General features: G+C 69.7%; 59 protein-coding genes, 1 tRNA gene and 2 pseudogenes (2 of these 62 only partly in view). 24 read left to right on the top strand and 38 right to left on the bottom strand.

Features of this window, described 5'->3' with window-relative positions:
- The 3 genes in view from NT132_RS07660 to NT132_RS07650 are tightly spaced (at most 4 nt apart) and all read right to left on the bottom strand, a layout consistent with a single transcriptional unit that may run on beyond the window.
- Positions 1–770 carry the 5' portion of a class II 3-deoxy-7-phosphoheptulonate synthase gene (locus tag NT132_RS07660; protein WP_297787078.1) on the bottom strand. The gene continues 568 nt to the left of window position 1, outside the view, so 770 of the gene's 1,338 nt are visible here — the first part of the coding sequence; it begins with the start codon at positions 768–770; the stop codon falls past the left edge of the window.
- 4 nt (positions 771–774) lie between these two features.
- Positions 775–1,482 carry a 1-acyl-sn-glycerol-3-phosphate acyltransferase gene (locus NT132_RS07655; RefSeq protein WP_297787076.1) on the bottom strand — a complete coding sequence of 236 codons (708 nt, stop codon included), beginning with the start codon at positions 1,480–1,482 and terminating at the stop codon, positions 775–777.
- Positions 1,483–1,486: 4 nt separating this feature from the next.
- Positions 1,487–2,437, bottom strand: coding sequence for an ROK family protein (locus NT132_RS07650; protein ID WP_297787074.1), 951 nt, complete (start codon positions 2,435–2,437; stop codon positions 1,487–1,489).
- Positions 2,438–2,585: 148 nt separating this feature from the next.
- Here NT132_RS07650 and NT132_RS07645 point away from each other — a divergent pair, with 148 nt between their 5' ends.
- Entirely contained in the window at positions 2,586–4,418 is a 1,833-nt protein-coding gene (locus NT132_RS07645) for a long-chain fatty acid--CoA ligase (RefSeq protein WP_297787072.1), read from the top strand.
- A 77-nt stretch (positions 4,419–4,495) separates the two neighbouring features.
- On the opposite strand, the gene def is transcribed toward NT132_RS07645, so the two are convergent.
- Genes def through NT132_RS07630 form a run of 3 tightly spaced genes read right to left on the bottom strand, consistent with a single transcriptional unit; the run spans position 4,496 to position 9,813 of the window.
- Complete coding sequence (gene def / locus NT132_RS07640; RefSeq protein WP_297787069.1) at positions 4,496–4,987, bottom strand: peptide deformylase; 492 nt, start codon at positions 4,985–4,987, stop codon at positions 4,496–4,498.
- A 7-nt stretch (positions 4,988–4,994) separates the two neighbouring features.
- Positions 4,995–6,365 (bottom strand): MinD/ParA family protein, encoded by a 1,371-nt coding sequence (locus tag NT132_RS07635; protein ID WP_297787067.1) that lies wholly within the window; start codon positions 6,363–6,365, stop codon positions 4,995–4,997.
- Positions 6,366–6,405: 40 nt separating this feature from the next.
- Positions 6,406–9,813: a pyruvate carboxylase gene (locus tag NT132_RS07630; RefSeq protein ID WP_297787065.1), complete on the bottom strand. Its 3,408-nt coding sequence runs from the start codon at positions 9,811–9,813 to the stop codon at positions 6,406–6,408.
- Positions 9,814–9,976: 163 nt separating this feature from the next.
- On the opposite strand from NT132_RS07630, the gene NT132_RS07625 reads away from it, so the two are divergent.
- Positions 9,977–10,792 (top strand): ParA family protein, encoded by an 816-nt coding sequence (locus tag NT132_RS07625; protein WP_297787063.1) that lies wholly within the window; start codon positions 9,977–9,979, stop codon positions 10,790–10,792.
- 155 nt (positions 10,793–10,947) lie between these two features.
- Here the strand turns inward: NT132_RS07625 and NT132_RS07620 are convergent, their stop codons facing one another.
- The 3 genes from NT132_RS07620 to NT132_RS07610 all read right to left on the bottom strand — a co-directional run bounded on the left by NT132_RS07620 (position 10,948) and on the right by NT132_RS07610 (position 12,705).
- The gene (locus NT132_RS07620; RefSeq protein WP_297787061.1) at positions 10,948–11,493 is read right to left on the bottom strand and encodes a MerR family transcriptional regulator; all 546 of its coding nucleotides are present in this window, start codon (positions 11,491–11,493) and stop codon (positions 10,948–10,950) included.
- A 97-nt stretch (positions 11,494–11,590) separates the two neighbouring features.
- Complete coding sequence (locus tag NT132_RS07615; RefSeq protein ID WP_297787059.1) at positions 11,591–12,277, bottom strand: MerR family transcriptional regulator; 687 nt, start codon at positions 12,275–12,277, stop codon at positions 11,591–11,593.
- Entirely contained in the window at positions 12,277–12,705 is a 429-nt protein-coding gene (locus NT132_RS07610; RefSeq protein ID WP_297787138.1) for an FHA domain-containing protein, read from the bottom strand. The genes NT132_RS07615 and NT132_RS07610 overlap by 1 nt, the downstream gene beginning before the upstream one ends.
- Positions 12,706–12,981: 276 nt before the next feature.
- On the opposite strand from NT132_RS07610, the gene NT132_RS07605 reads away from it, so the two are divergent.
- Complete coding sequence (locus NT132_RS07605; RefSeq protein ID WP_297787057.1) at positions 12,982–13,278, top strand: hypothetical protein; 297 nt, start codon at positions 12,982–12,984, stop codon at positions 13,276–13,278.
- A gap of 3 nt (positions 13,279–13,281) precedes the next feature.
- On the opposite strand, the gene NT132_RS07600 is transcribed toward NT132_RS07605, so the two are convergent.
- A complete protein-coding gene (locus tag NT132_RS07600; protein WP_297787055.1) occupies positions 13,282–13,674 on the bottom strand; it encodes a hypothetical protein in 393 nt (130 codons plus the stop codon).
- Positions 13,675–13,833: 159 nt separating this feature from the next.
- On the opposite strand from NT132_RS07600, the gene NT132_RS07595 reads away from it, so the two are divergent.
- Positions 13,834–14,499, top strand: coding sequence for a copper resistance CopC family protein (locus tag NT132_RS07595; RefSeq protein ID WP_297787053.1), 666 nt, complete (start codon positions 13,834–13,836; stop codon positions 14,497–14,499).
- A gap of 9 nt (positions 14,500–14,508) precedes the next feature.
- Positions 14,509–15,909 (top strand): dihydrolipoyl dehydrogenase, encoded by a 1,401-nt coding sequence (gene lpdA / locus NT132_RS07590; protein WP_297787051.1) that lies wholly within the window; start codon positions 14,509–14,511, stop codon positions 15,907–15,909.
- Positions 15,910–15,974: 65 nt separating this feature from the next.
- Here lpdA and NT132_RS07585 read toward each other — a convergent pair whose 3' ends face one another.
- Positions 15,975–16,604, bottom strand: coding sequence for a CYTH domain-containing protein (locus NT132_RS07585; RefSeq protein WP_297787049.1), 630 nt, complete (start codon positions 16,602–16,604; stop codon positions 15,975–15,977).
- A complete protein-coding gene (locus tag NT132_RS07580) occupies positions 16,601–16,840 on the bottom strand; it encodes a response regulator (protein WP_297787047.1) in 240 nt (79 codons plus the stop codon). Before NT132_RS07580 ends, NT132_RS07585 begins: the two co-directional genes overlap by 4 nt.
- A gap of 55 nt (positions 16,841–16,895) precedes the next feature.
- Here NT132_RS07580 and NT132_RS07575 point away from each other — a divergent pair, with 55 nt between their 5' ends.
- Entirely contained in the window at positions 16,896–17,627 is a 732-nt protein-coding gene (locus tag NT132_RS07575; RefSeq protein WP_297787045.1) for a glutamine amidotransferase, read from the top strand.
- On the opposite strand, the gene NT132_RS07570 is transcribed toward NT132_RS07575, so the two are convergent.
- From NT132_RS07570 to NT132_RS07540, 7 genes are all read right to left on the bottom strand, one after another.
- On the bottom strand, positions 17,586–18,314 hold the full coding sequence (locus NT132_RS07570) for an NAD(P)H-hydrate epimerase (RefSeq protein WP_297787043.1): 729 nt from the start codon (positions 18,312–18,314) through the stop codon (positions 17,586–17,588). The two genes, NT132_RS07575 and NT132_RS07570, sit on opposite strands and share 42 nt — an antisense overlap.
- Positions 18,311–19,348, bottom strand: coding sequence for a YihY/virulence factor BrkB family protein (locus NT132_RS07565; protein WP_297787041.1), 1,038 nt, complete (start codon positions 19,346–19,348; stop codon positions 18,311–18,313). The genes NT132_RS07570 and NT132_RS07565 overlap by 4 nt, the downstream gene beginning before the upstream one ends.
- Before the next feature lie 61 nt (positions 19,349–19,409).
- Complete coding sequence (locus NT132_RS07560) at positions 19,410–19,895, bottom strand: A24 family peptidase (RefSeq protein ID WP_297787039.1); 486 nt, start codon at positions 19,893–19,895, stop codon at positions 19,410–19,412.
- A gap of 6 nt (positions 19,896–19,901) precedes the next feature.
- Complete coding sequence (locus NT132_RS07555; RefSeq protein ID WP_297787037.1) at positions 19,902–20,681, bottom strand: glycosyltransferase family A protein; 780 nt, start codon at positions 20,679–20,681, stop codon at positions 19,902–19,904.
- A gap of 35 nt (positions 20,682–20,716) precedes the next feature.
- A complete protein-coding gene (locus NT132_RS07550) occupies positions 20,717–21,610 on the bottom strand; it encodes a L,D-transpeptidase (RefSeq protein WP_297787034.1) in 894 nt (297 codons plus the stop codon).
- A 44-nt stretch (positions 21,611–21,654) separates the two neighbouring features.
- Positions 21,655–22,653 (bottom strand): aldo/keto reductase, encoded by a 999-nt coding sequence (locus NT132_RS07545; RefSeq protein ID WP_297787032.1) that lies wholly within the window; start codon positions 22,651–22,653, stop codon positions 21,655–21,657.
- A gap of 162 nt (positions 22,654–22,815) precedes the next feature.
- Positions 22,816–23,841, bottom strand: a complete 1,026-nt coding sequence (locus tag NT132_RS07540) for an FUSC family protein (protein WP_297787030.1) — start codon at positions 23,839–23,841, stop codon at positions 22,816–22,818.
- A gap of 31 nt (positions 23,842–23,872) precedes the next feature.
- Between NT132_RS07540 and NT132_RS07535 the strand changes: the two genes are divergently transcribed.
- Positions 23,873–24,172 carry a hypothetical protein gene (locus NT132_RS07535; protein WP_297787028.1) on the top strand — a complete coding sequence of 100 codons (300 nt, stop codon included), beginning with the start codon at positions 23,873–23,875 and terminating at the stop codon, positions 24,170–24,172.
- Between the two features lie 20 nt (positions 24,173–24,192).
- Here the strand turns inward: NT132_RS07535 and NT132_RS07530 are convergent, their stop codons facing one another.
- The gene (locus tag NT132_RS07530; RefSeq protein ID WP_297787026.1) at positions 24,193–27,120 is read right to left on the bottom strand and encodes a DUF2207 domain-containing protein; all 2,928 of its coding nucleotides are present in this window, start codon (positions 27,118–27,120) and stop codon (positions 24,193–24,195) included.
- A 10-nt stretch (positions 27,121–27,130) separates the two neighbouring features.
- The gene (locus NT132_RS07525; RefSeq protein ID WP_297787024.1) at positions 27,131–28,873 is read right to left on the bottom strand and encodes a DEAD/DEAH box helicase; all 1,743 of its coding nucleotides are present in this window, start codon (positions 28,871–28,873) and stop codon (positions 27,131–27,133) included.
- A 455-nt stretch (positions 28,874–29,328) separates the two neighbouring features.
- Here NT132_RS07525 and NT132_RS07520 point away from each other — a divergent pair, with 455 nt between their 5' ends.
- Positions 29,329–29,784 carry an aromatic ring-opening dioxygenase LigA gene (locus tag NT132_RS07520; RefSeq protein WP_297787022.1) on the top strand — a complete coding sequence of 152 codons (456 nt, stop codon included), beginning with the start codon at positions 29,329–29,331 and terminating at the stop codon, positions 29,782–29,784.
- A gap of 107 nt (positions 29,785–29,891) precedes the next feature.
- Here NT132_RS07520 and NT132_RS07515 read toward each other — a convergent pair.
- Together NT132_RS07515 and NT132_RS07510 are read right to left on the bottom strand one after the other, a co-directional pair.
- A pseudogene (locus tag NT132_RS07515) lies at positions 29,892–30,234 on the bottom strand (thiamine pyrophosphate-dependent enzyme); the annotation flags it as partial.
- A 74-nt stretch (positions 30,235–30,308) separates the two neighbouring features.
- Entirely contained in the window at positions 30,309–30,884 is a 576-nt protein-coding gene (locus tag NT132_RS07510; RefSeq protein WP_297787135.1) for a TetR/AcrR family transcriptional regulator, read from the bottom strand.
- 304 nt (positions 30,885–31,188) lie between these two features.
- On the opposite strand from NT132_RS07510, the gene NT132_RS07505 reads away from it, so the two are divergent.
- The 7 genes from NT132_RS07505 to NT132_RS07475 all read left to right on the top strand — a co-directional run bounded on the left by NT132_RS07505 (position 31,189) and on the right by NT132_RS07475 (position 37,665).
- Entirely contained in the window at positions 31,189–32,046 is an 858-nt protein-coding gene (locus NT132_RS07505) for a 3-hydroxyacyl-CoA dehydrogenase (RefSeq protein WP_297787020.1), read from the top strand.
- A 178-nt stretch (positions 32,047–32,224) separates the two neighbouring features.
- Positions 32,225–33,163: a phosphodiester glycosidase family protein gene (locus NT132_RS07500; RefSeq protein ID WP_297787018.1), complete on the top strand. Its 939-nt coding sequence runs from the start codon at positions 32,225–32,227 to the stop codon at positions 33,161–33,163.
- A 4-nt stretch (positions 33,164–33,167) separates the two neighbouring features.
- Entirely contained in the window at positions 33,168–34,289 is a 1,122-nt protein-coding gene (locus NT132_RS07495; RefSeq protein ID WP_297787017.1) for a bifunctional glycosyltransferase family 2/GtrA family protein, read from the top strand.
- 2 nt (positions 34,290–34,291) lie between these two features.
- Positions 34,292–34,867, top strand: a complete 576-nt coding sequence (locus NT132_RS07490) for a DUF4956 domain-containing protein (RefSeq protein WP_366940378.1) — start codon at positions 34,292–34,294, stop codon at positions 34,865–34,867.
- Positions 34,864–35,661 (top strand): polyphosphate polymerase domain-containing protein, encoded by a 798-nt coding sequence (locus NT132_RS07485; RefSeq protein WP_297787013.1) that lies wholly within the window; start codon positions 34,864–34,866, stop codon positions 35,659–35,661. The genes NT132_RS07490 and NT132_RS07485 overlap by 4 nt, the downstream gene beginning before the upstream one ends.
- The gene (locus tag NT132_RS07480) at positions 35,643–37,337 is read left to right on the top strand and encodes a carbohydrate-binding domain-containing protein (RefSeq protein WP_297787011.1); all 1,695 of its coding nucleotides are present in this window, start codon (positions 35,643–35,645) and stop codon (positions 37,335–37,337) included. The genes NT132_RS07485 and NT132_RS07480 overlap by 19 nt, the downstream gene beginning before the upstream one ends.
- A gap of 121 nt (positions 37,338–37,458) precedes the next feature.
- Complete coding sequence (locus NT132_RS07475; protein WP_297787009.1) at positions 37,459–37,665, top strand: hypothetical protein; 207 nt, start codon at positions 37,459–37,461, stop codon at positions 37,663–37,665.
- Between the two features lie 35 nt (positions 37,666–37,700).
- Here NT132_RS07475 and NT132_RS07470 read toward each other — a convergent pair whose 3' ends face one another.
- Positions 37,701–38,231 (bottom strand): TetR family transcriptional regulator, encoded by a 531-nt coding sequence (locus NT132_RS07470; protein WP_297787007.1) that lies wholly within the window; start codon positions 38,229–38,231, stop codon positions 37,701–37,703.
- A gap of 127 nt (positions 38,232–38,358) precedes the next feature.
- On the opposite strand from NT132_RS07470, the gene NT132_RS07465 reads away from it, so the two are divergent.
- Entirely contained in the window at positions 38,359–39,252 is an 894-nt protein-coding gene (locus tag NT132_RS07465; protein WP_297787005.1) for an NAD-dependent epimerase/dehydratase family protein, read from the top strand.
- A gap of 20 nt (positions 39,253–39,272) precedes the next feature.
- Complete coding sequence (locus NT132_RS07460; protein ID WP_297787003.1) at positions 39,273–39,494, top strand: hypothetical protein; 222 nt, start codon at positions 39,273–39,275, stop codon at positions 39,492–39,494.
- A 56-nt stretch (positions 39,495–39,550) separates the two neighbouring features.
- Here the strand turns inward: NT132_RS07460 and trxA are convergent, their stop codons facing one another.
- The 4 genes from trxA to NT132_RS07440 all read right to left on the bottom strand — a co-directional run bounded on the left by trxA (position 39,551) and on the right by NT132_RS07440 (position 41,523).
- Positions 39,551–39,931: a thioredoxin gene (trxA, locus tag NT132_RS07455; protein WP_297787001.1), complete on the bottom strand. Its 381-nt coding sequence runs from the start codon at positions 39,929–39,931 to the stop codon at positions 39,551–39,553.
- Between the two features lie 38 nt (positions 39,932–39,969).
- Complete coding sequence (locus NT132_RS07450) at positions 39,970–40,275, bottom strand: glutaredoxin family protein (protein WP_297786999.1); 306 nt, start codon at positions 40,273–40,275, stop codon at positions 39,970–39,972.
- Positions 40,272–40,928: a redoxin domain-containing protein gene (locus tag NT132_RS07445; RefSeq protein ID WP_297786997.1), complete on the bottom strand. Its 657-nt coding sequence runs from the start codon at positions 40,926–40,928 to the stop codon at positions 40,272–40,274. Before NT132_RS07445 ends, NT132_RS07450 begins: the two co-directional genes overlap by 4 nt.
- A 97-nt stretch (positions 40,929–41,025) precedes the next feature.
- Positions 41,026–41,523 carry an Hsp20/alpha crystallin family protein gene (locus NT132_RS07440; protein ID WP_297786996.1) on the bottom strand — a complete coding sequence of 166 codons (498 nt, stop codon included), beginning with the start codon at positions 41,521–41,523 and terminating at the stop codon, positions 41,026–41,028.
- Between the two features lie 317 nt (positions 41,524–41,840).
- Between NT132_RS07440 and NT132_RS07435 the strand changes: the two genes are divergently transcribed.
- From NT132_RS07435 to NT132_RS07425, 3 genes are all read left to right on the top strand, one after another.
- Positions 41,841–42,425 carry a HEAT repeat domain-containing protein gene (locus NT132_RS07435; RefSeq protein WP_297786994.1) on the top strand — a complete coding sequence of 195 codons (585 nt, stop codon included), beginning with the start codon at positions 41,841–41,843 and terminating at the stop codon, positions 42,423–42,425.
- Between the two features lie 282 nt (positions 42,426–42,707).
- The gene (locus NT132_RS07430; RefSeq protein WP_297786992.1) at positions 42,708–43,271 is read left to right on the top strand and encodes an SDR family oxidoreductase; all 564 of its coding nucleotides are present in this window, start codon (positions 42,708–42,710) and stop codon (positions 43,269–43,271) included.
- Positions 43,272–43,342: 71 nt separating this feature from the next.
- Positions 43,343–43,948: a cysteine hydrolase gene (locus tag NT132_RS07425; RefSeq protein ID WP_297786990.1), complete on the top strand. Its 606-nt coding sequence runs from the start codon at positions 43,343–43,345 to the stop codon at positions 43,946–43,948.
- Between the two features lie 395 nt (positions 43,949–44,343).
- Here NT132_RS07425 and NT132_RS07420 read toward each other — a convergent pair whose 3' ends face one another.
- Entirely contained in the window at positions 44,344–44,862 is a 519-nt protein-coding gene (locus NT132_RS07420; RefSeq protein WP_297786988.1) for a MarR family transcriptional regulator, read from the bottom strand.
- A 111-nt stretch (positions 44,863–44,973) separates the two neighbouring features.
- Here NT132_RS07420 and NT132_RS07415 point away from each other — a divergent pair, with 111 nt between their 5' ends.
- Positions 44,974–45,912, top strand: a complete 939-nt coding sequence (locus tag NT132_RS07415) for an NADP-dependent oxidoreductase (protein ID WP_297786986.1) — start codon at positions 44,974–44,976, stop codon at positions 45,910–45,912.
- Between the two features lie 381 nt (positions 45,913–46,293).
- Here the strand turns inward: NT132_RS07415 and NT132_RS07410 are convergent, their stop codons facing one another.
- Positions 46,294–47,010, bottom strand: a complete 717-nt coding sequence (locus tag NT132_RS07410) for a siderophore-interacting protein (RefSeq protein WP_297786984.1) — start codon at positions 47,008–47,010, stop codon at positions 46,294–46,296.
- Positions 47,011–47,494: 484 nt separating this feature from the next.
- Positions 47,495–47,568 (bottom strand) — tRNA-Pro (locus tag NT132_RS07405).
- Between the two features lie 106 nt (positions 47,569–47,674).
- On the opposite strand from NT132_RS07405, the gene NT132_RS07400 reads away from it, so the two are divergent.
- The 3 genes from NT132_RS07400 to NT132_RS07390 are packed head-to-tail and all read left to right on the top strand — an operon-like array spanning position 47,675 to position 49,370.
- Entirely contained in the window at positions 47,675–48,280 is a 606-nt protein-coding gene (locus tag NT132_RS07400) for a GNAT family N-acetyltransferase (protein ID WP_297786981.1), read from the top strand.
- Entirely contained in the window at positions 48,277–48,993 is a 717-nt protein-coding gene (locus NT132_RS07395; protein ID WP_297786979.1) for a lysoplasmalogenase family protein, read from the top strand. Before NT132_RS07400 ends, NT132_RS07395 begins: the two co-directional genes overlap by 4 nt.
- The gene (locus NT132_RS07390; RefSeq protein WP_297786977.1) at positions 48,990–49,370 is read left to right on the top strand and encodes an RNA-binding S4 domain-containing protein; all 381 of its coding nucleotides are present in this window, start codon (positions 48,990–48,992) and stop codon (positions 49,368–49,370) included. Before NT132_RS07395 ends, NT132_RS07390 begins: the two co-directional genes overlap by 4 nt.
- Positions 49,371–49,530: 160 nt before the next feature.
- Here NT132_RS07390 and NT132_RS07385 read toward each other — a convergent pair whose 3' ends face one another.
- The 7 genes and pseudogenes from NT132_RS07385 to NT132_RS07355 form a co-directional block, all read right to left on the bottom strand.
- Complete coding sequence (locus NT132_RS07385; protein WP_297786975.1) at positions 49,531–50,424, bottom strand: NUDIX domain-containing protein; 894 nt, start codon at positions 50,422–50,424, stop codon at positions 49,531–49,533.
- Positions 50,425–50,481: 57 nt separating this feature from the next.
- The gene (gene der / locus NT132_RS07380) at positions 50,482–52,023 is read right to left on the bottom strand and encodes a ribosome biogenesis GTPase Der (protein ID WP_297786973.1); all 1,542 of its coding nucleotides are present in this window, start codon (positions 52,021–52,023) and stop codon (positions 50,482–50,484) included.
- Positions 51,995–52,702: a (d)CMP kinase gene (cmk, locus tag NT132_RS07375; RefSeq protein WP_297786971.1), complete on the bottom strand. Its 708-nt coding sequence runs from the start codon at positions 52,700–52,702 to the stop codon at positions 51,995–51,997. Before cmk ends, der begins: the two co-directional genes overlap by 29 nt.
- Positions 52,695–53,816: a prephenate dehydrogenase gene (locus tag NT132_RS07370; RefSeq protein WP_297786969.1), complete on the bottom strand. Its 1,122-nt coding sequence runs from the start codon at positions 53,814–53,816 to the stop codon at positions 52,695–52,697. The genes cmk and NT132_RS07370 overlap by 8 nt, the downstream gene beginning before the upstream one ends.
- An 8-nt stretch (positions 53,817–53,824) precedes the next feature.
- A complete protein-coding gene (locus NT132_RS07365; protein ID WP_297786966.1) occupies positions 53,825–54,604 on the bottom strand; it encodes a pseudouridine synthase in 780 nt (259 codons plus the stop codon).
- Positions 54,601–55,173, bottom strand: coding sequence for an SMC-Scp complex subunit ScpB (scpB, locus tag NT132_RS07360; protein ID WP_297786964.1), 573 nt, complete (start codon positions 55,171–55,173; stop codon positions 54,601–54,603). The genes NT132_RS07365 and scpB overlap by 4 nt, the downstream gene beginning before the upstream one ends.
- Positions 55,163–55,787: pseudogene (locus NT132_RS07355) on the bottom strand (ScpA family protein); it runs 238 nt beyond the window's last position. Before NT132_RS07355 ends, scpB begins: the two are co-directional and overlap by 11 nt.

Genomic DNA, 55,787 nt, shown 5'->3' with positions numbered 1-55,787 from the left:
GACGTGTTGTACGGCGTCCCGGTGCGGGAGTCGATGCGGGTGAGCGGCCGCTCGTAGTCCATGAGCAGACCCTCGTGGCCGGTGTAGAACTCCACCCGGCGCAGCTCGTCGAAGTTCGCGCCGGCGGCCTCCATGAACTTGATGGCGCGGTCGATCTCGCTCGCGAGGCCCTCGTACCGCTGGTTGGCGGGGTTCGAGGCGAAGCCCTTGTTCCAGCTGTGCACCTCGCGGAGATCCGCGAACCCGCCCTGCGTGAACGCACGGATGAGGTTCAGCGTGGATGCGGCCGTGTGGTACGCCTTCAGCATCCGGTTCGGGTCCGCGAGACGCGAGGCCTCGGTGAAGTCGTATCCGTTGACGATGTCGCCGCGGTACGCCGGCAGCGTGATGTCGCCGCGGGTCTCGCTGTCGCTGGAACGGGGCTTGGCGAACTGTCCCGCCATCCGCCCCATCTTCACGATCGGCATGGACGCGCCATAGGTCAGCACGACCGCCATCTGCAGCACCGTCTTGATGCGGTTGCGGATCTGCTCGGCCGTGGCACCCGCGAAGGTCTCGGCGCAGTCACCGCCCTGCAGGAGGAAGGCACGGCCGGATGCGGCGGCGGCGAGCTGATCCCGCAGGTTGTCCACCTCGCCGGCGAACACGAGCGGGGGCACGATGGCAAGCTCGGCCGACACGGCGGCGACGGCAGCGTCGTCCGACCATTGCGGCTGCTGCTTGATGGGAAGGGAACGCCAGTGGTCGAGCGCGTCGAGCAGCGATTGCATCCGGTCAGTCTACCGACGCGGGAGCGACCTCCGGACGCGCGCGACGGCTCTTCACCGAAGAGGCGTACACGTCGACGTACTCCTGGGCGCCCAGGCGCTGCAGCTCGACCATGATCTCGTCGACCACGCTGCGCAGCACGAAGCGGTCGCCCTCGAAGCCGGCGTATCGCGAGAAGTCGAGCGGCTCCCCGATGATCATGCCCACCCGGCCGATGCGGGGCATCTTCTTGCCGATCGGCATGATCTCCTCGGTGTCGACCATGACCACCGGGATCACGGGCACCTTGGCCTCGAGAGCCATGCGGGCGATGCCGGTACGACCCCGGTACAGCCTGCCGTCGGGGCTGCGCGTGCCCTCCGGATAGATGCCGAGGAGGTCCCCGTGGCCCAGCACCTGCAGCCCGGTGTTGAGGGACGCCTCGGAGGCCTTGCCGCCGGAACGGTCGATGGGGATCATGCCCATCGCCTTCAGGAAGAACCGCGTGGCCCAGCCTTTCGGGCCGCGGCCGGTGAAATAGTCGCTCTTGGCGAGGAAGGACATTGGCCGGTCGAGCATGAGCGGCAGGAAGACGGAGTCCGAGAAGGACAGGTGGTTACTGGCGAGGATGGCGGGACCGGTGGCCGGGACGTTCCGCCGGCCCACGATCCACGGCCGGAAGATGGCCTTCAGCGCCGGGCCGAGCACCACGTACTTCATCAGCCAGTAGAACACCGCATCATCCTCCCGCGGTCAGCGTCCGACGCGCCAGGTCCGCCGCACCGATCACCCCGGCATCGTTGGTGAGCCGCGCGACGGCGAAGTCGGCGACGGGGCGCGAGCCGTAGGCGGGCATCGCGGCGGCGAAGGCCTCGCGCATCGGGCCGAGGAGCACCTCGCCGAGCTGTGACACTCCCCCGCCGATCACGAAACGCTGCGGGTCGAGCACAGCGGCGAGCGAGCCGCAGGCGGTGCCGACGGCGACCGCGATCCGCCGGAGCGCCTCGCGGGCTCCCGGGTCGCCCTCGGTCACGAGCCGGGAGATCTCCTCGCCCGGAATGCTGCCGAGCCGGTCCCGCACACCCCGCAGCGCCGCGCCGACACCGAAGGACGCGTCGGTGGCGATCTCCTCCGCCTCGTGCTGCAGCGCGCGACCGGAGCCGTAGACCTCGAGGCAGCCGCGCTGCCCGCAGCCGCAGGTGCGGCCATTCGGCACCAGCCGGATGTGGCCGAGCTCGGCCCCGATGCCATGGCCGCCGCGGAGCAGGCCGCCGTCGATGATGACGGCGCCGCCCACTCCCGTGCCGAGAGTCAGGGTCACGACGTCGGAGAGGTCCTCGCCCGCGCCGTAGACGTATTCGGCCCAGCCGGCGGCGTTGGCATCGTTCTCGATGAGCACCGGGACGCCGGTGAGCGCCTGCAGGTGATCGCGCAGTGGCTCGTCGCGCCAGGCGATGTTCGGCGCGAAGTACACCTTCGACCGGTCGCGGTCGATGAACCCTGCAGCAGCCACACCGGCGACCGCATCCTCACCGCCGGCCAGGCGCGTGATCATGTCGGCGACCATGTTCTGGATGCCGCTGACCGCCGCGGGGGTGGCGACCCGGGCGCGCTCGACGATCTGGCCCGCCTCGTCCACGACGGCACCGGCGATCTTGGTCCCGCCGATGTCGATGCCTACTGCCCGCACGATGCCGCCCTTCCCGAGAACTCAACCCACCTAGCGTAGTCGCCCCCGCGCGGCGGATACCGTGGCGGGCAATATGTGGGACTCAGTTTCACGGGCTACTAGACTCTGGTGTCAGAAGTGACTGCCCGGTACCGAAGGAGCTGCCGTCATGAGCGTCGTTGAATTCGACATTCCCGCAATCGTCCCCGCTGCACCGGACGACAACATCACCGATCTGCTCGAGCAGCGGGTCGCGGCAACGCCCGACCGAGCCCTGTTCGCGGTCCCCGACGGGGACGGCTGGCGCGACATCTCCGCTGCCGAGTTCCGGCGCCAGGTCATCACGCTCGCGAAGGGCTTCGTCGCCGCGGGTATCCAGCCCGGCGAGAAGGTCGGGTTCCTCGCCCGGACCACCTACGACTGGACGCTGGTCGACTTCGCGCTGTTCTACGCCGGTGCGGTCATGGTCCCGATCTACGAGACGAGTTCCGCCAGCCAGATCGAGTGGATCCTCTCCGACTCCGGTGCGATCGCCTGCCTCGTCGAGAGTGCCGAGCACGCTGCCCGGCTCGCCGAGGTGCGGGAGAACCTGCCGCTGGTGCGCGAGAGCTGGCAGATGCACGCCGGCGACCTCGACCGCATGTCCGCCGCCGGCGCCGACGTGCCCGACGAGGAGATCGAGCGTCGCCGCGGACTCGCCAACGGTGCCGATATCGCGACCCTCATCTACACCTCCGGCTCCACCGGACGCCCGAAGGGCTGTGTACTCACCCACAGCAACTTCGTCGAGCTCTCGCGTAACTCCGCCAAGTCGCTGCGCGAGGTCGTCGAGATCCCCGGCGCCTCCACGGTGCTGTTCATCACCACGGCGCACGTGTTCGCGCGGTTCATCTCGATCCTGAACGTGCACGCCGGCGTGAAGACGGGGCACCAGCCCGACACCAAGCACCTCCTCGACGCGCTCGGCTCCTTCAAGCCCACCTACCTGCTGGCCGTTCCCCGCGTGTTCGAGAAGGTGTACAACTCCGCCGAGCAGAAGGCGGAGGCGGGCGGGCGCGGCAAGATCTTCCGCACCGCGGCGGCCACCGCGGTCGAGCACTCCCGCCGCCTGCAGGAGGGCGAGAAGATCCCGTTGGGCATGAAGATCAAGTTCGCCCTGTTCGACCGGCTGGTGTACTCGAAGCTGCGCGAGGCCATGGGCGGCCGTGTCGTCTATGCGATCTCCGGTTCCGCTCCGCTCGGCGCGCGTCTGGGGCACTTCTTCCACAGCCTCGGCGTCACCATCCTCGAGGGCTACGGCCTGACCGAGACCACCGCCCCCGCGACCGTGAACCAGCCGCAGAACGCCAAGATCGGCACCGTCGGCCCGGCTCTCCCGGGCGTCGGCGTCCGCATCGCCGAGGACGGCGAGATCGAGGTGCGCGGCATCAACGTGTTCCGCGAGTACTGGCGGAACCCCGAGGCCACCGCCGCCGCCTTCGACGGCGAATGGTTCCGCACCGGCGACCTGGGTTCGTTCGATGCGCAGGGCTTCCTCACCATCACCGGCCGGAAGAAAGAGATCATCGTCACGGCCGGTGGCAAGAACGTCGCCCCGGCGGCGCTCGAGGACCCCATCCGCGGTAACCCGATCGTCGGTCAGGTCGTCGTCGTCGGCGACCAGAAGCCGTTCATCGCGGCGCTCGTGACTCTCGACCCGGAGATGCTGCCCAGCTGGCTCGGCAACAACGGCCTGGACGCCAGCATGTCGCTGGCGCAGGCGGCCAAGAGCCCCGAGGTCCGCGCCGAGGTGCAGCGGGCGATCGATCGGGCCAACGACGGCGTCTCCCGGGCCGAGTCGATCCGCAAGTTCACGATCCTCGACTCGGAGTGGACCGAGGCGAGCGGGCACCTCACCCCGAAGCTCTCGATCAAGCGGAATGTCATCCTGAACGACTTCGCCGATGAGATCGAGGAGATCTACTCCGTGCCGGAGAACACGACGAACATCTCGCTGCCGTAACGGCGGGATACGGATGCGGCGGCCTCGCGCTTCGGCGCAGGTCGCCGCATCCGTCTGTCAGGGCAGGTGCCCTGGCGTCAGAACCAGCTGCTCTCGCGCACTTCGCGCAGCGCCACGCGGCGCCGTTCCTTGTCCAGCCGGTCGAGGTAGAGGAGGCCGTCGAGGTGGTCCGTCTCGTGCTGCAGCGCCTGCGCCAGGAGGCCCGTGCCCTCCAGCACCACCTCGTTGCCGTCGAGGTCGATCCCGACGACCCGCGCCCACGGGTAGCGCAGCACGTCGTGCCAGAGCCCGGGGACGGAGAGGCAGCCCTCGCCGGTGAGTTCAGGCTCGCCGGAGACCTCCGCGAGCACCGGGTTCAGCACGTAGCCGATGTCGCCGTCGATGTTGTAGCTGAAGGCGCGCAGACCCACCCCGATCTGCGGGGCGGCGACCCCGGCGCGGCCGGGGAGTTCCACGGTGTCCAGCAGATCGCGCACCAGGGCGCGGGCACCCTCGTCGAGTTCGGCGACCGGGGCGCTCGGGGTCTTGAGGACGGGGTCGCCGAAGAGGCGGATCGGTCGGACCGTCATCGTGCGCTCACGCTGCCGTCACGGCCGAACCGGACAGGCCCTCGACGACCGTCGCCGCGAGTTCACGGGAGGCCTGCCGGGTGTCGCGTTCCAGCTCGGCGAACGCGATGGCGCCGCCCGCGGCGACGAGAGCGTCGTAGGGCAGGCGGACGACGGCGCGGACGCGACTGCGGAAGTGCTCCTCCACCTCGGCGGCGCGGACGAGCGGGGTGCCGGGGCGCGACGTGTTCAGAACGACGACGGCGCGACGCGCCAGATCCGTGTACCCGTTCGTCTCGAGCCACGTGAGGGTCTCGGAGGCCAGGCGGGCCTCGTCCACGCTGAGACCTGCGACGATCACGATCGCGTCGGCGGCGTCGAGCGTGGCATCCATGACGGAGTGCACGATGCCGGTGCCGGTGTCGGTCAGCACGATCGAGTAATAGTGCGCGGCGAGCTCGGCGACGTCCCGGTAGTCGTCGTCGCTGAACGCGTCGGACACCCTCGGGTCGGCGTCGGAGGCGAGCACGTCGAGGCGGGTGTGGTCGCGGGCGACCATCGCCGACAGCTCGGTGAACCCGTGCACCTCCGCGCGGGCGCGGGACAGGTCCCGCACGGTCTTACCGGGCGTGCCGCCGATCCGGTCGGCGAGCGTGCCGCGGTCGGGATTGGCGTCCACCGCGATGACGCGGTCTTCGCGCGCGTCCGCGAGGGCCATCCCCAGCAGCGTCGTCACTGTCGTCTTGCCGACGCCGCCCTTGCGGGAGAGGACGGCGACGAACCGTGCGCGCCCGTCCAGAGGAACGGCGATGCGGGCGTCGAGCGCCTTGCGCTCACGCGCCTTGCGGCTGTCGCCGAGGTTGATCCGGCGTCCGCTCAGCGTGTACAGCAGGTGCGGCCAGGCGCCGGAGGGCTCGGTCTTCGGCAGCCGGGTCCGCTCCACCAGGCGACCGTCGGTGAGAAGGTCAGGGGTCTCCCGGTCGGCCTCCCGCTCCCCCACCCGCACGGCGGTCAGGGTGACGGGGCTGGTCTCGGTGTGGTGCCGCCGCAAGACCGGAGCCGGAGCGGACTCCGGCCCGGAGGCGGGTCCCGTCGGCGCCGCGCCCGGGCGGGTCAGCGGTCGCTCGGGTTCGTCCTCGACGATGACGGCGTCGTGCACGTCCTCGGGCGCAGACGTCACGCCGGGTGCGGCGGCCATCGGCATGGCGGTCACGCCGGGCGTCGCCGCCATCGGCGCGGGGTCGTCCTCGACGAGGTCATCGTCCTGGTGTTCTACCGGGAGGGTGACCGCGACCTGCGCGGTCTGGGTCCCGAGAAGGTCGATTCCGGCGGCATCGACGTGCGGCGCCGCGATGTCGTCGGCGCCGTCCTGGGTCATCGGATCGGTGCGATCAGGCATGCTGTGTAACTCCAAACGGGCGGGGGGCGCCCCGAACAGGCTACTCGGCGGGCCGCACGACGACCAAAAGGTCGCCCGCCTCCACCTGCGCCGTCGCCGGCAGGACCACCCGTTCCACGACCCCGTCGAGGGCGCTGGTGATGCCCGCTTCCATCTTCATCGCTTCGATGGAGGCGACCGCCTGACCGGCCGTCACGGTATCCCCCACGGCGACCTTGACGGTGACGACACCGGAGAACGGCGCGGCGACGTGACCGGGAGTGCTGGGGTTCGCCTTCTCCGCCTGACGGGTCTGCACCGAGATGCTGCGGTCGCGCACGAACACCGGCCGCAGCTGGCCGTTGAGGGTCGTCATGACGGTGCGCATGCCCTTGTCGTCGGGTTCGCCGATGGCCTCAAGACCCACCCACAGCTGCACGCCGCGTTCGATCTCGACCACGTGCTCGGTGCCGGTGGCAAGCCCGTACAGGTAGTCGGCGGTGTCGAGCACGCTGAGGTCGCCGTACGTCTCCCGCGCGTCCTGGAAGACCTTGGTCGGTGCCGGGAACAGCAGCCGGTTGAGGGTGTCGCGCCGGGTGACGGAGTCCGCGTCGAGGGCCGCCGCATCCTCGTCCGCCAGCGGCGCGACCTCGATCGACACGGTCCGCCCCTCGAGCACCTTGGTGCGGAACGGCTCCGGCCAGCCACCGGGCAGGTCGCCGAGCTCGCCCGCCATGAACCCCACGACCGAGTCGGGGATGTCGTACTTCTGCGGGTTCTCGGCGAAGTCGTCGGGGTCGGCGCGAACGGCGGCGAGGTGCAGGGCGAGGTCCCCCACGACCTTCGACGAGGGCGTCACCTTCGGGATGCGGCCGAGGATGCGGTTCGCCGCCGCATACATGTCCTCGATCAGTTCGAAATCATCCGCGAGACCCAGCGCGATCGCCTGCTGACGCAGATTCGAGAGCTGGCCGCCCGGGATCTCGTGGTGGTAGACGCGGCCGGTGGGTCCCGGCAGTCCCGACTCGAACGGCCGGTACAGCCGACGCACGGCCTCCCAGTATGGCTCCAGGTCCTCGGCCGCCTGCAGCGAGAGGCCGGTGTCGCGTTCGGTGTGGGCGAGGGCGGCGATGAGGGCCGACAGCGAGGGCTGGCTGGTGGTGCCCGACATGGGTGCCGCGGCGACGTCGACCGCATCCGCCCCCGCAGCGCTCACGGCCAGCAGTGTCGCGAGCTGGCCGCCCGCGGTGTCGTGCGTGTGGACGTGAACCGGCAGGTCGAATCGGGCACGAAGCGCCTCGACGAGCTTCGCGCCGGCCGTCGGGCGCAGCAGTCCCGCCATGTCCTTGATCGCGAGCACGTGGGCGCCGGCGTCGACCATCTGCTCGGCCAGGCGCAGGTAGTAGTCGAGGGTGTAAAGCGTCTCGGCCGGGTCGAGCAGGTCGCCGGTGTAGCACAGCGCGGTCTCGGCGACCGCGGTGCCGGTGGCCAGCACCGCATCGATCGCCGGGCGCATCTGCGACACGTCGTTGAGCGCATCGAAGATCCGGAAGATGTCGACGCCGGATGCGGCGGCCTCGTGCACGAACGCATCCGTCACCCGGGTGGGGTACGGGGTGTAGCCGACCGTGTTGCGACCGCGCAGCAGCATCTGGATGGCGACGTTGGGCAGCGCCTCGCGGAGCGCATCGAGCCGCTCCCACGGGTCCTCGCCGAGGAACCGCAGCGCGACGTCGTAGGTCGCGCCGCCCCAGGCTTCCACCGACAGCAGCTGCGGTGTGAGACGGGCGACGTACGGGGCGACCGTGACGAGGTCCTTGGTGCGCACGCGCGTGGCCAGCAGCGACTGGTGCGCGTCGCGGAACGTGGTGTCGGTGACGGCGAGCTCGGTGCGGGCACGGAGGTCGGCGGCGAAGCCGGCGGGACCGAGCTCCTGCAGCCGCTGCCGGGAGCCAGCGGGTGCCGGCGCGAGCAGGTCGAGCGCCGGCAGCTTCTCCCGCGGGTCGACGACCTCGGGGTTCGGGCCGTTCGGCGCATTCACCGTCACGTCGACGAGCCAGTTGAGGATCTTCGAGCCGCGGTCCTTGGACTCGCGCCCCGCGAGCAGCTCCGGCCGCTCCTCGATGAACGAGGTGCTGATGTCGCCGGCGACGAACTCGGGGTCATCGAGCACCGCCTGCAGGAAGGGGATGTTGGTCGACACGCCCCGGATGCGGAATTCCGCCAGCGCCCGGCGGGCACGGCCGACGGCTGCCGGGAAGTCGCGGCCGCGGCAGGTGAGCTTCGCGAGCATGGAATCGAAGTGGGGGCTGATCTGAGACCCGGCCGCCGTGGTGCCGCCGTCCAGGCGCACCCCCGCGCCGCCGGGCGAGCGGTAGGTCGTGATCTTGCCGGTGTCCGGGCGGAAGCCCTGGGCCGGGTCCTCCGTGGTGATGCGGCACTGCAGGGCGGCGCCACGCAGCCGGATCTCGCCCTGCGTGAGCCCGAGCTCGGCGAGGGTCTCCCCCGACGCGATGCGCATCTGCGACTGCACGAGGTCGACATCCGTCACCTCCTCGGTGACGGTGTGCTCCACCTGGATGCGGGGGTTCATCTCGATGAACACCACCTCGCCGGTGCGGGGGCCCGCGGTCTCCAGCAGGAACTCGACCGTGCCGGCGTTGACGTACCCGATCGACCGGGCGAACGCCACGGCGTGCCGGTGCAGCGCCTGGCGCACGTCGTCGTCCAGGTTCGGGGCGGGGGCGATCTCGATGACCTTCTGGTGGCGCCGCTGCACCGAGCAGTCCCGCTCGAACAGGTGGACGGTCTCACCCGCCGCGTCCGCGAGCACCTGAACCTCGATGTGACGGGGCCGCTGCACCGCCTGCTCCAGGAACATGCGGGCGTCGCCGAAAGCGCTCTCGGCCTCGCGCATGGCCGCGGCCAGCGCCTCGGCGAGCTCGTCCTTGGCCTCGACGCGCCGCATCCCTCGTCCGCCGCCGCCGGCGACGGCCTTCGCGAAGATGGGGAAACCGATCTCGTCGGCCTGCGCGAGGAGCGCGTCGATGTCGTCGGAGGCGGGTGTGGAGCGCAGCACCGGCACGCCGGCCGCGATCGCGTGCTCTTTGGCGGTGACCTTGTTGCCGGCCATCTCCAGCACCGAGGACGGTGGTCCGATGAACGTGATGCCCGCCGCTGCCGCCTTCGCGGCGAGCTCCGGATTCTCGGAGAGGAATCCGTAGCCGGGGTAGATCGCGTCGGCACCGCTCTCGAGCGCGACGCGGACGATCTCATCCACGTCGAGGTACGCCCGCACCGGGTGGCCCTTGTCGCCGATCTGGTACGCCTCGTCGGCCTTCAGCCGATGCAGCGAGAAGCGGTCCTCCCACGGGTAGACCGCGACCGTACGGGCTCCCACTTCGTAGGCGGCGCGGAACGCGCGGATGGCGATCTCGCCACGATTGGCAACCAGAATCTTGCGGAACATGCAGCCTCGCATCCGTCGAACGACTGGTGAATGCCCGTTAACTTCCTAACGACACAGGCGGAGTCTGCTCACAGCCTAGAGGAACCACGCACCGAGGCGATTCATACCGTGCCCGAAGGCTTGGAGTGCGCTCACCGTCGAGGGGCGGGTAACGTAGACGCTCGTGCATGTTCTTTCCGTCAGCTCGCTCAAAGGCGGCGTCGGCAAGACGACCGTGACACTCGGACTCGCCTCAGCGGCTTTTGCCCGCGGCGTGCGGACTCTCGTCGTCGACCTCGACCCGCAATCCGACGTGTCCACGGGGATGGACATCCAGGTCGCGGGGCGTCTCAACGTCGCCGACGTCCTGGCCAACCCGAAGGAGAAGGTCGTCCGCCAGGCGATCACCGCCAGCGGGTGGACCAAGGTGCATCCCGGCACGATCGACGTCCTCATCGGCAGCCCCTCCGCCATCAACTTCGACGGACCGCATCCGAGCGTCCGTGATGTCTGGAAGCTCGAGGAGGCCCTGGCGACCGTCGAGGCGGACTACGACCTCGTGCTGGTCGACTGCGCACCGTCGTTGAACGCCCTCACCCGCACCGCGTGGGCGGCGAGTGACCGCGTCGTCGTCGTCACCGAGCCGGGCCTGTTCTCCGTCGCCGCCGCCGACCGGGCGCTCCGTGCCATCGAGGAGATCCGCCGCGGGCTGTCGCCGCGACTGCAACCGCTCGGCATCGTCGTGAACCGGGTGCGGCCGCAGTCGATCGAGCACCAGTTCCGCATCAAGGAACTACGCGACATGTTCGGACCCCTGGTGCTGTCGCCGCAGCTGCCCGAGCGCACCTCGCTGCAGCAGGCGCAGGGCGCCGCGAAACCACTGCACGTGTGGCCGGGAGACTCCGCGCAGGAGCTCGCCGCCGACTTCGACGCGCTGCTGGAGCGCATCATGCGCACCGGGCGCATCTCGACGCCCGAGGAATCCGCTCCCGCACCCTGAGTCCGGGCCGCGGATGCGGTCGCCGGATTCGGAGATGTCACCGGATTCGGAGCATCCTGGCCCGACATGTCCGAATCTCGCGACATCCCCGATTCTCGCGACACGTCCGCATCGGATCGTGGACCCCGTCCGGTTCGAGAGCGGGATGCGGCGAGTCAGGCGGTGCGCTTGGCGCGACGCGTGGCGAGTTCGTCAGCCGCGTCCGGGGCCTGCAGGTTGACCTCGACGAGCGTGGATTCCACCTCGCGGAGGACCTTGCCCACGGCGATGCCGAAAACGCCCTGGCCGCGGCTGACGAGGTCGATGACCTCGTCGTTCGACGTGCACAGGTAGACCGAGGCACCGTCGCTCATGAGGGTCGTCCCGGCGAGATCGCGGATGCCGGCCGCACGGAGCTGATCGACCGCGGTGCGGATCTGCTGCAGTGAGATGCCGGTGTCCAGCAGCCGCTTGACGAGCTTGAGCACGAGGATGTCGCGGAAGCCGTACAGGCGCTGCGAGCCAGAGCCGCTCGCGCCGCGCACGGTCGGCTGGACCAGCTCGGTACGCGCCCAGTAGTCGAGCTGGCGGTAGGTGATGCCGGCGGCGCGAGCGGCGACCGCGCCGCGGTAGCCCAGCTCGTCGTCCATCTCCGGAAGGCCGTCGGTGAAGAGGAGGTCGGCCGAGAAGACCGGTTCCCCGATCGGTTCGCCTGCGTTCATGCCGGCGGCCTCCTTTTCCACATCGTTTCCTCCACGCTAGAGGAGGGTCGGGAGCGGATCAACGACATCCGCTCCACGGAGTCGGCGTGTCGCGCGTTCACCCGTCGAGCCGGTCGAGCGCCGTGCGGATCAGCGCGTCGCGTACGTCGGCCAGACGCCGCGCCAGCTCGGGAGCGACCTCGGCGGCGCGGCCGCGGGATGTCGCGTCGGTGCGGCGGCGAAGCGGTGCCAGCGCCGATTCGATGAGAGCGACGTCGCGGTCCGCGCTCTGGCGGAGCGCCCGCAGGTGCCGCGGCTCGATGCCGTGCCGGTCGAGGGCGACGAGCGAGCGCAGCATGGCCAGTGCGCGGTCGTCGTACGTGTCGCCGCCGGCGATGAGGCCGAGGCCGATCGCGTCGTTGAGAACCTGCGGCGCGGCACCGGCCTCTCGCAGCAGGTCGTCGCGGCGGTAGCGCCGGGCGGGCGGCACGATCGAGCGGACGCCGGCCGGGGATGCGGGCGACTTGCCGGCTTCGATGTCGTCGAGGTACTCGCGGATGACCTGCAGGGGCAAGTAGTGGTCCCGTTGCAGGGTGAGCGCGAGGCGCAGCCGCTCGAGGTCCTCCTGGGCGAACTTCCGGTACCCGGACTCGGTGCGGCGGGGGCGGACGATCCCCTGCACTTCGAGAAAGCGCAGCTTGCTGGAGGTGAGGGCCGGGAACTCCGACTCGAGGCGCGCGAGCACCTGACCGATGCTCAGCAGTCCCTGTGCCCCGCTGCTCCCCCGAGCTGGAGCAGCGGCCATCAGCCGTCCGCCGACAGGTCGGCGGGCGAGACGAGGAAGATGAGCCGGAACTTGCCGATGCGCACTTCCGCACCGTTGAGCAGGGTGGCGCGATCGACCCGCTCACCGTTGACGTAGGTGCCGTTCAGCGAGCGCTGGTCGACGATCTCGAACGTCGTCCCCAGGCGGGTGACCTCGGAGTGACGGCGGGAGACCGTGACGTCGTCGAAGAAGATGTCCGCATCCGGATGCCGGCCGACGGTCGTCACGTCGGTGTCCAGCAGGTAGCGGGCACCGGCGGTGGGACCGGATCGCACGATCAGGAGCGCGGAGCCCGAGGGCAGCGCCTCGATCGCCTCCATCTCGGCGTCGGTCAGCTCGCTGCCGAACGGCACGAACGACAGGTCGGAGTCGTGTCCGAATGTCTGGGTGGTGTCGTGCGTCGGCACTCGTCCACCGGACCCGCGGCGGATGTCGTCAGCCGGGATCTCGCGCTTCTCGTCCACGTCGTCCTCCTCTTCGTCCAGCCTAACCGATCAGACGCCTCCCGAAAGTGCCGGGCGGGGCGTCCGAGCTGCCGAATGTTGCCGTGTGTGTCGGTATCCGCGCGTGCCGGCGCAACCGTACGTACCGTAGCTGTCGTCCGCATCACCGACCCGGAGAGTGCCGTGTTTCCTTCCTTCCGCCCCGCCCGCCCCGTTCCGGTGCGATCGGCCGCGGAGTGCATGTGCCACAGCGGCGGACCGTGCACGTCGTACGACCCGGGACACGCGCTGCACCTCATCCAGTCGCGGCTCGCGGCCGCCACGCCCTCGGAATGGGTCGACGGAATCGTCGTCGCCGCCGATGCCGAACACGGCACCGTGACCGTGCGGGCATGGGACACCGACACGCTGACGACCTACTTCAGCGCCGCCGGGGCGGCCTCGGCCGCTCTGCCGGGCGCGCCGGTCGCCGTCCACGCCCGATACCGGGTGCTCGCCACAGGTCGCGCGCGGTTCAACGTGCGCGAGACCGCCTGACGCTCAGGCCGCGATCGCGTCCTTCATCGCCATGCAGGCGTCCATGCACGCCCGGCAAGACTGCGCGCACATCATGCAGACGGCGTTGTCCGAGTGCTCCATGCACTCGTCCATGCACTGCTGGCACATGGCGATGCACGCGTCGAGCATCGCCATCATGACCGGCGGTGTCATCCCCTGCATCCGGAGCATCGAACGCATCATGGTCGAGCACATGTCGGCACAGTTCATACACGCCGGTGCGCACGACATCAGCTGCGTCGCACAGATCGTGCACGCCTGCTCGCAGGCAGAACACGCGTCGATACACGCCTGCATCAGCTCCATGTCCATCGCCGGTGCTCCGCGCATCGTCATCGCTTCGTCCGACATCGCATCCATCATCATCGAGTCCATCGCCCCGCCCACCTTCGTCTCGTCGCTCCGACGGACAGGGGTGCCCGCCACCGCCCAGCGTAGGCGCCGCGTCGCCGCCCGGAAAGGCCCGACCGGCACTCCGCTGCCGGAGACCCGACGCTCACCGCGTGCACGGGAACTCCTCGTAGGCTCGTGCTCGTGATCGCACATCCGACTCGCCGCGTGCTCCGCCCCGTCGTCCTCGCGCTCCTCGCGCTGCTGCTGGCCGGGAGCGCCGTCCTGCTGTCGGCGCGCCCCGCCGCCGCCCACGACTCACTCATCTCCTCCGACCCCGCGAACGGCACGACTGTCGAAGTCCTCCCCGCCGCACTCACGCTGTCCTTCAGCGCCGCACTCCTCTCCGACGAGGGCAGCACCGTGGTGCAGGTCACGGATGCGGCCGGCACGGAGCTGTCGAGCGGCTCCCCCGAAACGAATCAGAACGTGGTGACGCAGCCGCTCGACGGGACGGCGACGGGGAACATCACCGTGCTGTGGCGCGTGGTCTCCAGCGACGGCCACCCGGTGTCGGGCGAGCTGTCGTTCACTGTGGCGGGCCCGGCGACGGCGGAGCCGACCCCCACCGTCACGGCGTCGGCGTCGGCGTCCGTCGTCCCCTCCGAGGAGGCGAGCCCGAGCGAGACGCCGCTCGTGACGACGACCGTCGAGGACGACGCCGCGAGCCCACTGCCGTGGATCATCGGCGCCGTGATCGTGCTCCTCGTACTCGCCGCCGTGATCACCCTGCTCGCCGCCCGCGCGCGGCAGGGAAAGGACGCTGCCGCCACCCGCAGCGCGGGACGAGACGACTCCATCGAGCGATAGGCTGAGAGCATGCCTCATTACGACGTCGTTATCCTCGGCGCGGGCCCCGGCGGCTATGTCGCAGCGGTTCGCAGCGCACAGCTGGGCCTCTCGGTCGCCATCATCGAAGAGAAGTACTGGGGCGGTGTGTGCCTCAACGTCGGCTGCATCCCCTCCAAGGCGCTCATCCGCAACGCGGACCTCGCGCACACCTTCACCCACCAGGCTGAGCTGTTCGGCATCTCCGGTGACGTGCACTTCGACTTCGGCACCGCGTGGGACCGCAGCCGCACCGTGGCCGCGACCCACGTCAAGGGCATCCACTTCCTGATGAAGAAGAACAAGGTGACCGAGTACGAGGGTCGGGGCACGTTCGCCGACGCCCACACCATCGATGTCGCCAAGACCGACGGTTCCACCGAGCGCGTCACCTTCGACAACGCGATCATCGCCACCGGCTCGACGGTGCGTCTGCTTCCCGGCGTCACGCTGAGCGAGAACGTGGTGACCTACGAGGAGCAGATCCTCAACCGTGAACTCCCGAACTCCATCGCGATCGTGGGCGCCGGCGCCATCGGCATGGAGTTCGCCTATGTGCTGAGCAACTTCGGCGTGAAGGTCACCATCATCGAATTCCTCGACCGGGCGCTGCCCAACGAGGACGCCGAGGTCTCCAAGGAGATCCAGCGCCAGTACAAGAAGTACGGGATCGACATCCTCACCTCCACCAAGGTCGAGTCGATCGTCGACAACGGCTCGTCGGTGTCGGTGTCGTACAGCGCCAACGCCGACGGCGCCAAGGGGTCCCTCGAGGCCGACCGCGTGCTCATGTCGATCGGGTTCGCCCCGAACGTGACCGGCTTCGGGCTGGAGAACACCGGTGTGAAGCTCACCGAACGTGGGGCCATCGAGATCGACGACTACATGCGCACGAACGTCGACGGCATCTACGCCATCGGTGACGTCACCGCGAAGCTGCAGCTCGCGCACGTCGCCGAGGCGCAGGCGGTCGTCGCCGCCGAGACCATCGGCAAGGCGGAGACGCAGACTCTCGGCGACTACCGGATGATGCCGCGCGCGACGTTCTGCTCGCCGCAGGTCGCCTCGTTCGGCCTCACCGAGCAGCAGGCGCGGGACGCCGGCTACGACGTCAAGGTCGCGAAGTTCCCGTTCAGCGCCAACGGCAAGGCGAACGGTCTGGGCGAGCCCATTGGCTTCGTCAAGCTGATTGCGGACGGCGAGCACCTCGAGCTCCTCGGCGGCCACCTCATCGGACCCGACGTGTCGGAGCTGCTGCCGGAGCTGACGCTGGCTCAGAAGTGGGACCTCACGGCCCTCGAGGCGGCTCGCAACGTCCACACGCACCCCACGCTGTCCGAGGCGGTGCAGGAGGCCTTCCACGGCCTCGCGGGACACATGATCAACCTCTGACCCACGGCAGAGACCACGAGGGCGGCACCGGAGAGATCCGGGGCCGCCCTCGTCACGTGTACGGGTCAGAGTCCGAGCGCACGTCCCAGCTTGGAATCGGATGCGGCCGGGGCGCCGCCCGCGCCGCGCACCAGCGCTTCGACGGCGGCGAAGAACGCCTCGCGCCACACGCCATCGGATGGCGCTGCGGGGCCGAGCTCGACCTCCCACTCGCGCCAGCTGCTGACCCGTCCGGTTCGTTCCGCGGTCGCGGTCACGTGGTCGTCGACCACCTCCGCGAGCTTCCCGCCGTCACGGTCGGTGAGGGCGTAGGCCACCCGGTGGTTGCGGATGCGGGCGATCGGGGTGAACGGCGGCACGGCACGGTCCGCGAGCGCCTCGGCGACCGCATCCGGGACATCGGTGGACTCACCGAGCGGCCAGTGCCACTCGTGGCGGCCGTCGGCGGCCGAGATCTTCACATGCCACCCCTCGTCCGGACCGCCCGTGCGGCGCCGCAACGCCACCTTCGCGCGGCCGAGCGCGAGGTCGGGGGTGTCGAGGTACCGGGCGTCGAGCTCGCGGACCTCCGCCTCCCCCACCGCCGCCACCTCGGGCAGCAGTGTCCAGTCGGGGAGTTCCACCGCCGCGTCGACGTCGAACTTCTGCTCGACCTCGATCTCCCGCGTGTGTCCGTCCGCCGACGCGTCGGTCACGAGTGCGGGACGTCGTCCACGTCGCCGGCGGTGACGTCGAGGGGCTCGGTCGACTCGACGAAGGAGAACAGCGCCTCGGTGGGGCCGTCGGTCGCGCCCGCGTGCTGGTCCTCCCCCACGCGGCGGTAGACGATCTGCCCTTCGTTGTACGACGCGATGTACGCGTCGTCCACGGTGTCGTCGAGCGGGATTACCTGCCCGTCGAGCGGGCCTCCGGAAAGTCGTGCGATAGCCATGGCCTCAGCCTAGCCACCGCACACTCCGATCGGTCGGACCGCGTACAATTCCCGCGTGCAGCCCTTCGTCCTCCTCGCCACCCGCGCCGAATCGGGTCCGGCGGACGAGGAATACGACCTGTTCCTGCGTTACAGCGGGCTGGAGGAGCGGGAACTCATCCGCATCCGGCTCGAGGCGGAGCCGATGCCGCCGCTCGATCTCGACGCAATCTCCGGCATCATCGTGGGCGGCGGCCCGTTCAACGCCTCCGACGCACCGGAAAAGAAGTCCGCGGCGCAGCGACGGGTCGAAACGGAGATGGGGGCACTGCTCGACCGCGTGGTCGCCGCGGACGCACCCTTCCTCGGCGCCTGCTATGGCGTGGGCACGCTCGGCGTGCACCAGGGCGCGCAGGTGGACCGAACCCATAGCGAGCCCATCTCCATCGTCCCGGTGACGCTCACCGACGCCGGGCGCGCCGATCCGCTGTTCGCCGGCCTCCCCGACACGTTCGACGCGTTCGTCGGCCACAAGGAGTCCGTCAGCGTGCTGCCGTCGCACCTCACGCTGCTGGCCTCGTCGCCGGCCTGCCCGGTGCAGGCGTTCCGGTCGGGTCAGAACGTGTACGCGACGCAGTTCCACCCGGAACTCGACGTCGACGGCATCACGACCCGCATCCACGCCTACGCGGGCTACGGCTACTTCGGTGACGACGAACTGGAGCTCACCCTGGATGCGGTGCGCCGCACTCCGGTGAGCCACCCCTCACAGATGCTGCGCACGTTCGTCGACCGCTACGCCCGCTGACGGGTCCCGCGCCTCGACGATCTCGTCGACCGCCGCGGTACCGGCAGGCTCCGCCGTGCGCAGGTCGAGCCCGATGTCGACGAGGACGAGGTATCCGGTGAGCTCGGGTCCCCGGCCGCGGGCCAGTCCCGCCTTGACCGCGCCGAACGTGGCGGTGACGGCGGCCGGCAGCACGAGGTCGTCGGCGACGGTCCCAAGATCCGGATGCAGCCCGCTCGGCAGATCGACGGCGACGACGTGCGTACGACCCACCCGGACGGCGGGCAGCAGCGCCGCCACCACGGTGCGCGCGTCCCCGCGCAGCACCGGATCGCCCTGGGTGCCGATGCCGAGGATGCCATCGACGATCACGGAATGCTCACCGGGGTGGATATCGGCGGCGTCACGGATGCGGACCCCGTGCGCCACCGCGGCCTCGACCGCGTGTGGGCGGGCGTCGCCCGCAGTGAGCACGGCATCGACCGTGAGACCGGCCGCGGCCAGGTGACCGCCGGCGAGCAGCGCGTCCGCTCCGTTGTCCCCTCGGCCGGCGAGGATGAGGATGCCCCGGTCGCCGAGGACGCCTTCCTTGCGGGCGATCTCGGCGAGCGCGGCCGCCGCGCGAGCCATCAGTGGTTCGCCCCGGTCGAGGAGCGGGAGTTCGGCGGCGGCGACCTGGCCGGCCGTGTACGCGGGGACGGTGATCATGACCCGGCAGCCCGCTCGTGATGTTCCGCTTCCTGCGCGGCGCGCAGTTCGTCGGTCGCGGCCTGCACATCGATCTCTGCCCGGCGCACCCGGCGCTGGGCGAAGGTCGTCGCGGCGTACCGCGCATGCACCCGGTCCGCCGCGTCCTCCACCCCGGTGACGATGTACGCGGCGGCGATGAGGATGACCTGCGACGAGAGGTTCAGCCACAGCAGCAGCGCGATGAGGGACGCGAAGGTGGCCAGCAGCGGGTTGGACTTCGCCCCACCGACGAACAGCCCCGAGAGCGTCTGCAGCACGGTGAGGGCGAACCCGCCCAGGAGCGCCCCGGTCCACAGTGCCCGCGCGGGGGCCCGGACCCCGGACAGCATCCGGAACGCGATGACGATCGCGACCGTGTCCAGGGCGAAGGTGATCACGAGCGATACCGCGGTCGTCGCGGCGTTCACGAGGAACGAGTCCTTCGGCAGTCCCAGCCAGCCGGTCACCGTCTCGATGGAGGCGGAGCCGATGACGGTCGCGGCGGCGGAGGCCGCCAGGAGACCACCGACGATGATCGCGAGCAGAAGGTTTCGCAGCAGCACCCAGACGAAGAACATGTCGTCGTGGATCTTGCCGGCGATCGTCCGCAGCGCCGCACGCAGCGATCCGATCGCCCCGATGGCGGCGCCCACGAGTCCGATGATCGACACGATCCCGGCGACGGTGAGCCCGGCCGGCGCCGGGAAGTCGTCGAAATTGATGATGTCGCCGATGCCCGGGATGGCGTTGTCCACGGCCGCGACGAGGGCGTCCCACGCGGTCGGGTTGCCGGACAGCCAGAGCGCAGCGAGGGAGAACCCCAGCAGGACGCCGGCGAACACGCTGAACAGGGTGCGGTAGGTGATGCCGTCTGCGAGCGCCGGTCCGCGGTGTTCGCTGTAGAGCAGGAAGGCACGGACGGGCTTGCGCTGCAGCGCCCAGGCGATGAGGCGCGCGGGGATCCCGGGGCCGGCCTTCGGCGCGGCGGGGTCTGAGGCGGCGGGGTCGGACATGACCCCACGCTATCCGCCGCAGGAGCGTCCTCCCCGTCCTTGACACACCCGGCGCGGCGGCTTAGCTGAGGGCCGCGGGGACAGCGATGCCGATCCAGGCGCCGAGCAGCATCCACGGTCCGAAGGGGATCGCGGTGCGGCGGTCGACCCGGTGGGTGAGCAGCACGACGAGGCTGAAGAATCCGCCGAGGAGGAAGCCGGCAGCCGCTCCGACGAGCAGCGGATCCCACCCGAGGTACGCCAGCAGGAATCCGATCAGCCCCGCGAGGGTGACGTCTCCCCCGCCCATCCCGCCCGGTTGGAGGGCGCGCAGGACGGCGTAGAAGGCGAACAGCGCCAGCATCCCGACGAGCGCGCGCAGGAACGCACCCCCGTCACCGTGGGCGACCGAGGCGAGCCCGAGCAGGACCCATGCCACCGGGTAGGCCGGCAGCACGATCGGATGCGGCAGCCGATGCGTGCGCAGGTCGATCACCGCGAGCAGGACGCTGAGCACCGCGAAGGCGACGTAGGCCACGAGCACCGCCGCGTCGCCCACCGCCGTCATCGGGAGTCACCGCCCGTAGCCGGGGGACAGTTCTTCGCCGTCGGCCCAGGGGGCCGCCGGTACGTCGTCGCGCACGGCGGCGCGGAACCGGCCGTCCGGCCAGCTCGCCGCGAAGGTCGGCAGCACCCGCCACACCCGGCGGGCAAGGCCCTTCACCGAGGTCAGCGGTCGGGCGGAGACCGGCATCCGCAGATCGGGGTCCCACCGCACGCCGTCCGAGGCACGGAGGTGGATGGTGAGATCGAGATCGTCGTGGATGCGGGGGTCATCGCGCCGCACCCGGTCGCGGACGCGCTCCCAGATCGCCCGCCGCATGGCGAAGTTCGAGCCGAACACGAGCGGGATTCCGAGCCACAGCTTCACCCACACCCGGCCGCCGCCGATGTACCAGTGCGCGCCGAGGAACGCGCCGATCCGGTCGATGCCGTAGAACTCCGCACCGCCGGTGAGCACCCCGAGCCCGGGATCGTCGGTGAAAGCCCGCTCCAGCCGCTCGATCCAATCCGGATGCGGTCGGGAATCGGCGTCGAGCCGTGCGATCAGATCGGCGTCGGCCCGGTCGTAGCCGTGGGCGGCGGCGGGCCACACCCCCACGCGGGGCTCCGGGTACACCTCGGCACCGTAGCGGCGGGCGACGGCCGCGGAATCGTCCGTGCTGCCGTTGTCGACGACGATGACGCCATCCGGGGGCCGGGTCTGCACGGCGAGCGCCTGCAGGCACGCCTCGAGCAGGGTGGCGTCGTTGCGGCAGGGCACCACGACGACGATGCGCATCGGGCTCGTCACAGCGCCACCCTATCGCCGGGCAGGGGTGGTCGGGCTCACCCCACGATGTAGACCGGGATGCCCACCGGAAGCTGGGCGAGACGATCGATCGCCGCCGCATCCAGCCGGATGCAGCCGTTCGAGATCGCCCCGGATCGCGTGTCGTGGTAGTGGAACGCGGTGACGGCGGTGTCGGCGCCGTCAAAGCCTGCGAGGGTGGGCGACTGCACCCCCAGATAGATGAGCGGGTGGCCGCGGGTGTACGCGTAGGGCATGACCTCGGCGTGCATGATGAACGTGCGGCCGACCGGGGTCGGGGTGCCCTCCGCGCCGGAGCCGAAATCGGTGGTGACGGTCTCGGTCAGATCCGCGCTGACGATCGTGATGGTGCGGGCCGAGAGACTGACCTCCACATGTGTGTCGTTCTCGGTGAGCGCGACGTCGGCGGCGCGCAGCCAGCCGGTGAGCTGCGCCGGGTTGCCGCCGGGCGGCGTGCCCTGCCGGCCGCTGATGAGCACCCGGACCCAGGCGCCGTCCCTGGCGACGACGGGCAGGGTCGACCCGCCCCAGCGAAGGTCCGCCGGCAGCACGGCCACCGGGGCGCCGCCGGGCTGTGCGAACACCGGGATGGCCGCGGTGGCGGGGGTCGCGAGCAGACCCGTCGGTGCGCCGAACGGGTCGTCGTCGACCGGGAGGGCCGGGATGATGGTGAAGACGTCGGCCGTAGGCAGCCCTGCCAGGTCGTAGACCGCAACATCTGCCGCGAGACCGGTCGGGGTGGGCGACGGGGTCGGGGACGGCACCGGTGAGCGGGAGAAGGCGGGGGTCGCGACCTCCGCACCATCGCGGACGGCGATGATGACCGGCACGGCGACGGCCGCGCCCACGAGCACGGCGGCCGCCACGATCAGCGGGGTCCAGCGACGCCAGGACGGGGATGCGGGGGGCATGCCCTCATCCTCACCCGGCACGGCATCCGCTGCAATCGTCCGCGTCACCAATGCGGGTGGATGTCGGCGCGCAGCAGCCGGTCGTAGACGACCCGCACGGTCTCATCGAACGCGGCGAGATCGAATGCGCTCGTTTCCTCGAGAAGGCGCGAGGCCCGGGCATTGCCCTCGGCCTGCGCCACCTTCCGGGCACCGGGAATGACGCTGGTCACCCCGGGCCGTGACGCAACCCAGGCGAGAGCCGCCTCTGGCAGCGAGACGCCGGCGGGCAGGGCCGCCGACAGTTCGGCGACCGCGGACAGCCCCGTCTCGTAGTCGACGCCGGAGAACGTCTCCCCGCGGTCGAACGCCTCCCCGTGCCGGTTGAATGCGCGGTGGTCGTCGGCGGCGAAGGAGGTCTCGCGGGTGTACCGGCCGGACAGGAGCCCAGAGGCCAGCGGGACGCGGGCGAAGATCGCGACACCCGCGGCCTCGGCGGCGGGCAGCACGTCGTCGAGGGGCTTGAGCCGGAACGCGTTGAGGATAATCTGCACGTTCGCCACGTTCGGGCGGGCGATGGCGGCGAGCGCCTGGTCGCAGGTCTCGACCGACACGCCGTAGGCGGCAATCGCGCCGCTCGCCACCAGCGCATCGAGCGCATCGTAGGTGGCGTCGTCCTCGATCACTGCGGTGGGCGGGCAGTGCAGCTGTACCAGGTCCAGGGTGTCCACGCCGAGGTTCCGGCGGGATCTGTCGGTCCAGGCGCGGAAATTCGCCGGGGTGTAGTTCTCCGGCTCCTGCGGAAGACGGCGGCCCATCTTGGTGGCCACCGTGATGCCGTGGCCCGGGCGTTCGGCGAGGAACCGTCCGATCAGCGACTCGGACCGGCCGTCACCGTAGACGTCGGCGGTGTCGAACAGGGTGACCCCGGCCTCGACGGATGCGGCGAGCACGGCCAGCGCGTCGGTCTCCTCGACCGCTCCCCAGTCGGCGCCGAGCTGCCAGGTGCCGAGGCCGATCGCGGAGACCTCACGGCCGGCGCGGGGAAGGGGACGTGTCTGCACGATGACTCCTTGACGGGTGGCGGGGGTCGCGGCGCGGTGTCCGCTTCTCCACGGTAGACGACGTGCGCGGGGCAGGGCTCGCCCGTCGCGAATGTGCAAGGGGCGCCCGCCGCATCCGCCATATGCGACGGACGAACGGGAGCGGCCGGGGGCGGGGCGCGGTCAGGCGGTGGGGCGGCGCCGGCGCACCCGGGCCGAGAGCACCGCGATGACGGTGCCGATGACGACACCGATGACGGTGTCGAGCACCCGGTCGCGCAGAAGCTCAGCGGGGTCGGACGGGACGGCGAGGTCGATCATGAGGAGCGCGAGCGGGGTGACGAACAGCATCGCGATGCCGTAGTTGCGGCCGATGAACAGTTCCGCGCCGGCCTGGCACAGCACCGCCACCGCAATGGTCACGAGCGGGGGCAGGTGGAGGGCGAGGATCCCGGCCGCGATGAGGACGCCGACGAGGGTGCCGGCCAGTCGCTGCAGACCGCGGACGATCCGCGCGGTGACGTGCACCCCGCCGAGCGCTGCGACCGCGGCCACCATCGCCCAGTACCAGTGGGTGCCCACGAGGGCGAGCCCGGCGAGACCGGCGAGCATCGCTCCGAGTCCCACACCGGCCGCGGCGAGCAGGTCGGGACGCTGCCACGGCGCCGACCGCAGCGGTCCGATGCTGCGCGGCCCTCGCCGCGCGGTCGCGATGACCACCGTCACCAGCACGCTGAACGCCGCGGCGGAGCCGCCGACGATCACGACATCGGCGAAGGCCCCGGGGTCGACCGGCAGGGTCGCGATCGCCCCGGCGGCGAACACGGCGAACAGCGCGCCCGGCGGATGCCACCGCGCGGCCTGCGCGAGACCGCTCACCACGACCGCGACGAGCGCGACGACGACGATGCGCACCAGCGTCGGAGCCTCGAGCACCGCGACGACGGTGCCGAGCAGCATCACCACGAGCAGGGTCACGGCGGCTGCCAACTGCATCCGGATGCGGTCGGGGTAGGAGTCGTGCCGCCCGTACAGGGACGCGAACGCACCGAACGTCGCGTAGACGCTCAGGTCGAGGCGGCCGAGCGCCCACAGCACCAGCAACGGCACCGCGACGCAGAAGGCGGCGCGCAGGGCGACCCGGTGCGCTCCCCGATGCGGGGCGACGGCGATGACGTCCTTGCCGATCCGCCGTGACACCGAGCCCATCCCTCGATGGTATGCCGGGTAGGTTGTCGGCATGGGTGAACTCGACGACGCCGCACGTCAGCTGGAACGACTGCTCCGCGACCCGCTGGCGACCGCGGTGCGCGGCACGCTGGAGATCACGGCGGTGTCGGCGCCTGCGCCTCGCGGACGCTACCAGGAGGCCCGCATCGAGGGCCTCGCGTCCGCGCCGGGCATGCCTCCCGCACCGGTCGAGATCGCGGTGGTGCTGCCGGTCAGGCTCTGGCCCCGGGCGGGAATGCGACTGCCCGCTCAGGTGCCGCCATCCGACCCCCAGGCTCTCGAGGTCGCCTGGGGCGCGCTCGCCCACTGAGCCGCCCGCACCGTCGGCGGCTATCGCTTCGCTGCTCGTCGCCGGGTGGTGCACCAGCCGGCGATCGCGCCGAGCACGGCGGCCCCCGCCGCCCCGGCGAACCAGAAGAACGTGGGATCGTCGCCGTCCATCCCGCCGCTCACCCAGAACATCACGATTGTGGCCGCCAGCGCGCAGGCGGCGGGTGCCCAGCGAATCAGCACGCGCACCGCCCCGCGGGCGGTGAGGGCCGACGACCCCGCTGCGCGCAGCAGCAGGCCGGCCACGCCCCACAGGGCGGCCAGGCACCCCCAGAGCAGTGCCACAGCGATCGGCAGCGCTGCGCGAGTCTCGGCGAGGCCCCGCTCGGTCGCGGACGGACCCGCGAAGGTGCCCGCCGGGAAGTCCACGCGGACGCCGGTGTCGGTGACCGTGAGGTCGAAGGGGTAGCCGCCCTCGCCCCGCCGGAGCTCGAGCACATGGGTGTCGAACCCGGCGACGGCGCCGGCAGATTCGGAGGTCTCGTCGTCCGGGTCGGTGCCGTCACCGGGATCGACCAGGCGGGCGACGTGACCGAACGGCACGACCGTCTCGTTCCAGTCCCGCACCTCGTCCGCAGACGTGTCCTGGGTGAGCCAGCCGGCATCCTCCGCCAGGTCGGCGAGCTCGTCGGAGAGGCGGAATTCCACGCGCACCGGGTCGATGGGTTCCTCGGCCCATTCGGAGAACGACTGCCAGTCCTCCCACAGCGCTGCCCACCGCACCCGGTCGACGAGCCGGCCGTCGGCGGCCTGATCGGCGTAGGCGGCGGAGCCGAGCACGTAACGGATCTCGACCGTGTGCGCCCCGGTGAGCACATCGTTCATGGTCGTGAGCATGAGCTGGGTGTCCCCGTCACGCTCGACGGTGAAGGGCACCTCGGCGCCGTCGATGCTGACCCGTTCCACGCGAAACTGCAGGTCGTGACCCCGGATGCGGTCCGGCCACTGCTTGGCGACCTGCGGTACCCGCGACGATTCATCCGAGAAGACCACGTTCAGCTGCTCCGTGACGGCGAGCTCCGCCGCCCCGGACGGACTGCGGGTGAGCTCGCCGGTCACCTGTTCGGATTGGAAGACCGTGTAGAGCGTTCCCGGCACATCGCCGTACTGGGTCGCGTACTCGGGGTGCCGCTCATACGGGTTGGGCAGGAACACGACCACCGCGATCGCCGCCAGCACCGTGAGCACCGCGGCACCGCTCACCACCATCGTCGGCCAGGTGACGAAGCCGCCGGTCCGCCAGCCGCGGCGCCCCGCGCGGGGGTCACCGAGCTCGTGCGCGAGCGTCTCCCGCACCCGACGACCCGCGTCACGCGGCGCGGCGGTCAGCACCGCGAAGGGCAGCAGCCGGTCATCCGATTCCGCCCGTGCCAGCAGTTCCGTGCGCTCGGCGTAAACCTGGATGCCGCGGAGATGCTGCGTCAGCAGCGCACCGCGGCGGGTGAGGGGACGGGCAGTGCGGGTGATGCCCAGCACGGCCAGCGCGACGACGGTCGAGGCCAGCACGAACGCCGTCGGCCACCACACGATCGCGAGCGGCGCCTGGTGGGACAGCTGCCGCACGAGACCCCACTGCAGGACCGTCAGCGCGATCGGCGCGGCGATGAAGAAGTCACGGACGAAGCCGCGCGGGATGCGGCGCAAGCCGCGCGTGTACTGTTCCCGCCGCTCCGCCGCGCTCAGGTAACGGAGCCGGGCCGGCAGTCGATCGCCGAACCGGCCGGTGCGGTGCGCCACCCGCGCCGCGGCGAGCTTCGCGGCACGCGTTCCGTGTGCTGCCCACCGCAGCGCACCGGCCAGCTCCATCGTCCGCGGGGTCTGCAGGACCTGAGCCGCCAGGCGGGGCGTGACACCCGGGGGCGGGTCGTACTGCGCGACGAACCAAGGACGCCCCCGGGCGTCGCTCCACGCGACGGCGCGGGCGGCGAGGACGAACAGCAGCGTGACGGCGAGGAACACGAGCGGCGCGAGCGGCCCCAGCGTCTGCACCCAGAACAGCGGGGTCAACGGGGGCATGGCGAACGTCCCCGCGGCGAACGGCATCGAGAACTGGGCCTGGGCGTGCGGCGGCAGGTTCTGGTCGTTGCTGAAGGCGTAGGTCACCGTACCGGGCGGGCTGTCCGTCTCGGGGGTGAGCCACTCCCCTGCCGTCAGGATCGACCACCCGAGCATCCCGCGGGGTGGCCGCACCAGCTCGGCATCGAGGTCGTCGGGCAGCGTCACCGAGACATCGAGACCGGCCATGCCCTGCGGCCAGGAGGGCCCGAAGACATCCCACTCCAGCAGGTCGACGTCCGCGCCGGTCGCCGCATCCGTCGTCCGGTAGGCGAGATCCTGGAGCGTGTAGCTGAGGGCGAACACGTGGTCGCCGTCCAGCCGTTCCCCCGCGTCGAGCGTCAGGGTGAGCGTCTCCGGCGTTGCGGATCGCGTCACCTCGATCGGTTCCCCGTCGAGGGTCGCCGTGATCGTCGATGGAGCGAGGGCGTGGCCCTGGTACTCGACCGCGAGCACCCGTTGGATGCCGCTCTGATCGACGTCGTCCGGGAACAACGCCTCGATCCGCTCCTCGACGTGCACGCGGAGTCCGCCGTCGTCGTCACGGGCGAGGCGGTAATCCGCATCCATGTGTCGGACGATCCAGTGGTCGGTCGCGGTCGACGCCGACGAGGTGATGTCGTCGAGGGTCAACGGCGGGTTGATCACCGGGCCGAACAGCAGGAACAGCCCGCCGGCGGCGATGACGCCCCAGAACCCGCGGATCCCGAGGCGCAGACGCTTCCCGCCATGGGATCGCAGCCAGGCCTCGGCACCCAGGAGCCACCGCGACAGCAGCGCCCACAGCGGCGTCGGGCGGGGACGCTCGTCCGGGAAGCGTTCCGTTTCGGGCGCGTCTTCCGGTTTCGGCGTCTTCGCCTTCCGCCGCCACATGGCGGTGCCGTCAGTACTGGCGCGGCTTGCGCTCGCGGTCGCTGCGCCCGCCGGGTGCGCCGCGGTCGAGTCGCAGCTCGATGAGGCGGCCACTGATGCGGGTACCGCTCAGCCGGTCGAGCACGTCGTTCGGGAGATCGGCCGGCAGCTCCACCAGGGAGAAGTCGGGGCGGATATCGATCTGCCCGAAGTCCTCTCGCTTGAGGCCGCCCTCGTTCGCCAGCGCACCGACGATCTGACGCGGCTCGACACGGTGACGGCGTCCGACCGCGATACGGTACTTCGCCAGCGACGAGTTGGACGGGCGGCTGCGGCGCTCCGGGCGGTCACCACGGTCACGGTCGGCCCGCTCGGGGCGCTCACGGTCGTCGAAGCGCTGCGGCCGATCGTCCTCGGCGGACAGCAGCAGCGGGGTCTCTCCCTGCGCGACGACGGCGAGGGCGGCGGCGACATCGACCTCGGGGATGTCGTGGTGCTCGACGTAGTGGGCGATGATGACGCGGAACCGCTCGATGCGAGGGCTCTGCTCGAGCGCTGCGGTGATCGCGTCGTCGAAGCGGGTGAGGCGGGTGGCGTTGACGTCCTCGACGCTCGGCAGCTGCATCTGGGTCAGCGGCTGACGGGTCGCCTTCTCGATCGCGGTCAGCATCCGGCGCTCGCGCGGCGTGACGAAGCTGATCGCGTCGCCGGTGCGCCCGGCGCGACCGGTGCGGCCGATGCGGTGCACGTACGACTCGGTGTCGATCGGCAGGTCGTAGTTGACGACGTGGCTGATGCGGTCGACGTCGAGACCGCGGGCCGCCACATCGGTCGCCACGAGGATGTCGAGCTTGCCCGACTTCAGCTGGTTGACGGTGCGCTCGCGCTGCGCCTGCGCGACGTCGCCGCTGATGGCGGCCGCGGTGTAGCCGCGGGCGCGCAGTTTCTCGGCGAGCGTCTCGGTCTCGTTCTTGGTACGGACGAACACGATCATGCCTTCGAAGTTCTCCACCTCGAGGATGCGGGTGAGCGCATCCACCTTCTGCGGGTAGGAGACCACGAGGTAGCGCTGCGTGATGTTCGCCGAGGTCGCGGTCTTGTTCTTGACCGTGATCTCCTTCGGGTCGCGCAGGTACTGCTGCGAGATCCGGCGGATCTGTGCCGGCATCGTGGCGGAGAACAGGGCGACCTGCTTCTCTGCCGGGGTCTCGGCGAGGATCGTCTCGACGTCCTCAGCGAAGCCCATCCGCAGCATCTCGTCGGCCTCGTCGAGGACGAGGAAGCGCAGCTCCGACAGGTCGAGCGTCTTCTTGTCGAGATGGTCCATGATCCGGCCGGGCGTGCCGACGACGACCTGCACGCCGCGGCGGAGGGCGGACAGCTGCGTGCCATAGCCCTGTCCGCCGTAGATCGGGAGCACGCGCACACCCTTGAGGTGGGCGGCGTAGCTCTCGAACGCCTCGCACACCTGCAGCGCGAGTTCGCGGGTCGGGGCGAGCACGAGAGCCTGCGGCTTCTGCGCGCCGGGGTCGAGCTGAGACAGCACGGGCAGTGCGAACGCGGCGGTCTTGCCGGTGCCGGTCTGCGCCATGCCGATGACGTCATGGCCGGCCATCAGCAGCGGAATGGTGGCCGCCTGGATGGCGGAAGGCGTCTCGTATCCGACGTCCTTCAGGGCCTTGAGGACGGCGGCATCGAGACCCAGATCGGCGAAGGACTGGGTGGCGTCGGCCGTTTCAGGCTCTGCGGGGACGGAGGATTCAGATGTAGACACGTCCTAAAGGTATCGTCCTCCGCCTGAGTATCAGGTTGTGCCGCTCGCGGCCTGGGGGAAACCGGTCTCCGCGGAGCGGACCGTGCCCACGTGCCCGCACGCACCGGGACGAGATCCCGCGGACGCAGCAAATCGTCACCGCCCGAGCGGTCGGTGTGCGCGGGACATGAAAAAGCCCCGACCGCTACCACACGGCCGGGGCGAGACGGATGAGACTTCCGCCTATCGGGGTCCAGTCTACCCCGGGCCGAGACGGAGGCGGACCACGGCCGCCGGGATGCCGGCGCCGCGATGAACCCGTCTGAGAAGCCTGACGGCGCTCCGGGCTCCCGGTGCCGATGCCGATGCCGATGCCGATGCCGTTGCCGTTGCCGGGAGACTCTAGAACGGTTGCGCGACCTATGACACGCTGTACACAGGGGCGGGATCCTCTCGCCCGCTGACCTGGAGGCGCCATGACGCAGTCGACTGCCGACCACCCCACCCGCACCCCGGCCAAACGCGCCCTGATCTGGTGGGTCGGCCTCCTCGCGATCATCGCCGGCGTCGTGATGATCGTGACCGGCGGGGTGGTGTGGGGCGTGGTGAGCTCGCAGCTCGCGGCTCAGCACATCACCGTCAGCGAGGACGCAACATTCCTCGCCGGGTCTGAGGTCAGGGGCCCTCTCACCGCGCTCGCGCAGGCGGATGTCATCAATATGCACGCGACCGAGATGGCCGGCGGAAAGACGTACGCCGAACTGGACCAGGACGATCCCCTCCGCGCCACGGTGATGAACGCATCCTTCCTGCGGGCTTCGCTGTTCACGTCGGTGGTGTCCTTCGGGGTCGCCGTCTTCGCGATCGGCGCGGGCCTGGTGTTCGCACTGCTGGGCTGGGCCGTGACGCGTCTGAGTCGTCGCACCGTCTGACCGCGGATCCCCCAAGCGCCGCCCGGCGCCCTGCCTGCGCCGGGGGCCGGGGTTCCGCGCGGCGGGGCATGGTCGCGGCGGGGCCCGGGGAGGGCGAACTCCGCCGCGATCGCTCGCTCGAGGTCCGCTACCTCGACGCGCTCGGCGCGCACGCCGCAGGCGCGGGCGACCTCGACGAAGTCGGGGATCAGCAACCGGGTCGCGCGTTCATTCGCCTCACCGAACGCCCGCGTCATGTACGCGTCGAGGATGCCGTAGCCGCCGTCGTCGACGCTGAGCCAGGTGACGGGCGCCTGCAGCTGGGCCGCCGTGGCCAGCTCGGCCAGGCCGTACGCCGCCCCGCCGTCGCCCGAGACCGCCAACACCCGACGCCCGGAGGCCATGGCCACCGCCGATCCCGGCGGGGAACGCGTACCCGAGCCCTCCGGCCCCCTGGGCGGAGGCGAACCTGCACCAGGGGATGACGGTGCCGACCAGCGCTTTGCGCTGTCATGCCGCTCTGCCACCCCGCTCGGGGGTGGCGATCATTCGGTCAACCCGCGTACGGCGGCGAGCACCGTGTCCGATCGCAGTCGAGTCGGGTCATCGACGAGGGCTCCCTGCAGCACGGCACCGACGTGCGCGGCGATGATCACCCGGGTGGCCTCCTCCTCGTCGACGACGAGTCGCAGCCCGGCCGAGCACACCATGTCGACGACGAACGGAGTCAGACCGCGGCGCAGCTCCTCGCCGTGCGCTCGCAGTGCGGCCGCCACCGTGCCGTCATGCTGCGCGCGGGCGCCGAACGTCGACCGGAGCACGTACCACTGCACATCCGCGGGGATTATTTCGAGGAATCGGGCCACCTCCGCCTCAATGCCGCCAGCCGGAGCCGGATCCGACGAAGAGGCGGCGAGCGTCTCGAGAAGCTCCTCAGTCTTGCGCTCGTAGAGCGCGAACAGCAGCGCATCGATGGAGGAGAAGTTCGAGTAGAACGCACCACGCGTATACCCCGCCCGCGCACAGATCTCGTCGATACTCACTCGAGTGGTGCCCGTCTCAGCGAAGAGACTCGCAGCGGCATCAATGAGACGCCCGCGCGTGTTCGCGCGTTTCCGCACAGCCTCCGCCACGCCACGCCCTCTCACTACGGTGCATAATGAATTCAGTACGAATCGTACTAGTTCCGCTGAGAACGGAATCGAGGTCGAGGCTGAGATGGGTCACCCACTCCCCCAGAGAGCCGCCCAGCGGCCGATCGGGGTCGTCGGCGCCGACACCCTCGGGCGTCGGCTCCCGCCAGTCATCCGCACCGGCGGCGCGCACACGGATGCGGGAGCACTCGAGGCCCCGACCGGCGAAGCTTTCTTCCACTCTGGCTCCTGAAGCCAGCGGCATCCAAAATGGCAACCGAGAGAGTCACCAATGACTGAACTGAAGAACATCACCGTGCTCGGCACGGGCGTGCTGGGATCGCAGATCGCATTCCAGGGCGCCTTCCACGGCTTCTCCGTGACCGCGTACGACATCAACGACGAGGTCATCTCGAAGGCCAAGGCACGCTTCGCACAGCTGGCCGACATCTACGTCGCCGACAATGTCGGCGGTGCGGCTGACGGCGGAGCTCAGCGCGCGCTGCAGAACATCACCTACTCGACGGACCTGGCCGAAGCCACCGCCGACGCCGACCTCGTGATCGAGGCAGTGCCCGAGAACCTCGAGCTCAAGCGCGAGATCTACACGAAGCTCGCAGCGGTCGCGCCGGCGAAGACGATCTTCGCGACCAACTCCTCGACGCTCCTGCCCAGCGACCTCAAGGACTTCACCGGCCGTCCGGACCGCTTTCTGGCCCTGCACTACGCGAACCACGTGTGGCGCCAGAACACTGCGGAGGTCATGGGCACCACCGACACCGATCCCGCGGTCTACCAGGCCGTCGTCGATTACGCCGTCGCGAGCGGGATGGTGCCGATCGAGTTGAAGAAGGAGAAAGCGGGATATGTGCTGAACTCGCTTCTCGTGCCGCTGCTCGATGCCGCCGCCGAGCTGGTGGTGGGCGGCTACGCCGACCCGGAGACCGTCGACAAGACGTGGCGAATCGGCACCGGAGCCCCGCTCGGACCATTCCAGGTCTATGACATCGTTGGTCTGACGACCGCCTACAACATCTCCTCGGCCAACCCGAGCCCCCTCGCCCAGCGCTTCGCAAAGCTCCTCAAGGAGGAGTACATCGACAAGGGCAAGCTCGGCACGGCGACGGGCGAGGGCTTCTACCGCTACTGAGCGGATGCTGTGCCCTTCGCTCCGGGGGCGCGCGCTGAGGGCTACGCCAGTAGCTCCTGCGCGAGGCGGCCACAGGCACGGTGCTGGTCGTCGGGAGCCAGAACATCCGCGGCTCGTCCACAGCGAGCGCATAGCGCGTCGCGACGAGCCGGATAGGCGACCACCGTATCCATGAGTCATGGACCGGAAACGACACCCCCTTCGCACGACGCTCATCTCGGTGGGCCTCGCCGTCGTGCTCGCCGCGGGCGGCGGCGCGGTCTGGGCCGCGGACCGCTTCCTCATCCCGCACGTCGAGGTCGCCGACGTCTCTTCCTACGAGGCGGAGAACTCCACCTACACCGCCCCCGCCGACACCGTCGAAGGCAGCGTCGAAGGCTCGACCTATACCAACGGGACGACGACCGTCACGGTGACGACCACCGTGACGGGGTCGGGCAGCGACACCGTCACGGCGTATGTCGCCGACGTCGTTCTGGGAGAGGCGACAGACCTGCGCTCGGCATTCGCCAACGACGAGTTCGGCGCGAACATCATCGAGAGCACCTCGACGATCGCCGAAGACAACGACGCCGTCTTCGCGATCAACGGCGACTACTACGGGTTCCGCGACGATGGCATCGTGATCCGCAACGGCGTCGTTTACCGCGACGAGGGGGCACGCGAGGGTCTCGTCTTCTATGCCGACGGCACGGTCGAGGTCTACGACGAGACGACCACGAGCGCGGACGAACTGCTCGCCGCGGGGGCGTGGAACACGCTCAGCTTCGGCCCCGCTATCGTCGAAGACGGCGAAGTGGTCGACGGCATCGAGACGCAAGAGGTCGACACGAACTTCGGCAACCACTCGATCCAGGGCGAGCAGCCCCGCACGATCGTTGGCGTCATCGACGAGAATCACCTCGTGTTCGTCGTCATCGACGGACGCGATGACGGGTACAGCCGCGGAATGACGCTCACCGAGGCCGCCGACATGCTCATCGAGCTCGGCGCGACGACCGCGTACAACCTCGACGGCGGCGGGTCGTCGACGATGTACTTCGACGGTGAGGTGGTGAACCAGCCGTCGAACGGCGGCGAGCGCGGCACGAGCGACATCCTGTACGTGGCGTGGTGACGCCGTGATCGTCCTGGTGCCCGCCTATGAGCCCGGTGCCGCTCTGCCGTCGCTCGTGACTGCGGTGCGGGACGCGGATGCCGACACCGAGGTCGTCGTCGTCGACGACGGCAGCGGCCCGTCGTTCGACGCCGCGTTCGCCGACGCCGAGCGTCGCGGTGCGACCGTGCTGCGCCATCCCGCCAATCGCGGGAAAGGGGCCGCGATCAAGTCCGGGCTCGACCACGTGCTCGAGGCGCACCCAGCCGAAGATGTCGTGACGGCCGATGCCGACGGTCAGCACACCGTGCGCGACATCGTGCGGGTCGCGGACGCGCTCCGGGAGGATGCCGTGTCCGGTCGGGCGGCCCTGGTGCTGGGCTGCCGCGGGTTCTCGGGCAGGGTGCCCCTGCGCAGTCGCATCGGCAACGGAATCTCACGGAGACTCTTCCGCGCCGCGGCCGGATGGCGTCTGAGCGACACCCAGACCGGGCTTCGCGGTATCCCGGCAGATGTCATCCCGTGGATGCGCGACCAGCCCGGCGAGCGCTTCGAGTACGAGCAGAACGTGCTGCTGCGCAGCCACCGCGACGGGGTCGAGACGCGTGAGCTGCAGATCGACACGGTCTATCTCGACGACAACGCGTCGAGCCACTTCCGACCCGTCACGGACTCGCTGCGGGTCGCTCTGCCGCTCGTGCTCTTCGCGGGGTCGTCGCTCGTCGCATTCACGGTCGACACCCTCGCGCTGCTGCTGTTCACAACGCTGACAGGCTGGCTCGTGCCTTCGATCATCGCGGCACGCCTGCTCAGCGCAAGCGTCAACTTCGCGACGAACAGGCGCTTCGTGTTCCCCCGTCACACGCGCGGACGACTCACAGCGGCGTCGCGGTATGCGCTTCTCGCGGTGGCGTTGCTCGCCTCGAACATCGTCTGGATCGACGCGCTTACGCGCTTCGGTCTGCCACTCGTCCTCGCCAAGATCACGACCGAGATCGTGCTGTTCGTCACGAGCTACGGCGTGCAGAAGACGTTCGTCTTCGGACCGCGCACATCCGCAGGCCCCGCAGGCACGGGGCATAGCAGACGCATAGCGAAAACGGGTGCCATGGACTCAGAAGCCTTCACGACCGGGAGAAACCATTGACTCTGACATCCCTCCTCCTCATCGGAGTCGACCTCGCCGCCGCTCTGATCCTGAGCTTCGGCCTGTACTACCGTCGGCATCATCGCCGCGATCTCGTGGTGGCGTTCCTGGGCGTCAACGTCGGCGTCCTGGCGGTCGCGTCGGTGCTCGGCACTGCCGAGGTCGCGCTCGGGTTGGGGCTGGGGCTTTTCGGCGTGCTGTCGATCATTCGCCTGCGCTCGTCCGAGATCTCGCAGCGCGAGGTCGCCTACTACTTCGCGGCTCTCGCGATCGGGCTCATGTCGGGCCTTCCCCAGCTCGACCCGTGGCCCGTCATCGGGCTCGTCGCGCTCATCCTCGTCGTGCTCTGGGGTGCCGATCACCCCGCGCTCCTCGCCCGGGGCCGGCATCAGATCGTGCGTCTAGACCGCGCGATCGCCGACGAGGCCGAGCTGCGCGCATCGCTTGCCGACCGCCTTGGCGGCACGGTGACGTCGCTCACGGTGCAGGAACTCGATCTCGTCAACGACACGACGCTCGTCGACGTCCGCTACCGCGTGGCCGCCCACGCGGTAGCCACGGCGGGGGCACGGCGATGACCGCCGCGCTCCTGCGCTTCGCGCCGGTGGGTCTCGATGAGCTCGTCGCCGAGGCGTCCCTTCTCACACGCGTCGACCGCAAATACGTCGTCCCGCGCGCTGACCTGGGCAGGCTGCTAGAGGAGTTGGATGCCGCGACCCGCGTGCTGGAGATCGACGGCGCGCGCGACTTCGCGTACGAATCCGTCTACTTCGACACCCCCGACCTCATGAGCTTCCGCATGGCGGCGCAGCCGCGTCGGCGCCGGTTCAAGCTGCGCACCCGGACCTACCTCGACGTCGGCACCTCGTACCTCGAGATCAAGACCCGCGGGGCGCGCGGCACGACCGTCAAGGAGCGCTCGGAGTACGCCGCCGAGCACCGGGCGATGCTCACGATCGAGGCGCGGGACGACGCGGCCGGGGCGTTCGACGCGATCGGCGTCGATCCGGCGCGCGCCGACGACCTCGATGCGACGCTTGTGACCCGTTATCGTCGCGCGACCCTGCTCTCGGCGGGAGGCCGCGCGACGGTCGACACCGATCTCGCGTGGATCGAGCCGGACGGCACGGGATTTACCCTGCCGCAGCTCGCGATCGTCGAGACGAAGTCCGGCGGCACAGCGTCGGCCGTCGATCGCCTGCTGTGGCGTTCGGGGTGCCGGCCCGCGACGGTCAGCAAGTACGCGACCGGGCTCGCCGCGCTGCATCCCGACCTCCCCCGCAACCGCTGGGCGCGCCTGCTGCGCGGACCGTTCTCTGAGACCATCAGCCACCATCGAACAGAGGAGCTGTCATGCGACGCCGCCGCCTGATCCTGCCCGCATCCGCCTTCGTCCTCACCGCCGTCGTGCTCGCCGGCTGCGCGACCGCGACACCCGCGGCGACATCGTCCTCCGACTCGTCGGCCGTCGAGGCGACAGCGGTCGTAGACTCCGACCTCGCCGCCGATGCCGTGATCGCCTCGAACGAGGATGCGACCGTCACGCGGGATGACGAGTGGTCGGAAACGGATGCCGTCGATCTCGATCTCTCCTCTTCCTCATCGGTCGACGGGGTCGATCATGACGGCTCGACCGTGACCATCACGGCCGCGGGGGTCTATCGCCTGTCGGGCTCGCTCGACGGCTCGGTCGTCGTCGCGGCCCCCGACGACGCGGTGGTCGTGCTGATCCTCGATGGCGCGACGATCACGAACACTGCGGGGCCGGCTATCACGGTGGCTTCGGCCGACGACGTCGCGATCTCTCTCGCCGAGGGGTCCGAGAACTCCGTCTCGGATGCCTCCTCCTACGCCGACGAGGCAGACGCGAACGCGGCGATCTACAGCGATGCCGACCTCACGATCACTGGCACGGGCTCGCTCTCGGTGTCGGGCAACGGCAACGACGGCATCACGTCGACCGACGACCTCGTCATCCTCTCAGGCGACATCACGATCGACGCCGCCGACGACGGACTGCGGGGCAAGGACGCGCTGCTCGTCGAAGGCGGCACGCTCGATGTCACCGCCGGTGGCGACGCGCTGAAGAGCGATCAGGACGAAGACGCGACGCGCGGCTACATCTGGATCTCGGGCGGCGATCTCACCGCGACCAGCGGCGACGACGGCCTGGCCGCGACGACCGACGTCATCGTGACGGGTGGCACGATCTCGCTCACCGCGAGCGGCTCGGACTCGGCCAAAGGCATCACGGCCGGCGCGGTTGTCGCGCTCGACGGCGGTGAGATCACGATCGACGCCGACGACGACGGCGTGCATTCCGACGGGTCGGCCGGCATCGGCGGAGCGACGATCTCGGTGGTCGCGAGCGACGACGGCGTGCACGCCGAGCAGACGCTCGAGATGCGCGACGGCACCGTCACGATCGAGGCGAGCGAAGGCCTCGAAGCGACCGACATCGCGATCTCGGGCGGCACGGCCGACATCGACGCGAGCGACGACGGCATCAACGGTGCTGGCGGCACGACGACCCCCGACCAAGGTGGTGGCGGCATGGGCGGCAGCGAACAGGACACCGGCGAGACGGTCGTCATCTCGGGCGGCACGGTCCGCGTCGCGGGCGACGGCGACGGCATCGACTCGAATGGCTCGATCACGATCTCGGGCGGCGACGTCACCGTCGCAGGCCCGACGGGCGGTGGCGAGGGCGCGATCGATGCGAATGTCGCCGTCACGATCGACGCCGGCATCGTCTCGGTCGGCGGCAGCGTGCTCGTCGCACCCGGCGGAGGGCAGGCATGGGTCGCGGTAGCCGTCTCCGGATCCGCGGGTCAGACCGTGTCGGTGGCGGATGCCTCCGGCACGATCGTGGCCAGCTTCGAGGCGCTGTCGGACTTCGCATCCGTCTTCGCCAGCGCCTCGGGCATCACCGCCGGCGCCACCTACACCGTGACGGTGGACGGCGCCAGCGCGACGACCGCGACGGCGGGTGAGGCCCTCGCGAATCAGATGGGCGGCGCCGGCCAAGGCGGCGGCCAGCGACGCTGACTCGCGCGAAAGCGGGAACAGTCTCTCCCCGCGCGCGGCACACTGACCGGTAACCCGCCAAGATGCTGCTGCAGCGGTCCACGATCGACATCGTCTCGTTGGGAGTGCCGCCACTCCCAACGTGCTGATGGATCTCATCGAACCGATCTGCGGCAAGAAGCTCAGGCTCGGCGCCGTCGATGTGGCGAGCCAGCCGATCGATACCCCGGATGAGATCGCCGACACCCCCGTAGCGCGGCGGTTCGTTGATGCGGACAGGATGGCCAACACCCCACACCAGATCGGCGGCTTGATCGGTACCGCCGCGGTGAGTTCCTTCGCCCCGTGACCACCACCGGCTACTTCGCTGCCCGACGCGCGCCGTCAGTCGCGCGTCGTGTCTGAAGAGATAAGCGTCTTCAGCTCACGGAGGGCGCTATCGAGCAGCTCGAGAAAGGTGCGCGTCTCGCCTTCGGCGATCCAGGCGGCGAAGGCGATGTGGAAGACGGCGGATCCGCTGTGCGCCGCGAGGGCGGCCCTAAGCGGTGCGATGCCTCGTGCGGCGAGCGCAGCCGTCAGAGCCTCGGTGAGCGACGCGCGCTTGAGCGATTCACGTTCCGAGAGTGCGGCACTGGAGTCGATGATCTTCTGCCGGGTTCGCGACAGCGGGCGGCGCTCCTCGGGAAAGAACTCCGCACCCCCGCGGAGAGCATCTTCGACAAGAGCCATCGGCGTCGCCTCATCCGACGATGCCAGCGCATCGAGGAAGTGAGCATGGTAGGCGGCTTGATCGACGAACAGGACTTCGCGCTTGTCTGCGAAATAGCGGAAGAACGTGCGCTCGGTCACCCCCACCGCCTGGGCGATCTCGCCGACCGTGACGTCGTCGAAACCGCGCTGGAGAAAGAGGTCCATGGCGGCTTGTTTGAGCTTCCCCTCGGAACCTGCAGCCCATCGCGCCATGCCGCCCATCATACTCATGTCATGGTCTGACATTGCGTGCTACAGTGATGTCAGACAATGACATGAAAGGTGTACGACCATGCGCGTATTCGTGACCGGAGCGACGGGCTGGATCGGGGCGTCCGCTGTGGATGAGCTCCTTGCCACAGGGCACACGGTGCTCGGCCTCGCTCGAAACGAGGCCGCCGCAGCTGCCCTTCGGGAGAAGGGCGCGGAGGCGCTCAGCGGGGACCTCGACGACCTCGACTCGTTGCAGCGAGGCGCACGAGGAGCGGATGCGGTCCTCCACCTGGCGAACAAGCACGACTGGGCGAACCCCGCCGAATCCAACCGCGCCGAGCGCGCGGCGGTCCAGGCGCTCGCGGACGCGCTCGTCGGCAGCGGTAAGCCGTTCGCCCTTGCGTCGGGCCTGCTTCGTCCCGAGACCGGTCGACCGGCCCTCGAGACCGATGCGAGTCCGGCGATCGGACCCGACTCACTCCGCGGGGGCAGCGAAAACCTCGCCCTCGATTACGTCGACCAGGGCGTCCGAAGCATCGCGCTCCGGTTCGCTCCCACCGTGCATGGCGTGGGCGATCACGGGTTCATCTCCCAGATCGTCGCCGCCGCCCAACGCACCGGTGTCTCCGGCTACGTCGGTGACGGGAGGAACGCGTGGGCAGCGGTCCATCGCACGGACGCCGCCCGCCTCGCCCGACTCGCCCTCGAACAGGCTCCGGCCGGCGCCCGCCTTCACGCGGTCGCCGAAGAGGGAATCCCGACGAAGGTGATCGCGGAGGCGATCGCCGATGCGCTCGGGGTGAAGACCACATCCATCGATCCCGACGATGCCGTCGAGCACTTCGGGTTCATCGGCCGCTTCTTCGCCGCCGACATGACCGCGTCGAGTGCCGCGACACGAGCCGCGTACGGATGGTCCCCGACCGGTCCCACGCTCGTGGAGGACATCGTGAACGGGGCATACACGAAGTGACTCCCCCGCCACGCTGGAAGATGGCGATCGTCACCTGGATAGCCATCTACCCGATCATCACCGTCCTGCTGCTGATGCTCGGACCGATCCTCCTCGGCTCGCTGCCCATTCCCGTCGTGACCCTCGTCCTGTCCGTCACCCTCGTCGTGTTGATGACGTTCATCGTCATGCCGCTGCTCACCAGAGCATTCCGACCGTGGCTCCAGCGCGGACCCGCCAGCGACGAGGACGCGGGCGGATGACACGCACGTTGGCCCGTTCGCATCCGCGAGGAACCGCCCCGGGGGCTGCAGTCTGGTCACGGGGTGAGTGAGCGTTCGACCCATGCTCGCAGTTGCGGTGCGGGGACGGCACCCACCATCCGGTCAGCCTCCTGTCCGTCGCGGTAGAGCAGCAGGGTCGGGATCGACGACACTCCGTGTCGTTGGGCGACGCGGGGCGAGGTATCGGCGTTGACCTTGGCGACCTTAAGCCGTCCTGCGAGGTCGCGGGAGAGCTGATCCACGACCGGGGCGATCTGACGGCACGGGCCGCACCAGGGCGCCCAGACGTCGACCAGGACGGGAAGGGTTGCCTCCCCGACGACCGCGTCGAACGAGTCGTCGTCGGCTTCCACGAGCCACGGAAGATCGGTGTGACACTTTGCGCAGCGCACCTTGCCGGCGCGTGCGGGGGGCACGCGGTTCTTCGCCGCGCACCCCGGGCACGTCACGACGCTCACGCCCATACTCCGTGACGGGCGAGGACCGTCTGCACCTCACGAAGACTGGGCTCCATGAGCCACTCTCCGCCGATGTACACCACCGGCGTGCGCAGCCGCCCGCCGGTCAGCGCCTCGAGACGCGCGTGCACGGCCGGGTTCTCGTCGAGGTCGACGTAGTCGTAGCCGATACCGGCGCGATCCAGCGCCCGTCGGATGAGCTGGGTGATCCCGCACCACCGGTTGCCGTAGATCGCGACCGGCACGGTGCGGGTGTTCCGAACGGATGGGATGCGGGTGGGAGTGACATCCCAGATCGTCATTGCTGCACCTCCTTGTCATGTTCGTCCGTGTCCACGTCGCCGAGGCCGGGCTCCTCTCCCGTCGCGACGAGATCGAGCGCGGCAACGAGCTCGTCGAAGTCAGGGAGCTCCTTGAGGCGCTCGGACACGTGCGTCCAGCGGATGATTCCGTTCGCGTCGATGAGGTAGACCGCGCGTTCGCTGTGGCCGTCGGCGTCGCGCCACACGTTGTACGCGCGCGCGACTGCGCCGTGCGGCTGGAAGTCGCTCAGCAGCGGATAGTGGATGCCGCGCACCGCGGCCCAGGCACCGTGGCTGTAAATCGAGTCGACCGAGACCCCCAGCAAACGGATGCCGCGGGAGGCGAACTCCTCGTGCTCCTGCTCGTACAGCTCCAGCTGCACGCTGCATCCGGGGCTCCAGTCCAGCGGGTAGAACACCAGCGCCACCGGCGATCCGCGCAGCTCCGAGAGGCTCACGATCGTGCCGTCTGCGGCCGGGAGCGCGAAGTCCGGCGCGGGGGTACCCGGCTCGAGGCCGGTGGCCACCCGGGGCGCATCCATGGGAGGTGCGCTCCGGTAGAGATCCCGCACCGCGGCAAGCTCGTCCGTCGTCTCGGCGACGTCGGAGGTCTCAATGGCCGTCGTGGCCTCCACAAGATCGAACGCATTCATCGTGCCGCCCCCGTCCGTGGTGACGGGGCTACGTGAACCGGGACATTCCCGCGCATCCGGCGCCCGGAGCCCGTGCGGGCTCCGGGCAGCCACCGGGTCAGGAAGCGACCGAATGCGCGGGCTGGGCTTTTGGGTCCACGCCCTCCTGCTCCGCCGAGCCTGATCCGAGCGCCTGCGGCGTTGATCCCGACGACCCGAATGCGACGGCGACCTTCCGCGGAAGCGCGTCGGCTCGCACCGGCAGCGTGACGTTCAGCACGCCATCGCGGTAGTCGGCGGCGATGGCATCGAGATCCACTTCGTCGCTCAGCGCGATCTGTCGCACCACGTGGGCGGAACTGCGCTCGCGGACGAGCCACTGTTCCCCGCGATCCTCGCGCGAGGCGTCGCGCTCCGCCCTGATAGTCAGCAGCCCGGCCTCGGCCGACACATCGATCGACGACGGATCAAAGCCCGGAAGATCCGCCTCCACCACATAGTGGTCCTCGTCGCGGTAGACGTTCACCGGCGCGGAACTGAGCGCGGACTCCGGGAGCCCGGAGAAGAACGCCGAGCTGATCCGGTCCAGCTCCTTGAAGGTATCGAACAGCATCATCACTCTCCTCTCATGCGTTGAGTCACTTCGACTCAAGTCTAATTTTCGTGACACACGGGCGCGTGAGTTTATTCCCGCCCCGCGAAGATTTTTTCGGCCCTGTTCGACGCCGCGGACCAGATGCCCTCGCTGCGCTCACGGGCCGCCGTTCATCCGAGTCGGATCCCGCCCCCGCTCGCGAGTACCGTTGGATTGTGAAGAGTTCTGCGCAGTGGCAGGCGGAGTTCCGGGCGCTGGACCCGTCCGCCCGGAACGCGTACCTGGATGAGCACTCCGGGCTACCCGGCCCCCGAGCCAACACCGCACTCGTTTCTGCCGTGGCCGGTGTCGCCGACGCCCCTCTCATCCAGCAACTCATGGAAAGCGGCGACGAGTTTCGCATGATGTGCGCAGCGGCCGCGAGCGCTTTTCGGGGACAGGACCGCGCATTCCTCGCCAATGCACATTCGCTCGCGTCGGATGCTCGGTGGCGAGTCCGAGAAGGAGTGGCGATCGGGCTGCAGCTCCTCGGCGACACGATGCCCTCCGCACTCACATCGATCGTGTTGATGTGGGCAGACGACCCCGACCCACTCGTCCAGCGCGCAGCAGCCGCGGCGATCTGCGAACCGCGACTGCTGCGCACCCCAGAATCGGCGGCGGTCGCGATCACGGTGTGTCAGCGCACCACTGACCACCTTCGACGCATGCCCATCGAAAACCGGCGCACACCTGCCGTCCAAGCGTTGCGACAGGCTCTGGGCTACTGCTGGAGCGTGGCCGTAGCGGCCGATCCGCTCCGCGGGCTTCCCGCGTTTCACTCGCTCGACACGAAGGATGCGGAGGTTGAGTGGATCGTGAACCAGAACTCCCACAAGAAACGTCTGACAAGACTCCTGGAGCCCTCCGTCCCCGACGATTGACGCTGGCTCCCCGACAACCGACGTCCACGTAATCCGGGAACTTGATCAGGAGCGTCGTCCTGATCCCGCGAGTCGGCGCCTCGATGCGAGTTCCTCAGTGCACGCCATCTCGTGCGAGGTGTGGGCCTGTCAAGGAGGAGTCGGAGACGAGCGACGCACCGGAGCGGCGTCCACGATGCTCCGCAAAAGACGACATCGGGTTCGCACCCATGGGAGCTCCATCGCACATGCGATGGGCCCATGGGGCGTTCTCCCCCGACAGGGATAGCGTTTTTTGCCGCCGTGGATGCCACCGTCACCGAACTCGGCGGGTTCAATGTCATCGTCAACAACGCTGGAATCGCACCGCAGTCGCCAATTGACGAGATCACTCCCGAAAGCATCGCGAAGATCTTCGCCATCAACTTCAACGGCGTCGTGTGGGGTGTGCAGGCTGCGGCCCGAAAGCTGCGCGAGCTCGGCCATGGCGGCAAGATCATCAGCGCCGCGTCCCAGGCCGGACACGTCGGCAACCCCGGCATCGGCCTCTACACCGCGACGAAGTTCGCCGTGCGCGGCTTCACGCAGACCGCGGCACGCGACCTCGCCAAGGACGGCATCACGGTGAACACGTACGCGCCCGGCATCGTGCGCACCCCCCTCATGGAAGACCTGGCGAAGAAGACCGCCGAGTCCGCCGGTAAGCCAGAAGAGTGGGGCTGGGCGCAGTTCACCGACGGCATCACGCTCGGGCGCCTCTCCGAGCCGAGCGAGGTCGCGGGCGTCGTCTCCTTCCTCGCCGGCGCCGACTCGAACTACATCACCGGGCAGTCGATCCTCGTCGACGGCGGCATGGTCTTCAACTGACCCTCGGCATCCATCCCCCGGCGGGCGGTGCAGCGAGCACCGCCCGCTCCGCCACTCTCATGGGAGACACCATGTCCGAACTCATCCTCAACGCTCCGACCACCGCCGTCCTCGCGATCGACATGCAGAACGACAATGTCCTGCCGAACGGCGCGTTCGCGTCGACGGGAGCGGCCGAGCACGCCGCCTCCCAAGACGTCATCGGCCACGTGCACACGATCCTCGAAGCCGCACGCGCCGTCGGCGCGCCGGTGTTCCATAACCGCATCGTGTCGTACCCCGGCGTCGCCGTGGGCGGCGCCAACGCCCCGATCTTCACGATGATCGGCCCCGAGTCGCTCAAGCGCGGTACCTGGGGCGCCGAGATCATCGACGGACTGACGGCTGACGACGAGATCGTGCTCGACCGCACCCGCATGAGCGCGTTCAACGGCACCGGTCTCGACTCGATGCTGCGCAACCTCGGAATCACGACCGTCGTCGTGGTCGGCGTCTGGACCAACATGGCGGTGGAGCACACCGTGCGCGACGCAGCCGACTACGGATATCGCGCGGTCATCGTCTCGGATGCGACGTCGAGCATCAACGCCGAGTGGCATGCAGCGGCGCTGAACTACGCGCTGCAGAATATCGCGACCATCACCGACACGAGCGCCATCGTTTCCGCTCTGTCCTGACCACGTCGGGCCGCGGCGGATCGACTCCGCCGCCCGACGTCGTCAGTCCTCGAGGTCGATCGAGTCGGTCCACGCCGAGACGATCGTCAACGCGGGGAGCATTAGCCTTAACGCTCTCCGTGTTGAACAATGCGCTATTCCCGCACATGATCGAGCACGACCGGGGACGTCATCATCAACATCGCCTCTGGCGCGAGCTTGCGTGGTCGCGGTGGCGGCGCAGCTCGTCACGTAGGACAATCCGGGCAACCCGGGGATAGCTGAAGCGTGCGGGCACCCGCTGCCCCAACCCGACCCGGGGACGACGGTTCGGCGAGACAGCTGAATCCTTCGACTCGTGGTCAAGTGGCTCGGGAAGCCCGACGGCGACCCGCACCCTGCCGACCAGCGGCGAGCTATGGAGATCTCTCTTCCGTCGCCTTCTTGCGTTGTCGCGGTGCCGCCGACCGTGGTGGCGTCCGGCGCATGTGGTCTCGGGCGCGACCGAGAATGTCGGCGAGTGTCTCGATGTCGGAGCGAGACAGCGGGGCGAACAGCAAGTCGCCCAGGATGGCGATGTGACCGGGGAAGACTCCCGCGAGCACGGCATGCCCCTGTTCGGTGATGGTGACGGTGATGCTGCGTTCGTCATCGGATGACGGCGTCCGGGTCACGAGGCCGCGTTTCTCCAGCGTCTGGGCCTGGTAGGTCAGTCCGCTGCGACTGTAGACGACACCGTCAGCGAGATCGGTCATCCGCCGACTCCCTTCCGGGGAGTCGGCGAGACTGGCCAAAAGCTGGAACTGCACATAGCTGAGCTCCCCGGCATCCTGCAACTGCTGCTCGACGGCGTGCTTGAGCAAGCTGCTCGCCTCGATCAGAGCGAAATACACCCCCAACTGCGTGGCATCGAGAGAGGGCTGCTCGGAGGTCATGATCCGATTCTATCAGTGCTTCTGATTCGAATCACTTGTTTCAAATTCAAAGTAGTGCTACGGTTCCTTCAGTTGCTTCGAATCCGAAGCACATCGTGAAAGGAAAGACTCATGAAGGCAGTACGGTTCCACGAAACAGGCGGTCCCGAGGTCCTGCGCTACGAGGACACCGAGACACCGACGCCAGGCACGGGCGAGGTACGCATCCGGGTCGCCGGCTCCGCCTACAACCCGGCCGACGGCGGTATCCGCGGAGGGTTCCTCCCCATCCCGATCACGCTGCCGCACATCCCCGGCTACGACGTATCCGGCACGATCGATGCGCTCGGCGACGACGTGGAGGGTCTCGCCGTAGGCGACGATGTCGTCGGACTCATCCCGATGAACGCGGACGGCTCGGCGGCACAGTACGTCGTCGCCCCCGCCGAGGTGCTCGTCAAGGCTCCCACCGCCATCCCGCTGGCCGACGCCGCCGGATTGCCGTCGGTCGGGCTCACCGCCTCACAAGCACTGTTCGAGGCGGCCAAGCTCGAGGCCGGTCAACGGGTGCTGATCAACGGCGCCGGAGGCCCCGTGGGCGGATACGCCGTGCAGCTGGCCAAGCGCTCAGGTGCCTACGTCATCGCCACCGCAAGCCCGCGCAGCCAGGAGATCGTCAGGGCCGCAGGTGCGGACCAGGTCATCGACCACACGACCACCTCCGTGCTCGACGCGATCAGCGAACCCGTCGACGTGCTGCTCAACCTGGCACCGATCACCACTGAGAGATTCACCGCGCTGGCCGCCCTGGTCCGCGACGGCGGCGTGGTCGTCTCCACGACACCGACGGTCACGACACCGAGCGATGAAGAACGAAACGTCCGCGCGATCACGATCTTCGTCCACCCGGACGCGGACGTGCTCTCGGGCCTTGTCTCGCTCGTCGACAGCGGCGATCTTCACGTCGAGATCACCCAGCGCGTGTCGCTGAACGAACTACCCGCGACCCACGAGCGGGCCGCCGCTGGGAAGGTGCACGGTAAGATCGTCTTCCTCCCGCCCGCCGAGTGACCACCTCCCCGCCGAGTGGTCGGACGTCCACGCGACGACAATGCGCCACTCCACCGCCTGGCCCGTGCGCGACTGGGCCTGCGTAAATCGGGGCCAGACCCACGCGTCAGAGATTTCCTGTGGTATTTGCTGCACTCTCCCGTACATGAGGTCGCCGAGATTGCTTGCTGGTCTGGGATTCGTCTCGCACCGCTGTCTCGCCCGGGCGCTCCTCTATCTTCCTGTCACAAGTTGGCTTGTGAGGACGTCTCGGCGTCAGCGCTGCGCTTCTGCTAGTGGTCTTCGTCGGCGCGAGGCAACGGGACTCGCCAGAAGTCGCACGGCGCCACGGCTCGAGGCTACGTCGGCGGGATATGCGCCTTGCAATGCAGCAGCGCCGGTTCAGTCCATGCCGCGTTTGCCGGGTGTCCAGAACGGCTTGGTACGGATGCTGCGTCGGGGCCAGCCGCGTTCGCGCATGAGATGGGTTCGCACGAGTTGGATGGTTCGGGCTTCGCCGGCGAGGTAGGCGGTGCCCGGGTGACCGGGCAGGTCGAGTAGGGCGACCGCGTTTACGAGCTGTTGCGAAGACGCTGCCGATGCGCCGTTGCGTTCAACGCGTTGCAGCAACCGGGGAAGTTCGATGTGGTCGGCAAGGGTGTTGGCCTGGATCACGCCGCGCACGTCGGCACCGGCAGGAAGAGAGCGGATCATCGCGCCGAACCCTGCGGCGGCGGTCTCCTCGCCGACGAACAAGTGATATGCGGCGTTGGGGTCAATCTTGAATGTCCGGGGGTCTCGGATGATCCGGACGTACTGCCCGAGCTGGAGCGTAGCGGCCCAGTCCAGTCCGACACTGTTGGGGGTGCCGTGGTGGAAATGCACCATCTCGATCCAGCCGGCGTCCGAGTCGGCGTCCCAGATGCTGTAGGTGCGCAGCACGAACAGGCTGCCGATCGGGAATCTGATGTGGTCTCCCGGTGTCCACCGATATCCCACGAGCTTCGGCCCTTTCAGGCGGATCAATGTCGAGGTGGGGGTGAGCTGCTCGAGCCACTCGACGACACCGCCGATCCCGCGTCCCTCCGCGGTGAGTGAGGAGTCTCGTTTCTGGTCCATGTTGGTCATCGCTTTTCAGGCCTTTCAGGAGTCGGCGAGTCGCCGACGCACCCGTCATGCCCATCCGAAATGGCGGAGTTGCGCTGCCGCGAGCTGGCACCTCTACCAGACGCCGTGGTTCCCGTACTCCCGCGTCTGGAAGATTGCCGGGGCGTCTGTGCCGTCGGAGTCCATCACGCACAGGCCTTCGTTTGTCCCGTCAGGATCCGCGCAGCCAGAGAGGATCTACGACCCGTCGGGTGAGTAGTTGGGCTTTACGACGCTGAGCGACTCCGCGACGAGATAGAGCATGAGCAGGCAATGAAAACGGTCGTGGAGCGAGGCAAAATCGGGCTCCAGGTCCCGGCTCGTCACAACGACCGCAATTGGAGCATCTCGAAGGGCATCGGCAACCACGGTCGGATGCTTCCATAAGCCCCTCCGAAGAGGACCATAGAAACGACGAAGCCCAGGCGAGAAACACGTTCTCACCTGGGCTTTTCCGTCGGGATGACAGGATTTGAACCTGCGACCCCTTGACCCCCAGTCAAGTGCGCTACCAAGCTGCGCCACATCCCGATGCCGCCCGCGAGCGGGCAACTCGACAATCCTACCCGCTCCCGCGCGTGCCTGCGAACGCGGCAGGGACACCCCGCGTGTCGGCGCCGGCGCGTACCCTCACGGCATGAGCGACATCGAGGTCGTGCCGGCCACACCCGGCACCATGGATGCAGTCGAGCAGGCCCTCACCGGCGGCGGGGACGGCGCCAGTTGCCAGTGCCAGTGGTGGACGCTGCAGGCCAGAGAGTTCGATCGCACCTCACGCGAGGAGCGCGAGGATCTGCTGGCGGCCGAGGTGGCCGCATCCCCGCCGCCCGGCCTCATCGCCCGGGTCGATGGCGCGGCAGCGGGATGGGTGCGCGTGGGCCCTCGCATCCGCCAGCCGCGGCTGGCGCGCACCCGCACGTTCGCCCTCTCCGCCGAGCCCTGGGACGACGCGTCCGTGTGGGCGGTCACCTGCTTCTCCATCCGCAAGGAGTTCCGCGGTCAGGGTGTCATGCGGGCGCTGTTGGACGGCGCGATCGGCCTGGCCCGGGAGAACGGGGCGCGCACCCTCGAGGCGTACCCGTTCGACCCGACCATGCAGAAGGTGCCGACGAACGACCTCTACCTCGGTGTGTTGTCGGTGTTCCTCGACGCGGGATTCCGCGAGGTGGGGCGCAGCCGCCCGCATCGCGCCGTCGTGTCCCTCGATCTCTCCCCCGCCCGGAGCGATACCGTGAGCGGGTGAGCATCGACGCCGGTCCCGCCCAGACTCGCCGCCCCACCACGGCCACGCCGCTCTGGGCGTTCCTCCCGTACGTGGCCCTCGCCATTGTGCACGTGATCGCCCTGGCCGTCGGCAACGATGCGCTGGCCGGGCCCACGAAGCTCGCGCTGATGCCACTCCTCGCCCTCGCCGTCCTCTGGACCGGGCGTGGTTCGGGGTGGGGCACGCCATTCACGCTGCTCTTCCTCGCACTCGCGCTGTCGTGGCTCGGCGACGGCGCAGCGACGTTCTTCCCGTTCGCGCCCGAACTCCCGATGATGCTGGCGTGCTTCGGGCTCGCGCACGTCTGCTACATCATCCTGTTCATGCGCTTCCTCGCGCGCGGCCGGCTGCCGCTGTGGTCGGCGGTGTATGTGGTCTGGTGGATCGTACTGCTCGCCGTCCTCGCCCCCGCCCTGCTCTCGCAAGAAGGCGGTGTCGGCTGGCTGATCGCGATCGGCGCCTACGGGCTCCTGCTGGGCGCGACTGCCGCATCCGCCGCCCGCTCGACGCCGGCGGTTGCGCTCGGCGGCGCCCTGTTCCTCGCGTCCGATTCGATCCTCGCGTTCCGCCTGTTCCTGACGGATGCCATGCCGGACTGGACGAGTCCCGCCGTCATGGTCACGTACTGCGCCGGGCAGGGCCTCATCGCCGCCGGCGCCGTCGTGGTGCTGCGGGCGAAGCGGGCGCGATGACGGATGCGGTGCCCTCTGTCCGCGTGGACGTGTGGCTATGGGCGATACGGGTCTACAAGACCCGATCCGCCGCGACCACCGCGTGCCGTGCCGGACATGTGCGGCTGAACGGCGACCGGGCGAAGGCGGCCCAGCCGGTGCGGCCGGGGGACGAGGTGCGCGTGCGGATCAGCGGGTTCGACCGGACGCTCATCGTGCGGAAGCTGCTGACCAAGCGCGTCGGCGCGCAGGTCGCGGCCCCGGCCTTCGAGGACCTCACTCCCCCGCCGCCACCGCGCGAGCTCACCGCGTTCGTGCCCGTCCGCGATCGCGGGGCCGGGCGTCCGACGAAGCGTGAGCGGCGCGACCTGGAGAAACTCCGCGGTCGCGAAGACTGACCGCATCCGAGTGCTGCTGCCCGGTCATGGCCGTGGCGCCCCGCGCTGTCGCGAGATTCGGGGATGTCACGAAATTCGGAGCGATCAGGCCCGGATGCTCCGAATTCGGTGACATCTCCGAATCCGGCGACTGGCTACGTCCCTGCGTCCGGCGACGAAATCAGGCGTCGAGCAGATCCCGCAGCCAGCGCGTACCGCGGACAGTGCCGGGCACCCGCGCCGCGAGACCGCGGTCACTCGTCACGACGGTGACCTGAGCCCCGGATGCGGCGAAGCGCACGGCCTGCGCGGCGATCTCGTCGTCGCCCTCACCGGGAGCCGTGACAACGGTGACCCCGCCGACCGCCGGGGCGGATACAGCCTGGCCTTCCAGGACCACCACGACCTCGGGATACCAAGTGCGTTCGGGCAGCCCGAGCTCGGTGCCTGCCACACCGGCGGCGGCCCAGTCGCTCAGCCGGGTCAGCAGGCGCTCGGCGGCGCCGGCGCGGTCGCGCCACCAGCCGTCCGGCACGGAGCCGACGACGTTGGCGGCGTCCACGACGATCACCGGACGCACGTCGAGGAGCGGACGCAGCTGCTCCCAGGACGCGGCGAACGCGGGATGCAGCGGATAGTCGTCAACTTCATCGACCGGCACCCACGACAGCTCGACGCTCTCCGGGTCGCTGATGACGGGTTCGAACGGGGCGACGACATCGGCGACGAGGGTCGCGTACGACCAGTAGCCGAGGTCGAAGACGCTGAGAAGGCGCGGCTGGACCGAGCCGAGCGGAACGCCCGCCTCTTCCAGCGATTCGCGCATGGCGCCGTCGACGGCGGACTCCCCCTCGTGCCGGGCACCGCCGGGCAGCGCCCAGGTGCCGCCGAAGTGGCTCCACGACACCCGGTGCTGCAGCAGCACACCCCGTTGGGGGTCGTGCGCGAGCAGGCCTGCGGCGCCGAAGCGACCCCAGTAGCGTTCGCCGGTGGGCGCGACGACCCACGCGTCGCCGGGGTCGCGCGGCCCCTCGGGGCGGCGCGATTCACCGGGAGCGGGGGGTTGGATCGTCACGTCCTCAGCTTTTCACACCGTGTGCGACGGACGTATTACGGCCGTCACGAATGACACTCAGCGCTGTCGCTTCTCACGCACGCGCATGTTCACGACGATCGGCGACCCCTCGAAACCGTAGATCTCGCGCAGGCGCCGCTGGATGAACCGGCGGTAGCCGGGGTCGAGGAACCCGGTCGTGAACAGCACGAACGTCGGCGGACGGGTGCCTGCCTGGGTGCCGAACAGGATGCGGGGCTGCTTGCCGCCGCGGAGCGGGTGCGGGTGCTCGGCCACGAGCTCCGACAGGAACGCGTTGAACTTGCCGGTCGGGATGCGCTGGTCCCACGACTCCAGCGCCGTCTCCAGCGCCGGAACGAGCTTCTCCAGGTGCCGGCCGGTACGGGCGGAGATGTTGACGCGCGGAGCCCAGGCGACGTGCGCCAGGTCCTGCTCGATCTCGCGCTCCAGGTACCGGCGGCGCTCGCTGTCCACGAGCTCCGGGGTGGTGAGGAGGTCCCACTTGTTGAACGCGAGCACGAGCGCGCGGCCCGACTCCAGCACCATGTCGATGATGCGGACGTCCTGCTCGCTGAGCTTCTGCGACACGTCCAGCACGACGACGGCGACTTCGGCCTTCTCGAGCGCCGCGGAGGTCCGCAGTGACGCGTAGAAGTCGGCGCCCTGCTGCAGATGTACGCGGCGACGGATACCCGCGGTGTCGACGAGGCGCCACAGCTTGCCGCCAAGCTCCACGATCTCGTCCACCGGGTCGCGGGTGGTGCCCGCGAGCTCGTTGACGACGACGCGCTCCTCGCCCGCGGCCTTGTTCAGCAGCGACGACTTGCCGACGTTCGGGCGGCCGAGGATGGCCACGCGTCGCGGCCCGCCGATCTCGTGCTTGGCGACCGCGGACACCTCCGGCAGCACCGTCATGATGTGGTCGAGGAGGTCCGCGACACCGCGCCCGTGGATCGCGGAGACCGGGTACGGCTCGCCGAGACCGAGGTTCCACAGCACGGCAGCTTCCGGCTCCTGCCGGGCATCGTCGATCTTGTTGGCGACCAGCAGCACCGGTTTGCCGCTGCGACGCAGCATCTTGACCACGTGCTCATCGGTCGAGGTGGCCCCGACCATGGCGTCGACGACGAACAGCACGACGTCGGCGAGGTCGACGGCCACCTCCGCCTGGGCTGCGACCGACTTGTCGATGCCGCGGGCATCGGGCTCCCAGCCGCCGGTGTCGACGAGCGAGAACCGGCGGTCCATCCACTCGGCCTTGTACGTGACCCGGTCGCGGGTGACACCGGGGGTGTCCTCGACGACGGCCTCACGGCGGCCGAGGATGCGGTTCACCAGCGCCGACTTGCCGACATTCGGACGGCCGACGATCGCGACCACCGGCAGGGCCGGCAGGAACTCGAGGACCCCGTCGCCGGAGACCATGCCGGCGAGCAGCTCGGCGTCCTCCGGATCCAGGTCGTACTCTGCGAGGCCGGCCCGCAGGGCCTCCGCCCGCTGTTCGGCGAGCGCCTCATCGAGGTCGGCCAGCTTCTCTGCGAGCTGGTCGGGCCCGCCTTCGTATTCGTCTTCAGCGCCCAAGGCGCACCTCCGGGGCATTCGTGATCACGGCGAGGACCGCCGCGACCGTGCCGTCGAAGTCGAGATCGGTCGAATCGACCACCTCGACCCCGTCAGCGGCTGTCATGAATTCGGACACCGTCGCATCGGCGGCGTCTCGGCGTTGCAGGGAGGCGGCGACGGTCGCCGCATCCTGCTCGCTGGTCTCTGCGCTCCGGCGCGCGGCGCGCACCTCTTCGGCGGCGGTGAGGAGAATCCGCACCGGGGCGTCGGGAGCGACGACGGTGGTGATGTCGCGGCCCTCGACGACGACGCCGCGGCGACCGGACTCGGCGACGAGGCGTCGGAACAGGGTGGTCGCCGCCTGGCGTACGAACGGGATGCGAGCGACGCCGCTGACGGCGTCGGTCACCCGCGGCTCGCGGATCGCGGCGGTCACATCGGTCGCGCCGACCCGCACCCAGAAGGCGTCGGGGTCGAGCGAGACGGCGTAGTCGAAGTCGCCGAGGACCTCGACGACGGCGCTGGAGTCGGAGGTGTCGGCACCGCGGTCGAGAGCGTGCCAGGCGAGGGCGCGGTAGGCGGCACCGGTGTCGAGGTAGCCGTAGCCGCGGCGGCGCGCGACCGCCTTGGACACGGAGGACTTGCCGCTGCCGGCGGGGCCGTCGACGGCCACCACCACCGGCGCGTCCGGCGCGTGGGTGAGAGGTTCAGTCATTGGTGGTGCTCGCAATCTTCCATCCGCGTTCGGTGAGGCCGTCGGCGGCGGGCTGCGCTGCAGCCGGCACCACGCTGATCTCGGCCAGGCCGAACTGAGCGCCGGGCGAATGCTCCAGGCGCAGGTCTTCCACGTTGACGCCCAACTCCCCCAGCTCGCCGAACAGACGGCCGAGCTGGCCCGGGGTGTCGTCGACGAGCACGATGACGGTCTCGAAGCGGCGGTTCTGGCCGTGCTTGCCGGGGAGTCGTTCGACACCCTGGTTGCCGCGGCGGATCGTGTCGGCGACCGCCCGGCGGGCGCCGGGGGCGTCGGGGTGCCGCAGCGCGTCGGCCACGGCGGTGAGGTCGTCGGCGAGGGCGTCGAGCACCTCGACCACGGGGGCGGCGTTCGCCCCGAGGATCTGCACCCACAGCTCGGGGGCGGATGCGGCGATGCGGGTCGTGTCGCGCACGCCCTGGCCCGCGAGTCCCAGCGCGTTGGCGGGGGCGCCGACGAAACGGCCGGCAAGGAGGCTCGCGACCAGCTGCGGCACATGCGAGACGAGCGCGACGGAGCGGTCGTGCTCCTCCGGGCCCATCTCCACCGGGGTAGCGCCGACGTCGAGCGCGAGCGCCTCGACCCGGGCGAGGTCGGCGGCGGAGGTCTCCGCATCCCGGCACACCACCCAGGGGCGCCCGACGAACAGGTCGGCGCGGGCGGCGATCGCTCCCCCACGCTCGCGCCCGGCCAGCGGGTGCGAGCCGATGTAGCGGCGAAGGTCGGCACCGCGTTCGCGGAGCCGCAGATACGGCTCGAGCTTCACGCTCGCGACGTCGGTGACGACCGCTCCCGGGTAGTCGGCGAGTTCCCGCTCCACGACGTCGGCGACGACATCCGGCGGGACCGCGACGACGATGAGACCCGGCGCGTCGTCGTCGCGCGCGGCGCGGCCGGCACCGTAGTCGATGGCGAGCCGCAGCTGCGCGGGCGAGGTGTCGGCGAGCACCACGTCGACGCCGAGGGCGGTGAGCGCGTGGCCGAGGGACGCCCCCAGCAGCCCCGCACCGACGATGCGGACGGTGCCGGACGTACGGGCAGCGCCTCGCTCGCGCGCGATCGTCGTCTGGCTCACTGGATCTCCTAGCCGGCGGGCGGAGTGTTCTCCGCATCGCGGCGCGCGAGAGTCAACAGCGCGCCCCGCTCCATCGTAGTCAACTCCCGGGCCCGCCCCGCAGGGAGCGTTCCCAGGTGGAGGGGCCCGAACTGCCGCCGGACCAGCTCCTGCACCGGGTGACCGACCGCGGCCATCATGCGGCGGACGATGCGGTTGCGACCGGAGTGCAGCGTGAGCTCCACCAGGCTCGAGGAACCGCTGGCATCCAGCAGCCGAGCCTTATCCGCCGCGATGGGGCCGTCTTCCAGCTCGATCCCGCGGGTGAGCCGGCTGATCGTCTGTGCGGAGACGGTGTCGCGGACGCGGGCGATGTAGACCTTGGTGACCCCGAACGAGGGGTGCGCGAGCACGTGGGCGAGGTCGCCGTCGTTGGTGAGGACGAGCAGTCCGCTCGTCTCCGCATCCAGCCGGCCCACGTTGTACAGCCGTTCCTCCCACTCCCGGGTGAACTGCCGGAGGTCGGGCCGGCCCTGCTCGTCGCTCATGGTGCTGACGACCCCGGTGGGCTTGTTCAGCATGACGTAGCGCTTGCTCTGATCGAGCTGCACGGCGGTGCCGTCCACGTCGACGAGGTCGTTCTCGGGGTCGATGCGGCGGCCGAGCTCGGTCACGGTCACACCGTTGACCCGGATGCGGCCGGCGACGATCATGTCCTCCACCACGCGGCGGGAGGCGACGCCCGCATTGGCGAGTACCTTCTGGAGGCGGACGCCGTCGGCGTCGGGGGTCTGGTCCTGCGGGGTCATCGGATGAACTCCTCGAAGCCGGCCGACCCGTCGTCGAGCAGCGGTGAAATGGGGGGAAGTTCCTCGAGGGAGTTGACCCCGAGGTGCGCGAGCAGCGCGTCGGTCGTGCCGTACAGGATGGCACCGGTCTCGGAGTCCTGGCCGACCTCGGTGATGAGCCCGCGGGCGACGAGCGTGCGGACGACCGAATCGACGTTGACGGCACGGATGGAGGCCACCTGCCCGCGGGTGACGGGCTGCTTGTAGGCGATGACGGCGAGGGTCTCGAGAGCTGCCTGCGACAGCCGCGACGGGGTCTGCGAGTTGACGAAGTCGGAGACCAGCTGGTCGTGGTCCTCCCGCACGTACAGTCGCCAGCCGCCGCCGACCTCGCGCAGTTCGAATCCGCGGCGCGGGCCGCCGGTCTCGCCGTCGTAGTCGGCGACGAGTCCCTCGACGGCCTGGCGGACGGCGGGCACGGGTGCGGACACCGCGGTGGCGAGGCTGACGAGGCTCTGCGGCTCGTCGACGACGAACAGGATCGCCTCGAGCTGGCGGGCGATGTCGATCGGGGGGACGTCAGTGGTCATAGTCGGCTCCGAGGGTGGCGAGGTTCTCGTCGGACCACCGCTGGGCGCTCCAGCGCAGGGTCAGCTCGCCGAGGGGTTCGAGCTGTTCGAAGGAGAGCGCGGCGTGACGGTACAGCTCGAGGATGGACAGGAAGCGGGCGACGACGACGCCGGGCGCGGTGACGCCGGCCACGAGTTCACGGAAGGTGAGGCTGCCCCGGTCGCGGAGCAGCGTGACGACGATGGCGGCCTGCTCCCGGATGCTGACCAGCGGGGCGTGCAGGTGGTCGAGGCCGACGTGCGGGATCTCCTTGGGGGTGAGCGCGAGCATCGCCAGCGCCGCGAAGTCCTGCGGGGTGAGCGTCCACACGAGATCCGGAACCTGCCGGCGGTGCTTGTCGTCGAGCCGCACGCTGCGGGTGTGCCGGCGGTCCTCGCGCTCAAGGCAGCGGGCGAACCAGGCGGACACCTCTTTGAACGCGCGGTACTGCAGCAGGCGCGCGAACAGCAGGTCACGGGCCTCGAGAATGGCGACGGATTCGGCGTCGACGAGCTCGCCCTGCGGCAGGAGCCCCGCGACCTTCATGTCGAGCAGGGTCGCGGCCACCACGAGGAACTCGGACGCCTCGTCGAGG

The organism is Microbacterium sp. (genome assembly GCF_026393345.1).
GTDB lineage: Bacteria > Actinomycetota > Actinomycetes > Actinomycetales > Microbacteriaceae > Microbacterium.
This window is presented reverse-complemented; position numbering and strand designations above follow the sequence as displayed.

Coding starts and splice junctions, on each gene's coding strand:
- NT132_RS07645 (WP_297787072.1), top strand. CDS start 2,586: ATGAGCGTCGTTGAATTCGACATTCCCGCAATCGTCCCCGCTGCACCG.
- def (WP_297787069.1), bottom strand. CDS start 4,987: ATGACGGTCCGACCGATCCGCCTCTTCGGCGACCCCGTCCTCAAGACC.
- NT132_RS07635 (WP_297787067.1), bottom strand. CDS start 6,365: ATGCCTGATCGCACCGATCCGATGACCCAGGACGGCGCCGACGACATC.
- NT132_RS07630 (WP_297787065.1), bottom strand. CDS start 9,813: ATGTTCCGCAAGATTCTGGTTGCCAATCGTGGCGAGATCGCCATCCGC.
- NT132_RS07620 (WP_297787061.1), bottom strand. CDS start 11,493: ATGAACGCAGGCGAACCGATCGGGGAACCGGTCTTCTCGGCCGACCTC.
- NT132_RS07615 (WP_297787059.1), bottom strand. CDS start 12,277: ATGGCCGCTGCTCCAGCTCGGGGGAGCAGCGGGGCACAGGGACTGCTG.
- NT132_RS07605 (WP_297787057.1), top strand. CDS start 12,982: ATGTGCCACAGCGGCGGACCGTGCACGTCGTACGACCCGGGACACGCG.
- NT132_RS07600 (WP_297787055.1), bottom strand. CDS start 13,674: ATGGACTCGATGATGATGGATGCGATGTCGGACGAAGCGATGACGATG.
- lpdA (WP_297787051.1), top strand. CDS start 14,509: ATGCCTCATTACGACGTCGTTATCCTCGGCGCGGGCCCCGGCGGCTAT.
- NT132_RS07580 (WP_297787047.1), bottom strand. CDS start 16,840: ATGGCTATCGCACGACTTTCCGGAGGCCCGCTCGACGGGCAGGTAATC.
- NT132_RS07570 (WP_297787043.1), bottom strand. CDS start 18,314: ATGATCACCGTCCCCGCGTACACGGCCGGCCAGGTCGCCGCCGCCGAA.
- NT132_RS07565 (WP_297787041.1), bottom strand. CDS start 19,348: ATGTCCGACCCCGCCGCCTCAGACCCCGCCGCGCCGAAGGCCGGCCCC.
- NT132_RS07560 (WP_297787039.1), bottom strand. CDS start 19,895: ATGACGGCGGTGGGCGACGCGGCGGTGCTCGTGGCCTACGTCGCCTTC.
- NT132_RS07550 (WP_297787034.1), bottom strand. CDS start 21,610: ATGCCCCCCGCATCCCCGTCCTGGCGTCGCTGGACCCCGCTGATCGTG.
- NT132_RS07540 (WP_297787030.1), bottom strand. CDS start 23,841: ATGGGCTCGGTGTCACGGCGGATCGGCAAGGACGTCATCGCCGTCGCC.
- NT132_RS07535 (WP_297787028.1), top strand. CDS start 23,873: ATGGGTGAACTCGACGACGCCGCACGTCAGCTGGAACGACTGCTCCGC.
- NT132_RS07530 (WP_297787026.1), bottom strand. CDS start 27,120: ATGTGGCGGCGGAAGGCGAAGACGCCGAAACCGGAAGACGCGCCCGAA.
- NT132_RS07520 (WP_297787022.1), top strand. CDS start 29,329: ATGACGCAGTCGACTGCCGACCACCCCACCCGCACCCCGGCCAAACGC.
- NT132_RS07505 (WP_297787020.1), top strand. CDS start 31,189: ATGACTGAACTGAAGAACATCACCGTGCTCGGCACGGGCGTGCTGGGA.
- NT132_RS07500 (WP_297787018.1), top strand. CDS start 32,225: ATGGACCGGAAACGACACCCCCTTCGCACGACGCTCATCTCGGTGGGC.
- NT132_RS07485 (WP_297787013.1), top strand. CDS start 34,864: ATGACCGCCGCGCTCCTGCGCTTCGCGCCGGTGGGTCTCGATGAGCTC.
- NT132_RS07480 (WP_297787011.1), top strand. CDS start 35,643: ATGCGACGCCGCCGCCTGATCCTGCCCGCATCCGCCTTCGTCCTCACC.
- NT132_RS07470 (WP_297787007.1), bottom strand. CDS start 38,231: ATGGACCTCTTTCTCCAGCGCGGTTTCGACGACGTCACGGTCGGCGAG.
- NT132_RS07465 (WP_297787005.1), top strand. CDS start 38,359: ATGCGCGTATTCGTGACCGGAGCGACGGGCTGGATCGGGGCGTCCGCT.
- NT132_RS07460 (WP_297787003.1), top strand. CDS start 39,273: ATGGCGATCGTCACCTGGATAGCCATCTACCCGATCATCACCGTCCTG.
- NT132_RS07450 (WP_297786999.1), bottom strand. CDS start 40,275: ATGACGATCTGGGATGTCACTCCCACCCGCATCCCATCCGTTCGGAAC.
- NT132_RS07445 (WP_297786997.1), bottom strand. CDS start 40,928: ATGAATGCGTTCGATCTTGTGGAGGCCACGACGGCCATTGAGACCTCC.
- NT132_RS07440 (WP_297786996.1), bottom strand. CDS start 41,523: ATGATGCTGTTCGATACCTTCAAGGAGCTGGACCGGATCAGCTCGGCG.
- NT132_RS07425 (WP_297786990.1), top strand. CDS start 43,343: ATGTCCGAACTCATCCTCAACGCTCCGACCACCGCCGTCCTCGCGATC.
- NT132_RS07420 (WP_297786988.1), bottom strand. CDS start 44,862: ATGACCTCCGAGCAGCCCTCTCTCGATGCCACGCAGTTGGGGGTGTAT.
- NT132_RS07415 (WP_297786986.1), top strand. CDS start 44,974: ATGAAGGCAGTACGGTTCCACGAAACAGGCGGTCCCGAGGTCCTGCGC.
- NT132_RS07410 (WP_297786984.1), bottom strand. CDS start 47,010: ATGGACCAGAAACGAGACTCCTCACTCACCGCGGAGGGACGCGGGATC.
- NT132_RS07400 (WP_297786981.1), top strand. CDS start 47,675: ATGAGCGACATCGAGGTCGTGCCGGCCACACCCGGCACCATGGATGCA.
- NT132_RS07390 (WP_297786977.1), top strand. CDS start 48,990: ATGACGGATGCGGTGCCCTCTGTCCGCGTGGACGTGTGGCTATGGGCG.
- der (WP_297786973.1), bottom strand. CDS start 52,023: ATGCCCCGGAGGTGCGCCTTGGGCGCTGAAGACGAATACGAAGGCGGG.
- cmk (WP_297786971.1), bottom strand. CDS start 52,702: ATGACTGAACCTCTCACCCACGCGCCGGACGCGCCGGTGGTGGTGGCC.
- NT132_RS07365 (WP_297786966.1), bottom strand. CDS start 54,604: ATGACCCCGCAGGACCAGACCCCCGACGCCGACGGCGTCCGCCTCCAG.
- scpB (WP_297786964.1), bottom strand. CDS start 55,173: ATGACCACTGACGTCCCCCCGATCGACATCGCCCGCCAGCTCGAGGCG.